Consider the following 55,957-nt stretch of genomic DNA (forward strand, 5'->3'; position numbering starts at 1 on the left):
CCCCCCCCCCCCCCCCCCCCCCCCCCCCCCCCCCCCCCCCCCCCCCCCCCCCCCCCCCCCCCCCCCCCCCCCCCCCCCCCCCCCCCCCCCCCCCCCCCCCCCCCCCCCCCCCCCGGGCCGGTGGCGGCCGGAATGGCTCACTGCCCGGTCCCCGGAAGCAGGAAGCGCTGGCGCACGCCGCCTATGGCGTCGAGCTCGAGCTCCAGTTCGATCGCCGCCGGCAGGCTGGTGGTGCCGCCGTGCCAGCCGTCGTTCCAGTGGCCGTCGGAAAGATAGGCCACGCGCGCGGCGGAAACGCCGTCGATCAACACCCGCGGCGATGGTGGGGTGGCGCCGTCCACGGCCGCGCGCGCGCTGCGCTCCAGGCGGCCGTCGACGATGCGGTATTCGACGTATTCCAGCGATGAGCGCGGGCTGCCGTCCGGGTTCTCCAGGCCGCGACGGACGAAGGCGAACAGCGGTCCCGCCTCGCCCGGACGGCCGCCGATGAAGGCGTCGCGCGCGTTGCTGCCATCGGCGCGCCGTACCATCCGCAGCGCGGCCTGCGAGAGGTCGGCGCGCAGCAGCGCACGCGCGCGCTGGAACTCGCCCAGCCGGTCCATGCGCGCACGCAGCACGCCCTGGCTGTCGACCGTGTAGGCCATGGCGGCGACGCCGGCGGCGGCGATCAGGCCGAACAGCGCCAGCGAAACCACCACCTCGAGCAGGGTGAAGCCGCGGTGCCCGCGCATGGCGCTGGCGGCCGGGCACGCACTGGCGGGACGCGCGCATCCTCGCGGGGCGACATGGCTCACTGCGGCACGCTCCGGAACAGCGACACCTCGGCGGCCACGCGCTGCCCGCCGGGCGGCGACACGCTGATGTCGACGCGCAGCAGCGCCGGGTCGGCGGTCGGCGTGGTGCGGCGGCTCCAGCGCCAGGCCAGGCCGCCGGCCTCTTCGCTGCCCGCGGCGTCGCCGGCGAGCGCGCGCAGGTCGAGCGTGGCCGCGTCCACGGCGACGTTGTCGGCGACCACCGCGGCCAGCACCCGCTCCTCGATGGCAACCGCGGTCCGCGTGCTTTCGCCGGCGAGGTTGAGCAGGCCGAGCACGGCCAGCGCGAACACCGCGAGCGCCACCAGCATCTCGATCAGCGAGAAGCCGGCGGCGCGGGGATCAGCGGGCGGTGCCATCGATCTCCACCTCGCCGCCACCGCCCACCGCCACGTGCGCCTGTCGCCCTTCGCGCAGCAGCACCAGGCTCTGCGGCGTGGTCGCGCCGGTGGGGTCGAAGCGGAACGAAACCCCGGCATCGCGCCGCGGAAGCCGCGGCTGCGTGCCCGGCGCCCAGTCCACGCCGGCAAAGGCGCGACCGTCGAGCGGCTGCCAGCCATCGAAGCGCCGGCGCGAGAATGCGTAGCCATCCGCCGTCACCCGGACCTCCACCGTGCGCATGCCGAGGATCGCCTCGTCGCGGGCGTGGCCCAGGCGCGCGGCAAAGGCGTCCGCCTCCTTCGCCAGCGCGTCGTCCGCGGAGGGCAGCGTCAGCGTCACGGCCGCACCGGCCAGGCCGATGACCAGCAGCACCACCATCAGCTCGACCAGGGTGAACCCGCGCGCGCGCAACATGGCCTGGCCTCAGCGCCAGTTGCCGATGTCGGCGGCGTCGCCTTCGCCGCCCTCGGCCCCGTCGGCGCCGAGGGAGAACACGTCGAAGCCGCCGCTGCGGCCCGGCTGGCGGTAGCGGTAGGCGTTGCCCCAGGGATCCTCGGGCAAGCGGCGGATGTAGCCGCCCTTGCGGTAGCGCTCGGGGCGCGCCAGCCCGGCGGGCGCGTCAAGCAGGGCATCCAGGCCCTGCGGCGTCGAGGGATAGGCGAGGTTGTCCAGGCGGTAGGTTTCCAGCGCCTGCTCCAGCACCGAGATGTCGGCGCGGGCCTTCTCGGCCATGGCCCGGTCCTGGCTGGGCATCACGTTGATCATCACCACCGTCGACAGCAGGCCGATGATCACGATCGCGACCATCAGTTCGACCAGGGTGAAGCCGGCGGCGCGATGGCGGGCGCCGCTGCCGGGATGGATGGAAGTGCGTGTGTAGCGACTTTGCATGGGGCCTCCGTCAGCCCGCCACGAGGGCGTTGAATTGCAGGATCGGCAGCAGGATGGCGAGCACGATCACCGCCACCGCCGCGCCAAGCACGATGATGATCAGGGGTTCGAGCAGGCTCATCGCCGCCGTGGTGAAGGTGTTGAACTGGCGTTCCAGGTAGTCAGCCGCGCGGTCGAGCATCGGGGCCAGGCGTCCGCTGTCCTCGCCGCTGGTGGCCATGTACAGCAGGGTCGGCGGGAACACCGCCGCGCGCTTCATCGCGTTCGACAGGCTGCCGCCCTCGCGGATGACTTCCACCATCTGTCCGGTGGCTTCGCGCAGCACGGTGTTGCCGACGGTGCGCGCGGTGATCGCCAGGCCCTCGATCAAGGGCAGGCCACTCTCGGACATCGTGGCCAGGGTGCGCGCCATGCGCGCGGCGTGGACGTCGCGCAGGATGCGGCCGAGCAGCGGCAGGCGCAGCAGGGCGGCGTCGAAGCGGCGGCGGACGGCGGGCCGGCGGAGCATCCGCACCGCACTGGCTGCAAGCGCGGCGAGCAGCGCCAGGATCGGCAGCCACCAGGTCGCGAGCAGCTCGGAGATGCCGATCACGATGCGGGTCAGCAGCGGCAGCTCGCGGCCCATCGACTCGAACTGCTCGACCACCTTGGGCACCACGAAGACCATCAGTGCGACCACCACCAGCACCGCGGTCACCGCCAGCGCCGCAGGGTAGACCAGGGTCGACACCAGCTTGCCGCGCACCTGCTGGTCGCGCTCGTGCAGGTCGGCCAGGCGTTCGAGGATCGCGGGCAGGGCGCCGGTGCCTTCGCCGGCGGCGACCATGGCCCGGTACAGCGGGGGGAACGCGCGGGGTTCGCGCGCCATGGCGTCGGACAGGCGAAAGCCTTCGACCACGCGGGCGTGGGTGGCCATCACCACGCGACGCACCGGCGCGCGTTCGGACTGGCTGCCGATCGTGCGCAAGGCCTCTTCCAGCGGCGCCACCGCCACCAGGGTGGCGAGCTGGCGGGTAAGGAGGGTCAGGTCCTTGGCGCTGAAGCGGCCGCCACGGCGCGGCGTGTTCCCCGCGCGTTCGGTGGCGGGCTCGACCCGCACCGGCAGCAGGCGCCGGCCTTCAAGCAGGCGCCGCGCTTCCGCCGCATTGCCGGCGTCGAGCACGCCCTCGCGGCTGCGCCCCTGGACGTCGAGCGCGGAGTACTCAAACGCCGCCATGGTCCTGCAGCTCCTGGCGGGTGACGCGCATGGCTTCCTCGAGCGTGGTGTCGCCGCGCAGCACGGCGCTGCGCGCGGCGTCGCCGAGGCGGCCGGCGGTGGTGAAGGCCTGTGCCGCCAGCGCGTCCTCGTCGGCACCGGCGCCGATCAGCTGGCGCATCGGTTCATCGATCTCGAGCGCCTCGTGGATGCCCAGGCGCCCGGCATAGCCGCTGTGGCTGCACTGCGCACAGCCGGCGGCGCGGTAAAGGGTGGCGCCGGCCGCGGCCGGGCCGAGCAGCCGCACGGCTGCCGGATCATCGACCAGCGGCTGGCGGCAGGCCTTGCACAGCCGCCGCAGCAGGCGCTGCGCCAGCACCAGGCGCAGGCTCGACGCCAGCAGGAAGGATTCAACGCCCATGTCGCGCAGCCGGGTCACTGCGCCGGGTGCGTCGTTGGTATGCACCGTCGACAGCACCAGGTGGCCGGTCAGGCTGGCTTGCACCGCGATCTGCGCGGTTTCGGGGTCGCGCACCTCGCCGACCATCACCACGTCCGGGTCCTGGCGCAGGATCGCGCGCAGGCCGGCGGCGAAGCTCATGCCGACGCGCGCGTTGACCTGGGTCTGGCCGACCCCGTCGATCGCGTACTCCACCGGGTCCTCGACGGTGAGGATGTTGCGGCGGCCGTCGTTGAGCGCGGCCAGCGCGGCGTACAGGCTGGTGGTCTTGCCGGCGCCGGTGGGGCCGGTCACGAGGATGATGCCGTTGGGCACGCGCAGCGCGCGCTCCAGCGCCGCGCGCACAGGCGGCTCCAGACCCAGGCCGTCGAGCGTCAGCGTGCCCTGGTCCTTGTCGAGGATGCGCATCACCACGCGCTCGCCGCCGCGCGCGGGCAGGGTGGACACGCGCACGTCCAGCGCCTTGCTGCCCATGCTCAGGCCGATGCGGCCGTCCTGCGGCAGCCGCTTCTCGGCGATGTCCAGGCGCGCCATGACCTTGACGCGCGACACCAGCAGCGGCGCGATGCGCCCCGGCAGGCGCAGCGCCTCGCGCATCACGCCGTCCACGCGCAGGCGCACCACCAGCGCGGATTCGAAGGATTCGATGTGCACGTCGGAGGCGCCGATGCGCGCGGCTTCGGCGATCAGGCCGTTGATCAGGCGGATCACCGGCGCGTCGTCCTGCGCGTCGAGCAGGTCGGCGGTGGCGGGGATGTCGCCGGCCAGGGCGTCGAGGTCGCCGGGCAGGTCGAAGTCGTCGCCGCCGGCGAGCGCGGCGTCGGCGTAGAGCTCGGACAGGCGGCGGTCGAAGGCGGTGCGCGGCAGCACTTCGACCTCGAGCTCGACGCCGAGGCTGCGCCGCGCCTCCAGCAGCGCCGCAGGATCGGCATCCTCGCGCAGGCCCACGCGCGCACGCGCGCCGGTGTCGTCCACGCCCAGCAGCACCACGCCCTGGTGCTTGGCGAAGGCGTAGTTGAACGCGGGCAGGGATGCGCTCACCGGGCCGCGCCGTCGGACGCGGGGAGCGACGGCGGCACGGTGAGCAGGTAGTCGCGCACCAGTTCGTCGAGCGCGTTCTCGCGCTCGCCCATCACCGGCAGCTGGCCGCGCATGTAGCCGTAGCGGCCGGCGCTCATCGCTTGCGCATCCGCCGTGCTGCGAACGATGGTCGGGCGGATGAACACCATCAGGTTGGTCTTGTCGCGCGAGCGCGACCGGTGCCGGAACAGGTGGCCGACGATCGGGATGTCGCCCAGCAGCGGCACTTTCGACAGCGTGTTGCGGTCGCTCTGGTCGAGCAGGCCGCCGAGCGCGACGATCTCGCCGTCGTCCACCAGCACCCGGGTCTCGACTTCGCGCTTGTTGAGCACCAGTTCGGAGAAGTTGTCGCTCACCGGTCCGGCGATCGAGGACACCTCCTGGCGCAGGGTCAGCGTGACCCCGCCGCCGGCGTTGATCTGCGGCGTGACCTCGAGCTGGATGCCCACGTCCTGGCGCTCGATGGTTCGGAAAGGGTTCGAGTTGTTGTCGCCCAGCACCTCGCCGCTGGTGGTCGGCACTTCCTGGCCGACCAGGATCCGCGCCTCTTCGTTGTCCAGCGTCAGGATCGACGGCGTCGACAGCAGGTTCGACGCCGTGTCGCTGTTCACCGCATCGATGATCAGGCCGAAGGTGGCGTTGTCGTTGCTGCCGGCGATGCCGCCGAGCGCGCCGTTGATGCCCAGCAGCGACTGCACCGCGGCCTGGCGGGCGAGGTCGAGCACGCCGTCGTCGTCGTTGCCATCGCGGCGCTGCTGCTCCGCGTACCAGCCTCCGGCCAGCGGCATGATCCCGGCGCCGGCGCCGGGATGCTGGGTGGCGAGGAAGGGGATGTTGCTGCCTTCCTTGCCGGCGATGAGCAGCTGCGCGCCAAGTCGGCGCGCGGCGTTGTCGGAGATCTCGACCACGATCGCCTCGACCAGCACCTGCTCGCGGCGGACGTCGAGCTGGGTGATCACGTCCACCAGCAGGCGCTGGGTTTCAGGATCGGCGTTGATGATCAGCGAGTTGGCGCCCGGGTAGCGGACGATGGTCGGGCGCTTGCCCGGCACGGCCGAGATCACCTGGGCCGCGCCGGCTTCGGTTGCCGCGGCGGCGCTGGCGGCCACGCTGCCGGCACCGTCCTCGCCTTCCGGCGTCTGTCCCACCAGCTGCTGCAGCACCGGCAGCAGCTGTTCCGCGCTCGCGTGCTGCAGGCGCACCACGCGCACGCCGCCGGTGCGCTCGGCGCGGCGGTCGAGATCGAGGATGGTCTGCACCACGCGCTGCACCGCGGTCGGCGCGCCGCGGACCACGATCGAATTGCTGCCCTCCACCGGCTGGATCGACAGCTGCCCGCCGCGGCCCTCGCCGCCGCCGAACAGCTGGTTGACCGTGGCCGCCACTTCGCGCGCCGAGCTGTTGCGCAGGGTCACGGTGTCGATGCCGGCGGTGTCGCTGTCGATCTGCGCCACCAGGCCGCGGATGCGGCGGATGTTGTCTGCGTAGTCGGCGATCAGCAGCGCGTTGCCCTGCGGCGTTGGCACCACCACGCCGCCGCGGCCGATCAGCGGCTTGAGCGTTTCGGCGGCAATGCGGGCGTCGACCGTCGACAGCGGCAGCACCTGGGTGGTGAACGCCGAGCCGCTGCCGCCGCCGGGCAGCTGCGCCGCGGCGGTGTCGGACACCACCCGGTAGGCGCCCGGCCCCGCGCTCACCGCCACCAGGCCGTTGGCGCGCAGCACCGCCAGCAGCACGCCCAGCAGTTCGGCCTCGTCCATGGCCACGTCGCGGGTGATGCTGACGCTGCCCTGCACCGCCGGATCGATGATGAAGGTGGTGCCGGTGGCGCGTGCGACGTCCTGGATGAAGGCGCGGATGTCGGCGTCCTGCGCGCTCACGCCGGCGGTGGCCTGGGCGAAGGCGAAGGGAGCCGGGTGCGCAAGCAGCGCAAGGGCAAGTGCGGCGGCGAGGAGTCGCTGTTTCACGGTGTCTTGGCCTGCAGGGTCGCGCTGCGGATCTGGCCGTCGCGCCGGTAGGTGAGGGAGATCGAGGACGCGCCGGAGAGGCTGTTGGCGAGCTCTGCGTAGCGTTCGGCGTCCAGTGCCTCGTTGTTCACCGACAGCAGCACGTCGCCTGCCTGCAGTCCCGCCTGGCGCAGCACGGCGCCATCGCCGCGCGGGATCACGGTGTAGCCGGTGATCCGGCCATCGGTTTCGTCCGGACGAAGGCCCATCTGGGCGAGCAGCTGCGCCGGGTCGATCGCCGCGTCGGCTGTGTCCGCGGCCGCCGCGGATGTCGGTGCCGTGTGCGCGAGTGGCGGGGCTGCCTGCGCCGCTGTCGGGCGGGTTGGCGCGGGGCGTGCGTCGGGCTTCGTGAAGCGGAGTTCGCTGCGGCGCCCGCGGCTGTCGAGTACCACGTGGTCGGCTTGCACCGCGGCCAGGGTCACGCCAGGTGCCACCGCTTCCCCGGTGGTGTAGGAGCGCTGCGGGCCTTCACGCATGGCGATGATCGCGCTGCCACCCGCCGGAGCGGGGCGGACCGCGAACAGGCGCAGGCCGGAGGCGTTGGCGCTGGCGGCGATGGCCGCACCGTGGTCGGGGTAGAAGGCGTCGATGGCCAGGCGCCCGGGCTGCTCGCGGATGACCGTTGCAGCGTCGATCACGGGCGCGCCCAGCGGGGCGGGCGGCAGCAGCAGCCAGGCCAGGCGCGCTGCCTGGAAGGCCAGCAGCACGACGATGGCGACTTCAACGGTCCGCCGCAGGTCATCGGGCCTGCGGTAGCGGTCAAGGGCGGTGCGAAAGTCGGGAAGGGAGTGGAATGCGGGCACGGGCAAGGACGTCGTGGCGCAGGATGCTGCGCCCTCGCGACAGCATGCGAAGCTTTCGTGACAGGCTTGTTGCAGCTGACACATCCGTGTCGTTTTGCCGGGAGCACCCTGGCCGGACACTCCCGCGCGTTGCCTCCATCTGCCCTCTGGGCATCTTCCCCCGCAGGCGGGGGGAAGGGGGTTCGTCAGAACTCGGTCGAGACGCTGAACGACCAGGACACGCCCGGGTCGTAGCGCAGGACGTGGATTTTCCGGCCGCCGCCGCCCTCGATGTACTCGTCGTACTCGGTGTCGAGGATGTTGCGCGCCGCGAAGCCCAGGGTCACCGGCGTTTCGCCGAAGCGCATGGTCTTGCGCAGGACGAGGTCCAGCGTCAGGCCTGGATCTTCCATGACGTCCTGGCGCAGGTTGTTGCCGCGCGCCGAGATGCGCTCGCTGACGTAGTTGGCGATCAGCGTGGCCTGCAGGTCCTTCGCGGTGTTCTCGATGCCGAACTGCAGGTTGGCGATGTGCTCCGACTGGCCCTGCATCCGGCTGCCGTCAAGGATCAGGCTGCGTGCGGGCTGCGTGGTGCCGCTGCCGCCGTCCAGGGCGACCGTATCGTTCGCGCCCGCGGTCACCTCGGAGTCCGTCCAGGTGTAGTTGGTGGCCAGGTAGAGGCGATTGCCGTCCCACCAGTCCGCGGCGATGCCGGGGTCGAAGTACTTCTTGAACTCCAGCTCGGCGCCGTACACGGTGGCCTCGGGCGCGTTGACGAAGGTCTGCCAGAGCTCGTCGCCACCGCCGGTGAACATGATCGATTCGATCGGCTTGTCGATCTGCTTGTGGAACAGGCCGGCGGTGAAGTACTCGCCCGAGCCGAAAAACCACTCGTAGCGGGCGTCGAGGTTGGTCAGCTCGCTGTCGACCAGGTAGGGGTTGCCGTAGAGCTGGCGATCCTTCTCGGGGTCGGTGTACAGCTGCGGCGAGAGCTCGCGGAACTGTGGCCGGGCGATGGTCTGCGAGGCACCGAAGCGGACCTGGCGGTTCTCCGCGACGTTCCAGGTCAGGGTGAGCGCGGGCAGGACGTAGTCGTTTTTCAGCGGTGCCAGGGCGCCGCTGCGGACACCGGTATAGATGTCGTACGGGTGCACCGCCTGTGTCGCGTCCTCGTAGCGTACGCCGAGGGTGCCGCGCAGCCTGGGGGTGATTTCGCCGTCGACCTGCAGGTAGGTGCCGAGCACCTTGAGCGTGGCGTCGTAGGCGGCCTGGCCGGAGAGGCCGGTGGTTTCCTCCAGCCGCAGCCAGCCCTGGCTCAGGTTGTAGTCGGAGAACAGGTAGTCGGGGCGCTGGTACGGGAAGTAGTGGGGCAGGGTGGCGCCGTTGCCGGGGCCGTCACCGGCGAAGTACCTGAACTCCCGCGACCAGGCGTTGCGGTCGTTGTCCATGTACGAAGCACCGCCGCTCAGCGTCACGTCGCGCTCGATCGGCAGCCGCCAGGTGACGTCGACGCCGCCGCTGGCGACCTCGTCGTCGACCTGGCTGAAGCGGGTGTAGTTCTCCTGGTTGCCCACCGAGTAGGCCCAGTAGCCATCGCCTTCGTCGCGGAAGCCGATCATCTTCTCGTAGGGGACGTCACGCTTCGCCTGTGCCCAGGCCGCGCGCCACTCGACCTTGAGGTCGCCGTACTCGCCGAACTCGTGCGAGCCGCTGATCTGGTTGTTGATCATCTCGCGCTCGAACCAGCGGGTGTCGTCCCTGCGGTAGCCGTAGTTGCTGATGTAGTCCATGCCGGCGCGGCTGCGGGCTTCCTTGAGCGTGTCGTGCACGTACAGGGTGGTGAGGTTGATCCTGTTGTTCCCCCACTCGTAGCCGGCGCCGAGCAGCGCGTTGACGCGGGCGTTGTTGCGGGTGGAAAGGAACTCGTAGTCGTTGCCGTAGGCAAGCGTTTCCAGGTCGGGACCGAGGAATACGCCCTGCTCCTGGTCGCCGAAGATGGTGCGCCACTCGTTTTCGAAGCCGGCCACGGCGACGAAGCCGATGCGGGCGTCGTCGCCCATGTCGGCGGACCAGCCGGCGCTGAAGCCGAAGTTGACGTCCGGGTCGATGCTGTCGTTTTCCTGCAGCACGTTGACGCTGGCGTTTTCGAGGCTGCGGCCGATCGTCGCGAGTTCCTCGTTGCTGAAGTTGTTGCGGTCGACCCGCTTGCCGGTGCCGATGGCGTCCTGGAGCGCGCGCGGGATCTTGCGGGTGCCGTCGTCGTAGCCCCAGAAGTCGTCGTCGCCACCGCCGTAATAGGTCAGGCCCTTCTCCATGGTGGTGTTGTCGTTGAAGCCACCGCCCACGCTGAGCTTGAAGAAAGGCGCATCGGGGATGTTGAGCGACTGCAGGTCGATCACGCCGCCGCCGAACTCGCCGGGATACTTGACCGAATAGGTCTTCTGCACGGTCATGCCCTGCAGCACTTCGGCCGGGAACAGGTCCAGGGGCACCACGCGCTGCATGGGTTCGGGGCTGGGCAGCGGGGAACCGTTGAACAGCGCCGAGGAGTAGCGCTCGCCCAGGCCGCGGACGTAGACGAACTTGTCGCCGACGATGCTCACGCCGGACACGCGCTGCAGGGCGGCGGCCGCGTCGGCGTCGCCGGTGCGTTCGAAGTCTTCGCGCTGGACGAACGATGCGACCTCGGCGGTCTGCAGCATCGGCTCGGGAATGTATTCGCCACGCACCTCGACGGCGTCGAGCTGGACCGGCCCCGCCGGCGTCGGCTGGGCGGCCGTGGCAGCCGACTGGGCGATCGTGGCCTGCACGATCGTGGCCTGGGACGGCACCACGGACTGGCCGCCGGGCGCTTCAGGCTGCCGGGCCCACGCGCCCTGGCATGCGATGAGAGTGGTGATCGCGACGAAGAGGACGCTGCGTGACGGAATGCGCTTCATAAAGTGACCTTGGGCTGTGCGGTTTACGGGGCCGGGCATGGGGAGGGGCGGCCGTGCGGGCCGCCCCTTGTTGCAGCGACGGGCCCGATCAGCAGGACGCGTCGGCCGTCAGGCCGCAGGTCCAGCCCTGCCACCAGGTGTCGCTCGAATCCTTCACGCCACCGATGTAGTCGACCTGCTCGAAGAAGCTGTGCTTGCTCGCCAGGTTCGCGACTGCCGGTACGGCGCTTTCGTTGGCGCCGTTGACGAACACGCCGGTCAGGGTCGAATTGCCCGCAACGGTGTTGGTGCCGGCAGTGAAGGCGGCTTCCGCGTCTGCGTTGTTGAAGTTGTTCGGGCAGGCGAAGAAGACCGACTCGAGGACTGCGGTGCTGCCGCGCTCCGGCACCTGCTCGATGCTCAGGCAGGTCAGGCCCTTGCCCGTGCCGCCGGCCTTGCGGGTGACCACGGTGTTGTAGATCTCGGCGCGGCTGCCGAGGTTGACGGTGAAGCCCGAGCCGTTGCCGCTGCTGCCACCGGCGCGGCCGACGTAGGTGAAGTTCGCGACCTGCGGGTTCGAGTACTGGGCGTCCGTCAGCGGAAGCGGATTGCTGCTGTTGGTGCCCGACCACTCGTTCATGTTGTCGCCGGTGCTGTCGCGCTGGACCACCACGCCGAACTGCACGCCGCCGTTCCAGCCGGAGTCGATGTCGAGGCTGTCATCGCTGGCGCCGGTGATCACGATGCGCCGGGCGTTGACCGAGCCGCCGAAGATCTCGATGCCGTCGTCGGAGCTGTTGTGGACCTGCACGTACTCGATGGTGGTGCCGCTGCCGACGCCGCCCATGGTCAGGCCCTGGAGCTCGTTGCCACCGGAGAAGGCGAAGCCGGAGTACTTGATCTGCATGTACTGCACGGTGCCGGAGTTGTCGGTGGTCGAGTTGCCGCCGTACATGCCGAGGTCACCGCCCTCGATCCTGGTCTCGCAAGCTGCGCTGCCCGGCTCGAAGTCGCCGATGCAGGTGTTGACCGGCGCACGGCCGGCGAGCACCAGGCCGCCCCAGCGACCGTCGGTCTCGGCGTCGGCATTGCCTTCGACGTCGATCTTCGCGGTCAGGATGATCGGCTCCTCGGCGGTGCCGAGCGCATAGATCTTCGAGCCGCGGTTGACGACCAGGGCGTCGGGGCCGGCGGAGGCGTACACGGTCACGCCCGGCTCGATGTTGAGGATGCCTTCGCGCGCACCGGCCCTCGGAGCGGCCGGGTCGCCACCCATGTCCTCGCCGACGTGGACGGCACCATTGATGGCGTAGACGGTGCCGGCAGCCTTCGGGACCGTGAGTTCACCGATGATCCGCTCCGGCAGTTCGCAGGCGCGGAAGTCGGCGATGGTGCCGATGTTCCTGAAGCCCTCCGGGCAGTTCTCGGCCGGACCACTGGTCGGCGGCGGCGGAGGCGGTGGAGTGGTCGGCGGCGGAGGCGGCGGAGGCGGCGGAGTGGTCGGCGGCGGCGGGAATGCGCCTTCACCGGGCGAAGCGACGCGGTCGGCACCGCCACCGCAGGCACTGAGCGCGAGCACCGCGCCAAAGGTCATGAGGAGGGCCTTGGAACTATGGCGCATGGACATCGGGTGGGTCTCCGGGAGGAATGGACTGCGAACGCAGCGATGGAACCGCGGCCCTTGCTCGCCCCTGGATGGGCGGCGTCCGCTGCGTTCCGGATGAATCGGAAATGAAGGCTAGAGGCGTCCGGTTACAGCTTTCTTTCAGGGACAAGTCGCACGGCGGCGAGTGGTCACGCATGGCAATCGCATGACATCCGGAAGACAGCTGTCATCGCGCGGTCATGTGTCCGGTGTCTGCTTCACCCGGCGATTCCTCACGGGCATGACCATGGAAACACCGGTGATCGATCACGCGCTGCTGCAGTGGCTGCTGGGACAGGTGCAGTCGGGCGCGTCGCCAGAGGACGTGGTCGCCTCGATGGTCGCGCGTGGCTGGGGGGAGGACGATGCCGTCGCCGCGCTCGAGGATGCGATGCGCGGGCACCTCGACGCCCATGCGCGCGCGAACGACCTGCCGCCGCCGGAACGGGTGCCCGCGCCGATCGTGATGAACGGTCCGTCGTTGATCGATGCCGGGGACCGGCGCGTGCCGGTGCTGGCGAACATGCTGCATCCGCGCGTGGTGGTGTTCGGCAGCGTGCTCTCGGATGCGGAGTGCGACGCCCTGGTGGAGATGGGGCGGCAGCGCCTGCGCCCCTCGGCGGTGTTCAACCCGGACACGGGCGCCGACGAGTCGCACGAGGCGCGGAGCAGCGAAGGCACGTTCTTCAGCCGCGGCGAGAATGCGCTCTGTGCGCGCATCGAACGCCGCCTGGCGGCCCTGGTCGACTGGCCGCTCGAGAACGGCGAAGGGCTGCAGTTGCTGCGCTATGGCCCGGGTGCGCAGTACAGGCCGCACTACGACTATTTCGATCCCGACCGCCCCGGCGCGCACGTGGCGCTGTCGCGTGGCGGCCAGCGCGTGGCGTCGATCGTCATGTACCTCAATACGCCCGCTTGCGGTGGTGCGACCACGTTTCCCGACGCCCGCTTTGAAGTCGCGGCGGTCAAGGGCAACGCGGTGTTCTTCGCCTACGATCGACCGCATCCGATGACCGGCAGCCTGCATGGCGGCGCACCGGTGATCGAGGGCGAAAAGTGGGTGGCGACCAAGTGGCTGCGAGTCGGGCCGCACCGGTGACCGACCGCTTGTCGGAATATTTGCACCGCTCATCAATCGAAAGATGCTTTGTCATCGAGGTGTAACCCAACGCAGCGCCGCGCGTAGTGTGATCACTGCATCACCTACAGGCGCTTCGTGCGCAGGAGCACCGACATGCAGCGGATCGCGATCCCCCTTCTCTTCTCCGTGGCCCTTCCGTTCGCCGCCACCGCGGCCGACACCGCGCCACAGTCGACCCAGCAGGTCTACACCTACGCGGTCGAGCTCGACGCCGACGGCCGCATCGCAAGCCTCGAGCCTCACGGCAGTGCGCCCGGCCCCACCACGTCCGCCCTGGCCGCGGAGATCCGCGACTGGGTGTTCAACTCCGGCGCGGCCGACGGCGCTTCGCGCACCTTCCTCCGTGTCGTGGTCGACGAGGCCGCTGGCGGTGGCCACGAAGTGATATCCGCCACCACCGGGCCGGCGCTGGCGGCGATGACACCACCCGAATACCCGATGCGCGACCAGCTCGCCGGCAACGAGGGCATGGTGGTGCTGCGGCTGGAGGTCGCCGCCGACGGTTCGGTGAAGGATGCCGACGTGCACGCCGCCACCGGCACCGTCTCGCGCGCGATGGCCGATGCCGCGGCGGAAGCGTCGCGCCAGTGGCGGTTCTCGAGCGAGCAGGTCGGCGGCGAGGCGGTGGCGTCCACGCTGCTGTGGCCGGTGTGCTACCTCGGCCCCTGGTCGTCGGCTTCGGCCTGCAGCTGGACCGGTCCCGATGCGCAGCGCTTCTCCAGCAAGACGGTGCTGCCGCTGCAGCCCAACGTCACCGTGACCTGGACGGCGGCGCGCTGAGGCCGGTGCGACACCCGGCGCTCAGACGCCGGGCGTCGCCTCGTCCGCAGGCGTGCCGATGGCTGCGGTGACGTCAACAGGCGTCTTGTCGGGAAACGTGCACAGGTCGCGGATGACGCAGGGTCCGCACTCCGGGCGCCGCGCCTTGCACACGTAGCGGCCGTGCAGGATCAGCCAGTGGTGGGCGTCCAGCAGGTAGTCCGCCGGCACCCGCTTCAGCAGCCGGTCCTCCACCGCGCGGACGTTCCTGCCGTGGGCCAGGCCGGTGCGGTTGGAGACGCGGAATATATGGGTATCAACGGCCATCACCGGTTCGCCGAAGGCGGTGTTGAGCACCACGTTGGCGGTCTTGCGGCCCACGCCCGGCAGCGCTTCCAGCTCAGCGCGCGTGCGCGGCACTTCGCCGCCATGGCGTTCGATCAACAGCTTCGCCATCGCGACCACGTTGGCGGCCTTGGCGTTGTACAGGCCGATGGTGCTGATGTAGCGCTTCAGCCCGTCCTCGCCGAGTGCGGCGATGGCCGCGGGCGTGTTGGCGACCGGGAACAGGCGCCGCGTGGCCTTGTTGACGCCGACATCGGTGGACTGGGCCGACAGGGTCACCGCAACCAGCAGTTCATACGGCGAGGCGTACTCGAGCTCGGTGACCGGCTTCGGGTTCAGCGCGGACAGGCGCGCGAACATCTCGCGCACGTCGGCGTTGGGCATGATCCGGCCGCGCCGCTCGGGAAAGGCGCTCAAGGCGTTGTCCCCGCGGCGCGCGCCCTGGCGCGTGCCAGCGCCGCGGCCGCGGCGGCGGGCAGTGCAGGGCGGGAGGGTGGGGACGGCGTGCCGGCTCCCTGGCCGGTGGCGGGCTTGGCCGCGCCGTCGGCGGCGGCTGCGGCCTGATCCGTGCCAGTCCCGGTGGTCGAGCTGTCTGCCGCCGGCCCGCTGCGGGCGCGCAGCCGCTCCGTGGCGATGCGTTCGAGGCGTGCATCGCGGGCGCGATGCCGATCGCGCGCCGCCCACGCCGTCAGCAGCCGGTCGCGGGCGGTCGACAGCATGGCGTTGCAAGCGGCATCGAGGCCGGGCAGCGGCTGGAAGCGCGCCAGGCCGCCATCGATCGCTGCGTCCAGCCGGTCTTCGCACAGCATGTCGCAGAGGCGCCGGGCCTGCACGGCATCCGGCGCATCCGCGCCGGCACCGTGTTCGACCGGGCCGGGGTGGCCGGTGGGACCGGTGCGGCCGCCATGGCCATCGAGGTCGCGGGTGGCGTCACGCCCGGGCATGCGTCGGCTCAGCGGCCGGCGAACGCCGGCTTGCGGCGCTCGAGGAACGCGCCCATGCCTTCGCGCGCGTCGTCGGTGGAGAAGGCGAGGCCGAACTGCGCGCTCTCGTATTCCAGGCCGTCGTCGATCGCGCACTCGCCGCCGACATGGATCGCATCGAGGATCCCGCGCATCGCCAGCGGCGCGTTGCCGGCCAGCTTCGCGGCCAGCGCCATGGTTTCGGCTTCGAGCTCCGCAGCCGGCACCACGCGGTTGACGATCCCCAGGTGCAAGGCGCGCGCCGCATCCACCGGTGCACCGAGCAGGGTGAGTTCGAGCGCCGCGGCGCGGCCCGACAGGCGCAGCAGGCGCTGGCTGCCGCCGAAGCCCGGCAGCAGGCCCAGGGTGACTTCGGGGAGGCCGAGCTTCGCGGTGTCCGCGGCGATGCGCAGATGGCAGCACATCGCCAGCTCCAGCCCGCCGCCCAGCGCGAAGCCGTTGACCATCGCCACCACCGGCTTGGGCATGCGCTCCATGCGTCGCATCAGGCGCTGGCCGAGCAGCGAGAAATCGCGCGCCTGCACCGCACTCAGCGCCGACATCTCGGCGATGTCCGCACCGGCGACGAAGGCCTTGCCGCCGCTGCCCGTGAGCACCACGGTGCGGACACCGTCGTCGGCCGCGGCGGCATCGAATGCAAGCTGCAGGGCCTCGAGCGTGTCCCGGTTCAACGCATTCAGCTTGTCTGGGCGATTGACGGTGAGGACGCGGACGGCGCCGTGGTCGGCGGCCAGGATGAGTTCGGACATGGAATCCTCGGTGTCGGGCCGGGCGGAACTTCTGTCGCCGCGCGGGGTCGGAGTGGGCGGTGTCAGTGGCGGTTAAGCACTGGGGCCGGTATCCTAACGTGTCCAGACGGGGCGGCCAGGCCGCCCTGCCGCATCTTGGACCCAACCAATCGGCAATTCCGGAGAGTCCCACGAATGAAGTTGCGCCTGCTCGCTATCGCCCTTGCGGCCACCACCCTGGTTGCCGGCACCGCCGCAGCCCAGGACACCACCTCTGAGAAGGGAAAGCTCAGCTATGCGATCGGCTACAACACGGGCGCAGAGCTCGCGGAGCTGACCGGGCGCGGCGAAGCCATCGACGTCAACACCGTCGTCAAGGCGCTTCAGGATGCCTACGGCAAGAAGGAGCCCGCGGTCGCGGTCGACCAGCTGCGCACTGCGGTCGAGAACATGCAGAAGCGCCAGCAGGCGAAGATGGAAGCCGAGTTCAAGAAGGTGTCTGACGCCAACAAGGCGGCGAGCGACAGCTTCCTTGCCCAGAACAAGGCCAAGCCCGGCGTGAAGACCTTGGCCAGCGGCGTCCAGTACCGCGTGATCGAAACCGGCAACGGCGCCAAGCCGACGCAGGCCAGCGACGTCGCGCTGACGTACAAGGGCTCGCTGCCCGACGGCACCGTGCTGATCGACACCAACCAGGTGCCGCAGGGCCAGACCCCGGGTCCGGTCGAGCTCAAGGTCAGCCAGGTGCCGCTCGACGGCCTGCGCGAGGCGCTGCTGCAGATGCCGGCCGGTTCGCGTTGGGAAGTGGTGCTGCCGGGCGACAAGGCCTATGGCAATGACATCCGCGCCGGCCGCATGGCCAACCAGGCGGTGGTGTTCGACGTCAAGCTGGTCAGCGTCAAGTGACCGCGGGGCGCCGACGGCGCCCCTTGTCCAGCTGCGCGGCCTCCGCCGCGCACGCTGCTGCTCCAAGGACGCGCCGGCCTCGTGCCGGCGCGTTCGTGTCCGGGGCCCGCGCCACGATTCGGATACCGCGATGAACACCGCCTTCCGCGCAGTGCAGAGCCCCTGCACCGGCGTATGTACCCTTGATCAGAACGGCTTCTGCGACGGCTGCCTGCGAACCGGCGACGAGATCGCGGGCTGGCTGGCGATGGACGACGCGCAGCGCGAGCACCTCATGGACTCGGTATTGCCGGAGCGCGAGGCGCGCCGCGGCTGATGGCCGGCATGCCCGCCGATGCCGCGCTGCAGGCCGCGCTGGGTCCGCTGAGCGCGGTACCCGCCGGGCCGGCCTGGAACCTCGACGAACTGAGCGATCTGCTGCCGGCACACGCCGCCCTGGCGGATGCCGCGGTGCTGGTGCCCTTGGTCGGCGAAGGCGAGACCAGCGTCATTCTGACCCGGCGCCATGACGGGCTGCGCCAGCACGGCGGGCAGGTCAGCTTTCCCGGCGGCCGGGTGGATCCGGGTGATGCCGGTCCGCTTGCCGCCGCGCTGCGCGAAGCCGACGAAGAGATCGGCCTGCGGCCCGCCGATGCGCGCGTGCTCGGCTATCTGGATCCGCTGGCGACCGTCTCCGGCTTCCGGGTGCTGCCGGTGGTGGCGCGGGTGCCGGCGGGCTTCGAGCCGCGTCCGCGGCCGGGTGAGGTGGCGGAGGTGTTCAGCCTGCCGCTGGCGTGGCTGATGGCCCCCGAGAACCTCGACCGCATCGTGATCAACTACCTTGGGCGCAAGCGCCACGTGCTCGAATACCATCGCCACGATGCCGCACCGGGCCAGCGCGTCTGGGGTGCGACGGCGTCGATCCTCTACAACCTGCGCCAGCGCCTGCTGGCCGCCGGAGGCCTGCCATGAATGCGACGCCGGACTGGAGCACCCTGGTTTCGCCCGCGGAGTTGGCCGGCTGTCTTGGCGACCCGATGCTGGTGCTGCTGGACGCCCGCTTCTCGCTCGCCGACCCCACGGCCGGCGAGGCGGCTTGGCGCGATGGCCACCTGCCGGGTGCGCTCTACGTCCACCTGGACCGCGACCTGTCGGGGTCGCACTTGCCGGGCGCCGGTCGCCACCCCTGGCCCGGCGCGGCGGAGTTCGGGCGCACGCTTGCCGCGCTTGGCATCACCCCCGCTCACCAGGTGGTCGCCTATGACGCCGCAGACGGCGCGTTCGCCGCGCGCGCCTGGTGCCTGCTGCGATTGGCCGGGCACGCCCGGGTGGCGGTGCTCGACGGTGGCCTGGCCGCCTGGCGCGCGGAGGGCCTGCCGCTGGACACCGCCATTCCGCGCGTGCCGCCGACCGCGCCGTATCCGGTGGCCTTCGACCGCGGACGGGTGTTTGATGGCCAGCGCGTCGAAGCCCATCTTGCCGGCGGTGGCCGGCTGCTTGACGCCCGTGGCGGCGAGCGTTTCCGCGGCGCGATCGAGCCCATCGACGCGCGCGCCGGACACGTGCCCGGCGCGACGTCGAGGCCCTACGCGCTCAATCTGGTCGACGGCCGTTTCAAGCCGCGCGGCGTGCTGGCCGAAGAGTTCAGCGCGCTGCTGGGCAACGACGCCCCGGCGCGCGTGGTGGCGATGTGCGGCTCCGGCGTGACCGCCTGCCATCACCTGCTGGCGATGGCGCATGCCGGGCTGGATGGCGCCGGGCTGTACACCGGCTCGTGGAGCGGGTGGATCGAAGACCCGGCGCGTCCGGTCGCCACCGGCAACGACTGAGCTGCACCGCTGGCGCGCGCGCAGCGTGCGCGGCGTCCGGTGCGCCGCCGCGCCGCCGCTTGCCGCCCCGCGCTATTTGCCCAGCCGCGCCACCAGTGCGCGCAGGCCGGCCTGAGTGTCCGGATCGTTCCAGGCATCGACGAAGGTATCGATGTCGATGCGCTCCGGCGCCAGCGCGGCCAGCAGGTCGGCGCGCGCGATCGCGCGGGTGTGCAGCACCGGCCGCCGCGGCAGCGCCAGCAGCGCCTCCAGCCAGGCGCGGGCGCGCGCCACCACCTCGCCTGGAGCGGCGAGCTCGTCCACCAGTCCGATCTCGTACGCACGCGCGCTTTCGACCAGTTCGCCGCCCACCAGCAGGCGCTCTGCGCGATGCGTGCCGACCACGCGGCGCATCAGGTGCTGGATGCCGTCGGGCGCGACCAGGCCGACCTGGGTTTCGTTGAGGCCGATGCGGAACGGCCCTTCGGCCATCACCCGGTAGTCGCAGCACAGTGCGAGCACGCAGCCGCCGGCCGGAGAGTGGCCGGTGATCGCCGCGGCCACGGGCACCTTTGATGCTGCCAGCGTGCGCGCGGCGTCGAGGAAGCCGGTCCAGGCCGCGCCCAGAGCTTCGCGCGACTGCAGCGACATGAGGTGGGGCACGTCGAGCCCGGCGGAGAAGACCTTTTCACCGCCCGACAGCACCAGGCCCTGCGCGCCGGCATCGACGGCTGTGGTCACGGCTGCCGCCAGCGTGCGGCAGAGGTCGGGGTCCAGCGCGTTGACGGGAGCGCGCGCGAGCCTGAGTTCGGTGATCGCGCCGTGGCCGATGGTTTCGATGAGTGCTGTCATGCGTCGTCGGGTCCGCGCCGGAGTGGAGGGCTATGATAGGTGCATGCCCGGTCTCCTTCGTACTCTGGTTCCCGCCGTGCTGCTGTGTGCAGCGACCGCAGGCGCGTTCGCGTCCAGCCCTGTTGGCAATGACTCCGAAACCGCCGCCGATCCCGACGCCTGCGCCCCGCGCGTGGTCGAAGGCTGGCTGCGTTCGCCGCCGATGCCGATGCCGATGATGGCGGGCTTCGCCCGTATCGAGAATCCGTGCGCGACCGGTGTCGAAATCGTCAGCGCGCACAGCGACGCGTTCGCAAGCGTCGAGCTGCATGAAACCCGGGTTGTCGATGGCGTCAGCAGGATGCGGGAAGTGCCTCGCTTGTTCCTGGCCGCGGACGGCGAAGCGGTACTGCAGCCGGGCGGCCTGCACCTGATGCTGATGCGTCCGGTGGCGCCGCTGCAGACCGGTGGCTCGGCGCGCGTCGAGTTCACCCTGGCCGACGGCCGCAGCATCGGCGCCGACTTCGAGGTGCGCGCCGCCAACGCGCGCTGAAGGACGCGCCTGGCGCGTTCCCGCGGTAGCCGGCCGCCACCTCGCCGGTCGGCGATTGTCGAAAATGAAACATCCCTGCGGACCGGCGTCGTGCGCCGGCGGCGGCGCCGTGCGGCTGCGTCCCTGCGGGTGCCCGCGTGCGTGAAGCCGTGCGTCGTGGCGCCACACGGCGCAAGTACGTTGCACGCCTGCAACGTTTTTCGGCGCTGTGCGCGCGACAGCCGCCTCCCGGCACCGGACTGTGCCGTCGATTCCATAAAAAATCCCTTTTGATCAAGGGCTTGCATGCGTCGCTGCGCGTTTGGCATCGAACATGCGTGGAGGCGGGTCGCACCGGTGTACGGCACCTCCCCCTACGTACCCCGGCGCGACATTCCCCCAAGGAGAACGACCATGCATATCCGCAAAAGCATGTTGGCCGTGGCCGTGTTGCTCGGTGCGGGCCTGTCCGCCCAGGCATGGGCGCAGGACCAGACCGAAGCCGGCCCCGGCGACAACAACGCCAGCAATTCCGAGGACAACAGCACCGGCGCCGACCGCGACAACGCCGGCAGCGCGGCAGGCCTCGGCCTGTCGAACGCGTCGGCGAACAACAACAGTACTGCCAGCACCACCATTGCCAGTTCGTTCAACAGCAGCTCGGCGATGGCCGAGACCAACCTCAGCGGCACCGTGACCGGCAACAGCGTGGTGGTCCTGGGCAACATCGCAACCAACGCCGGTGGAGCCGACGGTGGTGATGGTGGAGCGGGCCTGGGCGGCATGGCGCTGGGTGGCGAAGGCGCCGGGGGCAGCGGCGGCGACGGCGGCGATGCGGCGGCCGGAAGCCTGCGCGGCGGCGATGCGGACGCGTCCAGCCTGGCCGCGGCCCTTGGCCTCGCCGGTTCGGATTCCGGTGCCGACGCCAGTGCCGACGGCGACAGCGCCGGCGACGGAATCCCGGACGCGACGTCCGAGGCCACCGCCACCTCCGGCGACAGCACGGCATCGGTGGACGGCACCTCGGCCGGTGGCGACACCAGCGCCGACAATTCCGGCAGCAGTGGCGATGCCTTCGCAACGGCCGGCAACGGCGGTCGTGGTGGCGATGGGGCGGGCGGCGCCGCGAGCGGTGGCGATGGGGCGGGCGGCGCCGGCGGCAGCGGCGGCACCAGCTGGGCCCATGGCGGCGCCTTCGACATGTCCAACTCGATGGACGGCTCGGCCAACGCCGCGGCCGGGGTGATGGTGATGGCGCAGAACAGCGGTGCGTCCTCGCTGATTCAGCAGGGCGTGACCGTGCAGGCCAACCTCAGCGTGGGCGGCCCCTAGTCAGGGCACGGGCGTGCGCCGCGGACGCGGCAGGTCCGCGGCGCCTCACCCCTCTGGCAAGGAGGATCGACCATGCCTGCGATCGTGATTCCACTCATCGCCGGCGCGCTCGCGCTGGCATCCCCGGCCGATGGCCCGGCGGCGGTCGATGGCTTCGGACAGGCCGTGGCCGGCAGCATGCTGGGCACCCTGCGCGGCGGCGAGTCGACGAGCCTGGTCATCGTCGATGTCGACAACAGCGGCAACGTCGAGGGCAACACCGCCATCGGCACAGTCGGCGGCTCGAACATCGTCGGCGGTGGCGCTTTTGGCAACGCCGCGGGGATTTCAACGGTGATCCAGAACAGCGGCGCCAACGTGCTGATCCAGAACGGCACCGCGGTGAACGTGCAGTTCGGCGGGTCCGGGCCGTGAGTGCCGGTCGCGCCGGACTGCCTGCCTGCCTCGCGGCGGTGGCTTGCCTGGGCTGGCAGGCCGCCGTGCCCTGCGCGGCACAGGGCGTGCCGGCTGACGTGCGGGTGCCCTTCGGTGGAAGCTATGCGGTGCCGGTGGCCAGCCTGAAGGCGGCGCGCTACCGCACGACCGTGCCGCAGCAGCATGACTTCAGCTGTGGATCGGCGGCGGTCGCCACCCTGTTGACCTTCCAGTACGGGCACGCGGTCGGCGAGACCGAGGTGTTCCGGCACATGTACGAACGTGGCGACCAGGCGCGGATCCGCCGCCAGGGCTTTTCCCTCCTGGACATGCGTGCCTACCTCGAGGCGCAGGGCTACGTGGCCGATGGCTTCGAGGTTCCGCTGGACCGGCTGATCGAGGAGGAGCTGCCGGCGATCGTCCTGCTCAACGATCGCGGCTACCGGCACTTCGTGGTGGTCAAGGGCATGCGCGCAGGGCGCGTGCTGGTCGGCGATCCGGCGCGGGGGACACGCCTGCTGCCGCGTCGCGAGTTCGATCGCTTGTGGGACAACCGGGTGTTGTTCGTGGTCCATAACCGCCGCGAGTCTGCGGCCTTCAACGATCCGCGCGACTGGCGGCTGGCGCCACTGGCGCCGCTGGCCACCGCCGTCCAGCGCCAGGGCTTGCAGGACGTGGTCATGCACCGTCGCGGACCCGGGGACATCTGACCATGAAGATTCCGAATGCGAGACGCCTGGGTTGGCAGCTGCTGGTCACGTCGCTGCTTGCCCTGGCGGCCGTCGGCTGGCCGCGGCCGGCGGATGCGGCCGATGCGGCCGATGCGGCCGGCGTGCCGGCGATGCCGTTCCCCGCCGAAGCGCAAGACGCGATGCCGCCGGCCGGCTGGATGCCGCTGGCCGCGGCCCGGCTGGATGCGATGCGCGGCGGCTTCGCACTGCCGTCGGGCCTGGTGGTCTCGTTCGGATTCGAACGCCTGGCCTGGGTGAACGGCGAGCTGGTGGCGTCGGTACGCATCGATGTCCCGGACGTCGCCAACATGACCGGTCTGCAGGCGCGTGAACTTGCGCAGCTGCAGCAGCTGCAACTGGTGCAGGTCGGCGCCGGCAATGTCCACGACGGCGGCGCCGGTGTTGGCCTGGTGCTGCAGAATACCCTCGACGGCGCGCAGATCCGCGTGCTGACGACCGTCGATGCGGGCAGCAACGCGCTTGGACTGCTGCAGGCGGTGAACTTCACGGATGCGCTGGGGCTTGCGGGCCTCGGTGCGCCGGGGACGCCGTGATGCGCGCCCGGGGAAGGGGAGCGACGATCGCGCTGCTGGCTGCGGCGCTGATGGTCCAGCACACCGCGCATGCGCAGCCTGCGCCGGCGAGACCGGCGGCGGACGGCGAAGCGCGCATCAGCGCGCTGGAAGCCAGGCTGGAAGAACAGGCGCGGCAGATCGAGGCCTTGCGCCACTACGTGCAGGAACAGCGCGCCGACTGGGATGACAAGGCCGGTGTCGACGCCTGGCGGCTGGATGCGCTGCGCGCTCGCGGTGGTGCGACCGACGCCGCCTCCATGCGGCCGGGGGTGCCTGCACTGGCCCTGTCGGTTGCGCAGGAGGCCGGGCAGGATGCAGGCGGCCAGCTGCCGGTGGGGCAGGCGCCCGAAGAGTCCACCCGGCCGCCCGAAGTCGCCCGGATCTTCGACCAGCCCGGCGTGCTGACTCCGGCGGGGACGCTGATCCTGGAGCCGTCGCTGCAGACCGGCTACTACTCCAATGACCGCGTCGCGCTGATCGGCTATACCGTCATTCCGGCCATCCTGATCGGCCTGATCGACGTGCGCCAGGTCAAGACCACCAGCGTGACGGCGGCGCTGGCCGCACGCTATGGCATCGGCAACCGCTTCGAGATCGAACTCAAGGTGCCGTACATGCACATCCGCGGCGACACGGTCAGCCGCGAAATCTTCACCGGCGCCGCGCAGGACAGCGTGTTCAGCGCCGACGGCAGCGGGCTCGGCGACGTGGAGCTGACCGCGCGCTACCAGCTGCCCAACAAGGGCGCGGACCGGCCGTTCTACGTGGTCTGGCTGCGCTACAAGGCGCGCACCGGCAAGGACCTGTTCGAAGTCACCACCGACTGCGTCACCCGCTGCGTCGCCAACGCCACCGGCACCGGCCTGCCGCTGGAGCTGCCGACGGGCAGCGGCTTCGCCTCGCTGCAGCCGGGCGTGACCTGGATGTACGCGTCCGACCCGGTGGTGTTTTTCGGCAGCCTCAGCTACCTGCACAATTTCGCCCGTGACGACGTCTCGCGGACCACGCTCACGGGCGCGCCCGACGGCTTCCCGCAGACAACCACGGAGTACCTGGGCGAGATCGATGCCGGCGACATCTTCGGCTTCAACCTCGGCATGGGCCTGGCGCTCAACGACCGCGCCTCGATCAGCATCGGCTACGACCACAGCATGGTGGCCCGCTCGCGCCAGAACGGCAGCGACATGCCGGGCTCGGTACGCGTGGTGCTGGGCACGCTGATGCTCGGAGGAACCTACCGCATCAGCGATCGCACCAGCTTCAACATCGCGCTGGGCGCGGGCATGACCCGGGATACGCCCGACGTCAGCCTGGTGGCGCGGCTTCCGATCCGGTTCTGAGTGTCCGCTTGTTGTCGCCGGCCGCGTTGGCCTGGTTGGACGGGAGACAGGAGGCCATCCGAAAGGGGGCGGGTGCAGCACTGGATACATGCCGGCGTGCACAGGAGTGCGGGAATTCATCCACTGGGTCCTGGCCGAACGCGCGCTGGTCGAGGCGCTGCCCGAAGGCCTGGAGGCCTGCGGCTGGCGGCCGCTGATGGTGCCCCGGGCAGGTGCGATCCCGGCTTCCGACGCCGATGGCGCGGATGCCTGGCCGGCCGGCCTGCTTGATCTCAGGGGATGCGACCCCCCTTCGCCGGCTTTACTGCAGCGCATCGGTGACGTGCTCGCCCGGGGTGGCCGGGGCTGGGTGGCCGGCCTTGCCTCTGGGCAGGTGCGATTGGACCCGGTGCGCCAGCTGGTCCGCGACCACTGCCACGACTACGTGGTGCTGCCCTGCGACGGCCTCCTGCTGGCGACCGTGCTCGGCCACGCCTGTGGCATGGCGCGGCTGGAGGATTGCAGCCGCGTCGGACTGCGTCCGGTCCCGACGCCCGACGGCATGATCGGCGACAGCCCGGTGATGCACGCCCTCTACCGCCAGCTGCAGCGGGCGGCGATGACCGCGGCCCCGGTCTGCATCGGTGGCGAGACCGGCACCGGCAAGGAGCTCGCGGCAGCGGCGATCCATCGCCATTCCGAACGGCACGGTGCGCCGCTGGTGGTGATCAACTGCGGCGCGATCCCCGAAAGCCTGGTGCAGTCCGAGCTGTTCGGCTTCGAACGCGGTGCATTCAGCGGCGCCAGCCAGCGCAAGCGCGGGCGCTTCGAACATGCCGACGGCGGCACGCTGTTCCTCGACGAGATCGGGGACCTGCCGCTGGAATCACAGGCCTCGCTGCTGCGCTTCCTGGAGCAGGGCACGATCCAGCGCCTGGGCGGCCACGAGGACATCGGCGTGGACGCACGCATCATCTGTGCGACCCATGTCGACCTGGAGTCCGCGGTGGAGAAGGGGCGCTTTCGCGAGGACCTGTATCACCGCCTGCGCGTGATCGAACTGCAGATGCCGCCCCTGCGCCAGCGTGGGAGCGACATCGCGCTGCTCGCGGTCTGGGCGCTTGCGCGGCACGCAGGAGAGGGTGGCAGCCGGGTGCGCGGCTTCACCCGTGACGCCCTGCGTGCGCTGCACGACCATCCCTGGCCCGGCAACGTCCGCGAGCTGGTCAATCGCGTGCGCCAGGCGGTGGTGATGGCCGAGGGGGCGCGCATCACCGCCCGCGACCTGCGCCTGCACGATGCCGGCGTGAGCCTGCAGACCCTGGGCGAAGCGCGCCTGGAGGGCGAGCGGGTGGCGATCGAGCGTGCCCTGGTCCGCAACGGCGGCCACCTTCAGGCGGCGGCGCGCGATCTCGGGATTTCGCGGGTCACGCTGTACAGGCTGATGAATCGCCATGGCCTGCGTGGGGGCGCGGACGAAGCCGGCACGGCCTGAGCGCTGCCGCGCCTGCAGGGGCGGCGGACTCAGCCGGCCGCGATCGTCCGTACGACTTCGGGCAGCGGCGTCGGGCGGCCGCTGGCGCGGTCGATCCAGACCATCACCACGTGGCCATCGGCGTGCAGCACCGCGCCGTCCGCGCTGGTGATGCGGTGGCCGAGCGTGACGCTGCTGGTGCCGACGCGATCGGCGGTGAGTTCGACCACGATCGAGCCGGGATAGGGGATTGGCTGGCGGTAGTTCATCTGCACCGCCGCCAGCAGCGGGGCGGTGGCGTCGGTGACCCACTCGGTGCCCAACGATTCGAACCAGCGGATCCGCGCCTCCTCCAGGTAGGTCATGAAGTTGGAGTTGTTGACGTGGTTGAAGGCGTCGAGGTCGCGCCAGCGCAGTTCGATGGGCATGCGGTGGAGCAGCTTGCCGTGTTCGGCGGGTTCGCGGTTCATGTGATGTCCCTGGCCTTGCGGCGACGGGTGGGGGTTCCGGTCTTTCCGCGCGAGCGTGGGCGCGGCGCCTCGCCGACCACCGGCGCTCCGGAGCGCACCGCGTGTTCGGCCAGGAGCTTCGCCAGGAAGCGCCCGGTATGCGACTGCGGCATCGCCGCGACTTCCTCGGGCGTGCCCTGGGCGATGATCTCGCCGCCGCGGTGGCCGCCGTCGGGCCCGAGGTCGATCACCCGGTCGGCGGTCTTGATCACGTCCAGGTTGTGCTCGATCACCACCACCGTGTTGCCGTCGTCGCGCAGCTTGTGCAGCACGCCGAGCAAATGGTCGATGTCGTGGAAGTGCAGGCCGGTGGTGGGCTCGTCGAGGATGTACAGCGTGCGCCCGGTGTCGCGGCGCGAGAGCTCCTTCGACAGCTTCACCCGCTGCGCCTCACCGCCGGACAGCGTTGTCGCCGACTGCCCGAGGCGGATGTAGCCCAGGCCGACGTCGGTGAGGGTCTCGAGCTTCCGGGCCAGCGTCGGCACGGCGTGGAAGAGATCCAGCGCGGCCTCGACCGTCAGCTCCAGCACCTCGTGGATGTTGAGGCCCTTGTAGCGGATCTCCAGCGTCTCGCGGTTGTAGCGCTTGCCGCCGCAGACGTCGCAGGGCACGTAGATGTCGGGCAGGAAGTGCATCTCGACCTTGATCAGGCCGTCGCCCTGGCAGGCCTCGCAGCGGCCGCCGCGGACGTTGAAGCTGAAGCGGCCGGGGCCGTAGCCGCGCACGCGTGATTCGGGCACCTGCGCGAACAGCTCGCGCAGCGGCGTGAACAGGCCGGTATAGGTGGCCGGGTTGGATCGCGGCGTACGCCCGATCGGCGACTGGTCGATGTCGACCACCTTGTCGAACAGGTCCAGGCCCTCGACCGAACGGAACGGCGCCGGGGTATGCGAGGCGCCGTTGATCTCGTTGGCCGCCAGGGCGTACAGGGTGTCGTTGATCAGGGTGGACTTGCCCGAGCCGGAAACCCCGGTGACCACGGTGAACAGCCCGTTGGGGATGACCAGGTCGACGTCCTTGAGGTTGTTGCCGCTGGCACCGAGCAGGCGCAGTTCCAGCTTGGGATTCGGCGCGTGGCGGGTGGCCGGGATCTCGATCCGGCGCTTGCCGGACAGATACTGGCCGGTCAGCGAACGTGGCGCGGCGAGGATGTCCTCGTAGCTGCCCTGGGCCACCACCTCGCCACCGTGCACGCCGGCGCCGGGGCCGATGTCGACGATGTGGTCGGCGAGGCGGATCGCGTCTTCGTCATGCTCGACCACGATCACGGTATTGCCGAGGTCGCGCAGGCGGGTGAGCGTGCCCAGCAGGCGCTCGTTGTCGCGCTGGTGCAGGCCGATCGAGGGCTCGTCGAGTACGTACATCACGCCCACGAGGCCGGCACCGATCTGGCTGGCCAGTCGGATGCGCTGGGCCTCGCCGCCGGACAGCGAGTCGGCCTTGCGCTCCAGCGTCAGGTAATCGAGGCCGACGTCGACCAGGAAGCCCAGGCGCTCGCGGATCTCCTTGACGATGCGCTCGGCCACTTCGCCGCGCCAGCCGGGCAATTCGAGACCGGTGAAGAACTGCAGCGCCTCGCCGATCGGCAGGACCACGATCGACGGCATCGCGCGCTCCGCCACGAACACGTTGCGCGCCGAACGGTTCAGGCGCGCGCCGCCGCAGTCGGGGCAGGGCTGTTCGCTGATGTACTTGGACAGCTCCTCGCGCACCGCCGAGGATTCGGTCTCGCGGTAGCGGCGCTCGAGGTTGGGGACGATGCCCTCGAAGGCGTGGCTGCGCTTGCTGCGCACGCCGCTCTCGGTCACGTAGGTAAAGGGGATCCGCTCACCGCCGCTGCCGAACAGCACCGCCTGGCGGACCGCTTCCGGCAGCTCCTGCCAGCGGCTGTCGACGTCGAAACCATAGTGCCGCGCCAGGGACGCGATGAGCTGGAAATAATAGTGGTTGCGGCGGTCCCAGCCGCGCACGGCGCCGGCCGCCAGCGACAGCTCAGGATGCACCACCACGCGCCCCGGGTCGAAGAACTGGCTGACGCCCAGGCCGTCGCAGGTCGGGCAGGCGCCGGCGGGCGCGTTGAACGAGAACAGGCGCGGCTCGAGTTCGGGCAGCGCGTAGTCGCAGACCGGGCAGCTGTAGCGCGAGGAGAACAGCAGCGGCTCGGCCGAGGCATTGTCGAGCGGGCGCACTTCGGCCATGCCGTCGCCCAGCTTGAGCGCGGTCTCGAAGGATTCCGCCAGGCGCTGCTGCATGTCATCGCGCACGCGGAAGCGGTCGATCACGGCCTCGATGGTGTGCTTCTGGCGCAGCGCCAGCGGCGGCACCGCGTCGATTTCATGCACGGCGCCGTCCACGCGCACGCGCACATAGCCCTGCGCGCGCAGCTGCTCGAAGACCTGGGCATGCTCGCCCTTGCGCTCGCGCACGACCGGTGCCAGCAGCATCCAGCGCTGCTCGGCACGCGCCGGGTCGCTGCCGAGGGCCATCACCTGGTCGACCATCTGGCTGACGGTCTGCGCCTCGAGCGGGTAGTGGTGGTCCGGGCAGCGCGGCTGGCCGACGCGGGCGTAGAGCAGGCGCAGGTAGTCGTAGATCTCGGTGATGGTGCCCACCGTCGAGCGCGGATTGTGCGAGGTCGACTTCTGCTCGATCGCGATGGCCGGCGACAGGCCTTCGATGTGGTCGATGTCGGGCTTGTCCATCACGCTCAGGAACTGGCGCGCGTAGGCCGACAGCGACTCGACGTAGCGGCGCTGGCCCTCGGCGTAGATCGTGTCGAACGCGAGCGAGGACTTTCCGGACCCCGACAGCCCGGTGACGACGATCAACCGGTCGCGCGGCAGGTCGAGGCTGATGTCCTTGAGATTGTGGGTACGTGCTCCGCGGATGCGGATGAGGTCGAGCGCCATCGGGTATTCCGGGGGAAGGAGGGGGTGGGCGGTCAACCAGCCTACCAGCCCCTTGGATGGGGGCGTTCCGCCGATTTCCCAGAACCCCGCGGGCCGGGCAAAAGAAGGGTCTTTCTCCCGACTGCGTGGGGCTTGCGGGTGATTGCTCCGGGAGGGCGCGCCCGGACCTTTTGCGCGGTCGTGGACGGAGGCAATGTCAACGCCGACGTCGCAACCAGGGGGATTGTCACCGGATCAAGCGACACGGCCACGGCCACGCCGGCGAGCAATCGGGGAGAAGAGCCAAAAGAAAGGGGCCCGGCGAACCGGGCCCCTCCATGTCACCTTGCGACCTGTATCAGCGACGCGCGTTGAAGTTCACCGTGATGGTCTCCGAGCACTCGTCGGTGCCCGCGTTGCAGACCTGGTAGGTCGCCGAGCCGGGGCCCGTCGACGCTGCGGTGAAGGTATGGACGAACGAGCCGGTGTTGCTCGACGTGGCCGCCACTTCGCCATCGAACAGCACGTCGACCTGCTCGCCCTCGCCGCCGGTCCACGCCAGCGGCACGCGGATGCGCTGGCCACGCAGCGGGAAGACCTGGCGAGCCATGAGGTCCGTCGGAGCGACGCCCGGGCCTCCCTCGATGTCGAAGCTGGCGGTCAGCGAAAGACCCGTGGTCGACTCGTAGCCATCGATGCGGATGAACCACTCGCCCGCGGCGGGTGCCTCGATCAGGCACTCCTCGATGCTGCCGTACAGGTACGGGCGGCAGTCATAGAGCGTGTTGGTGGGTTCCGCGCCGTGCCTGACGTAGAGGTCGGTGTCGCCGTTGGGACCATCCATCAACACTTCGAGGTTGGTGGCACCTTCCGGCACGTCGATGAAGTAGAACACGTCCTCGCCGGCATCCACGCTGATGCCCGTCACGGGAACGCCGTTTTCCAGCTCGGTGGGCGGATCCACCTCGACCGGCGTGTCGTCGTACGTGCCCATCACGGAATAGCCGTTGGACGCGCTGTAGGACACGACCCTGACGTGCCATTCGCCCCCTTCGGGCGCGGTGAACTCGCATGTTTCGGCGACGGTGCCACCCGTCCACGGACGGCAGTCGTACAGCGAGTTGGTCGGCGCCGCGCCGTAGCGGACGTAGATGTCCGAGTCACCGGTCGCCCCGGTACCGGGGGTCAGGTTGAAGACCACCGAGCCCATGCCCTCGGGCACGTCGAGCTTGAAGAACTTCTCGTTGCCCGCGCCCATCGATCCGAGCTCGACGGGGACGCTGTTCTCGAGGTCGGTCGGCGGCGGTGGGGCCGGCGGCGGCGGCGGGTCTGCCGGGAGATCCTCGGCGCCAGATGCCACGGCAACCGCGCGGCCGGCGTCGATCAGGCTGGCGCACCAGCGCGAGCTGGTGTCGCAGTCGGTGACCAGGCCGTTGGCGGCATAGCCGGTGTTGCGCAGCATGGCCTTTACCTCGTCTGGCGGCAGCCACTCGCCCGCTGCCTCCATCATCAGCGCGGCCGTGCCGGCCACGTGCGGCGCTGCCATGGACGTGCCGGCGTACCAGGCATAGGCGTCGTCTTCCTGGACGGTCAGGCCGCTGTTCAGGGTCGACAGGACCTGGTCTTCGCTGGGCATGACGCCGCTGCCGGCCGGAGCCGCGACGCTGATGCCGGTGCCGAAGTTGGTCGCGGCATAGCGCGTGTTGTCCGGACCCGTGCCCGCGACCACGATCACGCCGTCGCAGCCCGCCGGAGAGTAATTGGCGATGTCCGAGCTCGAGTTGCCCGCCGCCACGACCACGGAGGTGCCGTTTTCGACGGCGATATCGATCGCATCCTGCATGTCCGTCGGGCATGCGATCGCGCCGCCCAGGCTGAGATTGATGATGTTCGCCGGGGTGGCGTTGTCGGGAACGCCCGGGACGCTGCCGCCCGACGCCCAGACGATGGCGTCGTTGATGTCCTCGAAGCTGCCGCCGGCGTTGCCCAGGACGCGGACGTGCTGGACCTTGGCACCGTGGGCAACGCCCGCGACACCAAGGCCGTTGTCGGTCAGTGCGGCGATGGTGCCGGCCACGTGGGTGCCGTGCCAGCTGCTGTCGTACTTGCTGTCCCAGTCGCCTTCGTCGTTCGGATCCGCGTCGCGGGCATCGTTGTCACGCGCGTTGGCGGGGTCGGAAATGAAGTCATAGCCTGCGATGAACTGGCCATCCAGGTCGGCGTGCTCGACCTGTCCCGTATCGAGCACCGCGACGATGTAGCCGGTGCCGTCGACGCTATCCCAGGCTTCGGTGGCATTGATGCCCATGCCGTCGCCCTGGTAATGCCACTGCTGTGCGAACATCGGGTCGTTCGGCTCGAGCATGCGGTACATGCGGCCGTTGGGCTCGACGGCGCGGATCGCCGGGTTGCTCCTCAGCGCCGCTTCAAGCTGCTTGCGTTCGACGACGTCGATCGTGCGCGCGGTGCGGATGATCTGCGCCCCCGTGCCGGTAGTGCGCTGGATCGCGATGCGGGTGCCGAGCAGCTTGCCGACGGAGTCGAGCTGGCGCTGAAGGTCGGCCGCGGGCTTCGCGCCCTTCTGGAAGCTGACGATGAAAGAGTCGTATGCGGTGTCCGCCGGCGCCTTCAGGTTGGCCCCGTAGGGATGGCCGGGCTTGGCGAACAGAGGGGCCTTCACGGCGCTCTTCTGGGTCTGTGCCGGCTTGCTCGCCGCCGGCTTCTTGAGTGCCGCGTAGGACGGCCCCGCGACGAGGGCGGCGGTGATCGCCACCGCCAGCGCGGTTGTTGTGGTGTTCCAAGTCGTGCTTGTCATTTTGTTCCTCTCTCCTTTCGTCGATCCGGCGCAGCTATGGCGTCGGCCCCATCCACGCAGTGGCTGTTGCTACTTCAGTGGAAGCTGTTCGCGCGTCCGCAGCGCGACCAGGGGTCGACGGCCTGCGGACGGGCGGAATTCGGATATGGATGCGCCGTGGCGCGGATGCGCGGTGCCGGGGGGGGCAGGCACGAAGCCGGTCGGGACGGACGGGCGGCGCGGGCGCGATGCGGCACGCTCTTGCGCCGGTCATCCTGGGCGCTGGCGTGGCCTTGCGCCGCTTGATTGCTGCAGGTGGAACCATGCACGTACAGAGGCTCTCCGTGAAAAGAGACGATTCGACCCTCTGCGCGCGGATGTCCGCAACGCAACAGGTGCCTGATGCTGTCCTTGCAGCGAACGGTCCCCTGTGACCCGTCCGACCGTTTGAACCTACCGGAAGCGGGGGGCGATGCGCAACTGTATAAGTCCCATTCACCCTGGTTTGACCCGAAAGCCCGGTTCCAATTACAATTCCGCTCCTGTCTACCCCAAGGGTGGCAGGCGACCACAATAACTACATAGGAAGCTTGGTCATGTATGCAGTCCTGGTAACAGGCGGAAAGCAGTACCGCGTGATGAAGGGCGAGACGCTGCGCGTCGAGCTGCTGGACGTCGAAGCAGGCAATGAGATCACGTTCGACAACGTGCTCATGCTTGGCGACGGCGAGGGCATCAAGGTCGGCGACGCGCTCAATGGCGCAACCGTCACCGCCACCGTCAAGGCCCACGGCCGCGCCGACAAGGTGCGCATCGTGAAGTTCCGCCGCCGCAAGCACCATCGCAAGCAGATGGGCCACCGGCAGCACTACACCGAAATCGAGATCACCGGCATTGCCGGTGGCGACAAGAAGTAAGGAGACGCAGCCATGGCACATAAAAAGGGCGTAGGTTCCTCGCGCAACGGCCGCGATTCCAACCCGAAATACCTCGGCGTTAAGATCTATGGTGGCCAGGCGATCGATGCCGGCAACATCATCATCCGCCAGCGCGGCACGCAGTTCCATCCGGGCAACGGTGTCGGCCTCGGCCGCGACCACACCCTGTTCGCGCTGATCGATGGCAAGGTCGAGTTCACGACCAAGGGCCCGAAGAAGCGTCGTACCGTGAACGTGGTTGCCGAGGCCTGAGCTTGGCAGCACGCTCCGCGAAGGCCCCGCTCCGGCGGGGCTTTTCGTTTCCGGCGCACGCACCGGCGCCAGCTGAATTTCCGATCATCCGCCGCGGCTTCAGGGCCCGGCCCCGCCACAGCCTGGATCCATCGCCATGAAACTCGTCGACGAAGTCGAAATCACCGTCACCGCCGGCAATGGCGGCAATGGCTGCGTGGGCTTCCGTCGCGAGAAGTACATTCCGCTCGGCGGCCCGGACGGCGGCGATGGCGGCAACGGCGGCGATGTCTGGCTGGAAGCCACCCGCAACCTCAATACCCTGGTCGACTTCCGCCATCAGCGGGTGTTCCGCGCCCGCCGCGGCGAAGACGGCATGGGCCAGCAGCGCTACGGCAAGGGCGGCGAGGACACGGTCATCATGGTGCCGGTGGGCACCCAGGTGATGAACATCGATACCGACGAGGTGATCGGCGACCTGGTCGGCGACGGCGATCGCCTGCTGGTCGCCCGCGGCGGCAAGGGCGGGCTTGGCAACATCCATTTCAAGACCTCGGTCAACCGTGCGCCGCGAAAGGCGACGTCGGGTGACGAGGGCGAACAGCGCGGGCTGCGCCTGGAGCTCAAGCTGCTCGCCGACGTCGGGCTGCTGGGCTTTCCGAACGCCGGCAAGTCGACCTTGATCCGCGCCGTGTCGGCGGCCACGCCGAAGGTGGCCGATTACCCGTTCACCACGCTCTACCCGAACCTCGGCGTGGTCAGCGTGGAGCCCGCGCGCAGCTTCGTGATCGCCGACATCCCCGGGCTGATCGAAGGCGCCGCCGACGGCGCCGGCCTGGGCGCGCTGTTCCTGCGCCACATCCAGCGCACCGGCCTGCTGCTGCACCTGGTGGAAGTCGAGCCGCTGGACGGCTCGAACGCCGCCGACCAGGTGCGCGCGATCGAGCACGAGCTGGAGAAGTTCGACGCCGGCCTGATGGCCAAGCCGCGCTGGCTGCTGTTCAACAAGGCCGACCTGCTGCCGCCGGAAGACGCCCGCGCCCATGCCGAGCGCGTGGTCGCCGAACTGGGCTGGAGCGCCCCCTGGTTCGTGGTGTCGGGCCTGGCCAGTGAAGGAACCCGCGAAGTCATGCTGCGCGTGCAGGCCTTCCTCGACGAACAGGCCCGCGATGCCGCGGATGCGGCAGATGCCGCCGGGCTTTGAGGCGGTGTATCCGCGTACGTCCGTGGCCAAGAATGCCTTTGTGTCCGCCCACGCAAAAAGCCCGGCCAAAGCCGGGCTTTCGTTCACCGCAGTGCGGCCTGCCTCAGGCGGCGCTGGCCAGCGCCTTGATGCGGGCGGTCAGGCGGCTCTTGTGGCGGGCGGCCTTGTTCTTGTGGATCAGGCCACGCGCGCTGAAGCGGTCGAGCAGGGGCTGCGCGGAGGTGAAGGCCTCCTGGGCGCCGGCGGCGTCGTTGGCGTCAAGCGCCTTGAGCACTTTCTTGACGGCGGTGCGCAGCTGCGAACGCTGGCTGTTGTTGCGCAGGTTGCGCACGACAGCCTGCTTGGCGCGCTTCTTGGAAGACTTGATGTTGGCCACAATGGGATCCTGGGAACGGGTGTAAAGACGGAATTCGGGTCAAGCGAGCAGGAAATTATGGGGGAATCAGGGGCTTGCGTCAAGAATCCTTGCCAGATGGAGACGCGGTCGTGAACCGGGCAGGCCAGGACGGGTCGAAAGCCGCGGGCGGATCCCCTCCCGAAGCACCCGCGGGGCTGGATCCCGCCGCGTCGATGCCCGCAATGACCCCGGCCGGGGACGGCGCAGTGGCGGACGCGGACACGGGCCGCGGCCAGGGCCCGGACCCGGGAGAAAAGAGCCCGGGGCGCCGCGGCGGCGGCCTGCTGCGCTCCACCGCGGTGTTCAGCGCAATGACCCTGTTGTCGCGGATCGCGGGTTTCCTTCGCGACGCCCTGCAGTCGCGCGTGTTCGGCGTTTCGGTGGCGATGGACGCGTTCGTCATCGCTTACCGGATCCCGAACTACCTGCGCCGGATTTTCGCCGAAGGTTCGGTGCAGATGGCGTTCGTGCCGGTATTCAACGAGCTGCGCGAGCGCAAGGACCCGCGGGAGCTGAAGGCGTTCCTGGATGCCATGGCCGGCGCACTGCTGGCGGTGGTGCTGGTGTTCGCGGCGGTCGGAATGCTTGCGGCGCCGCTGGTGGCCGCCGTGTTCGCACCGGGCGCCGTCGACGAGCCCGGGAAACTGGGGCTGATCGCCGACATGTTGCGCATCACCTTCCCTTACCTGGTGTTCATTTCGCTGATGGCGCTGGTCGCGTCCGTGCTCAACAGCTTCGGCCGCTTCGCGCTGCCGGCGGTGACGCCGGTGCTGCACAACCTGGTGATGATCGTGGCAATCGTCTGGGTGTCGCGCTACTTCGCGCAGCCGGTGATGGCACTGGCCTGGGGCGTGCTGGTGGCCGGCATCCTGCAGTTGGCGCTGCTGTGGCCGGCCCTGGGCAGGCTCGGCCTGCGCCCGCGCTTCCGGCCTGGCTTCCGCCACCCGGATGTGCGCCGGGTGGCCAGGCTGATGGTGCCGACGTTGTTCTCCTCGTCGGTGGCGCAGCTCAACCTGCTGGTGGGCACGGTGTTCGCGTCCCTGCTGGTCACCGGCAGCCAGACCTGGCTGTACCTGTCCGACCGCCTGGTCGAGTTTCCGCTGGGCCTGTTCGGCGTGGCCATCGGCACCGTGATCCTGCCGCACCTGTCGCGGCGCCATGCCGCCGAAGACAGCGAGGGCTACGGAGCTGCGCTGGACTGGGCGCTGCGCATGGCACTCCTCGGCGGCGTGCCGGCGGCTATCGGCCTGCTGCTGCTGGCCGAGCCCCTGACCGCGGTGGTTTACCAGGGCGGCCGCTTCACCCCGCACGACACCCGCATGGCCGCGCTCAGCCTCTCGGCGATGAGCATCGGCATCCCGGCATTCATGCTGACCAAGGTGCTGGCGCCGGCGTTCTTCGCCCGCCAGGACACAAAGACTCCGATGCGCGCGGCGATCATCACCGTCATTGCCAACGTGCTGATGACCATCGCCTTCACCACCCCGCTGTGGCTCTGGGACGTGCAGGGCGCGCACGGTGGGATCGCTCTGGCCACCGGCCTGGCGGGGATCCTCAATGCCTGGCTGCTGTGGCGCTATGTCAGGCGCGCCGGCCTGGTGCGCCTGCAGCCGGGCTGGGGGCGGTTCTGGCTGCGCCTGGTCGCGGCCTGCGCGGCGATGGCAGCCGTGGTCCTGGGGCTTCGTGGATGGGTGGGTGACTGGACCGCGATCGAAAGCCTGGTGCTGCGCGCGCTGTGGCTGCTGGCGGTGGTTGCCGGTGGTGGGCTGGCCTACGCCGTTACGCTGCTGGCACTGGGCCTGCGGCCGCGGCACCTGCGCCACTGAGCATGGGCGCTCGGCGGCGTCGGTATACTTGCCGACCGACTGCGGTCGGGCGCGCTGCCGCTGTTGGCGGCGCCAAACCATCCTGGATCCCATGAAGCAGCTGTTCCGCGACGTCGACGGCGGGCCCCTGTGCCCCGAAGGCAGCGTGGCCTGCATCGGCGCCTTCGACGGCCTGCACCTCGGCCATCGCGCGCTGGTGGGGCACGCGACGGAGCGCGCGCGGGCGCTGGGCCTTCCGCTGGCCACGCTGAGCTTCGAGCCCCTGCCGCGCGAGTTCTTCGCGCCGGACGCACCGCCGCCGCGCCTGATGCTGCCGCGCGCACGCGCCGAGGGCCTGTTCGCGCTCGGTGCCGACCTGGTGGGGCTGCTGCGCTTCAACCGCGCGTTCGCGGCGATGTCGCCCGACGGGTTCGCCCAACGCGTGCTGGCGCGACGCCTGCGCGCGCGCGAAGTCTGGGTCGGTCCCGGTTTCCGCTACGGCAACCGCCGCGCGGGTGACCTGGGCACGCTGCAGGCCGCGGGCGAGCGGCTCGGCTTCAGCGCGGGCGAGATCGCGCCGGTCATGCTCGATGGCGGACGCGTGTCGAGCACGCGCATCCGGGCGGCGCTGGTCGCAGGGGATTTCACCACCGCCGCGCGCCTGCTCGGCCATGCCTATGCCATCGGCGGGCGCGTGGTGCGCGGCCGCCAGCTCGGGCGCACGCTCGGCTTCCCCACGGCCAACCTGCGCTTCCGCGGCAAGGTGCCGGCGCTGCAGGGCATCTACGCCACCCGCGTGCACGGCGTTGGCGACGCGCCCTGGCCTTCGGTGTCGAGCTTCGGCACCCGGCCCACGGTGGACGGCATCGAGCCGCTGCTGGAAGCCCACCTGTTCGATTTCGACGGCGACCTGTACGGTCGCCGCATCGAGGTGGAGTTCGTGGCGCGCCTGCGCGACGAAGAGAAATACCCCGACCTGCCGACCCTGGTCGCGCAGATGGACCGCGATGCCGCACAGGCCCGCGAAATTCTGATGCATACCTCGCAGCGAGCGACCGCGTGACCGACGACAGCCAGCGCTACAAACCCACCATCCTCCTGCCCGAGACCGCGTTCCCGATGCGCGGCGACCTGCCCAAGCGGGAGCCGGCCATCCTGGCGCGCTGGGAGGCGGAAGGGCTGTATGCCCGCCTGCGCGAACGGGCCGCGGGCCGGCCGCGCTTCGTCCTGCACGACGGCCCGCCGTATGCGAACGGCGCCATCCACCTGGGCCACGCGGTCAACAAGATCCTCAAGGACATCATCGTCCGCTCGAAGACGGTCGCCGGTTTCGACGCGCCCTATGTGCCGGGCTGGGACTGCCACGGCCTGCCGATCGAAATCGCGATCGAGAAGAAGCACGGCCGGGTGGGCGTGAAGCTCGACGCAGCGGCCTTCCGCCAGGCCTGCCGCGAGTACGCACTGACGCAGGTCGAGCTGCAGAAGGCCGACTTCAAGCGCTTGGGCGTGCTTGGCGATTGGGACGATCCCTATCTCTCGCTGGACCCGACGTACGAGGCCAACGAGATGCGCGCGTTGGCGAAGGTGATCGACCACGGCCACCTGGTGCGCGGCGCGAAGCCGGTGTACTGGTGCTTCGACTGCGGCTCGGCGCTGGCCGAGGCCGAGATCGAATACCAGGACAAGGTGTCGCCCGCGGTCGACGTGGCCTATCCGGCGCGTGATGCGGACGCGGTGGCGCGTGCCTTCGGCGCCGTGCTGCCCGATGGCGTCGAACTTGCGCTCCCCATCTGGACCACCACGCCGTGGACGCTGCCGGCGTCGCTGGCGGTGTCGCTCGGCGCGGACATCGAATACGCGCTGGTCGAGGGACCAGCGCACGGCGGGCGTGGCCGCTGGCTCGTCGTGGCCGCCTCGCTGGCGACGAAGGTCCTGGCACGCTACGGCGTCGAAGGCGAGGCCCTGGTCCACGGCCATGCCCGGGGCGCCGCGCTGGAAGGCCTGCTGTTCGCGCATCCGTTCTACGCCGAACGCGATATCCCGGTGATCCTGGGCGACCACGTGACCGACGACGACGGCACCGGTGCGGTGCACACCGCTCCGGGCCACGGCCAGGAGGACTTCGCGGCCGCGCGCGCGTACGGCATCGTCGACCGCTACACCGCCGCGCAGATGAACCCCGTCGACGGACGCGGCGTGTACCTGCCGTCGACGCCCGCGGCCAACGGCGCGGAGCTGGCGGGCACGCACATCTGGAAGGCCAACGACGCCATCGTCGAGGTGCTGCGCGCCAGTGGTGCGCTGCTGGCGCATTCCAGGATCGAGCACAGCTATCCGCACTGCTGGCGCCATCGCACGCCGGTCGCGTTCCGCGCCACGCCGCAGTGGTTCATTTCGATGGACAAGGCCGGCCTTCGCCGCGACGCACTGGCCGCGATCGAGGGCGTGGAGTGGTTCCCCGGCTGGGGCGAGGCGCGCATCGCCGGCATGGTCGCTGATCGCCCGGACTGGACGATCTCGCGCCAGCGCACCTGGGGCGTGCCGATCGCGCTGTTCGTGCACCGCGAGACCGGCGAGCCGCATCCGCGCTCCAGCGAGCTGATGCGCGCCGCCGCCGACCTGGTGGAGCAGGGCGGCATCGATGCCTGGTTCGCGCTTGATCCGGCGCAGCTGCTTGGCGACGAGGCCGCGCAGTACGACAAGGTCACCGACATCCTCGACGTCTGGTTCGATTCCGGCGTCACCCACGAATGCGTGCTGGCCGCGCGCGGCATCGGCAAGCCGGCCGACCTCTACCTGGAAGGCTCCGACCAGCATCGCGGCTGGTTCCAGTCGTCGCTGCTGACCGGCATCGCGATCGACGGCGCCGCACCTTACCGGCAGTGCCTGACCCACGGCTTCACCGTCGACGAGCACGGCCGCAAGATGTCGAAGTCGCTGGGCAACGGCATCGAACCGCAGGAAATCATGAAGACGCTCGGCGCCGACATCCTGCGCCTGTGGATCGCATCGGCCGACTACTCGAACGAGATGTCGCTGTCGAAGGAGATCCTCAAGCGCAACGCCGACGCCTACCGCCGCATCCGCAACACCGCGCGCTTCCTGCTCGGCAACCTGCACGGTTTCGACCCCGCGGTGGACGTGGTGGCGCCGGCCGACATGGTCGCGCTCGACCGCTGGATCGTGCATCGCGCCCACGGCGTCCAGCAGAAGATCGTCGATGCCTGTGCGCGCTACGACTTCGCCGAGGTGGTGCAGCTGCTGATGAACTTCTGCAGCGTCGATCTCGGTTCGCTGTACCTGGATGTCACCAAGGACCGGCTCTACACCATGCGCGAGGACTCGCGCGGCCGGCGCAGCGCACAGACTGCGATGTACCACGTCGCCGAGGCCTTCGTGCGCTGGATCGCGCCGATCCTGTCGTTCACCGCCGACGAGATGTGGGGCTACCTGCCGGGCGAACGCGAAGGCAACGTACTGTTCGCCACCTGGTACGAAGGCCTGGCTCCGTTGACCGACGATGCAGCGCTGTCCGCGCGCGGGTTCGACGACCTGCTGCGCCTGCGCGAGCAGGTGTCCAGGGTGCTGGAGCCGATGCGCGCCAGCGGCGCGATCGGTGCCGCGCTGGACGCCGAGATCACCCTGACCTGCGGCGTGGCCGACCAGAACCGCCTGTCGGGCCTGCTCGACGAACTGCGCTTCTTCTTCATCAGCGGCGACGTGGCGCTGGTGGCCGATGACGATGCCGGCGAGGTCGCGGTTTCAGCGGTGCCTACCAGCAAGCCCAAGTGCGTGCGCTGCTGGCAGCGGCGCGGCGATGTCGGCACGGTCGAGGCGCACCCGCAGCTGTGCACGCGCTGCGTGTCGAACGTGGAAGGCCCGGGGGAGGACCGCCTGTGGTTCTGAGGCCGAAGCCCAACGCATTGCCGTGGCTGGTCGTTTCGCTCGTGGTGCTGGTGCTTGACCAGCTCAGCAAGCAGTGGGTGCTGACCAGCCTGCCGGAGTACACCGCGATCCCCGTGATCGAGGGCTTCTGGAACTGGTACCGCACCTACAACACCGGCGCCGCCTTCAGCTTCCTGTCCGACGCCGGGGGCTGGCAGAAGTGGTTCTTCACCGTGCTGGCCTTTGGCATCAGCGGCCTGCTGGCGGTGTGGCTGGCGCGCACGCCGCGTGCGGACTGGCGCACGGCGCTGCCGTTCGCGCTGGTGATCGGCGGTGCCATCGGCAACGTGATCGACCGGCTGGTCCACGGGCACGTCATCGACTTCATCCAGTGGCACTGGCGCGACCACTACTGGCCGGCGTTCAACATCGCCGACGCCGCCATCGTCGGCGGCGCCATCGGCATCGCCCTGTTCGGAATTTTCGCCGCGAAGAAGCCCGAAACCCTGTAGGACGGCTGTTTGTGGGAGCGGCTATAGCCGCTGCCACAAAAGGCGGATGGCCGCTCCAGCTCCGGCTTCAGCGGAAGGCCACGCCCGCAGGGGCCGCAGCGCTCCAATCGGGGCAGGGGTAGAATGGCGGCATGGATATCCTGCTCGCCAACCCCCGCGGCTTTTGCGCCGGCGTCGACCGCGCGATCGAGATCGTCAAGCGTGCGATCGAGACGCTGGGCGCGCCGATCTACGTGCGCCACGAGGTCGTGCACAACCGCTACGTGGTCGACGACCTCAAGCAGCGCGGCGCGATCTTCGTCGAGGAGCTCGACGAAGTGCCCGACGGCAACACGGTGATCTTCAGCGCCCACGGGGTTTCCCAGGCGGTGCGCCACGAAGCCGACCGTCGCGGCCTGAAAGTGTTCGACGCCACCTGCCCGCTGGTGACCAAGGTGCATTTCGAAGTCGCACGCCACTGCCGCGCCGGGCGCGACGTGGTGCTGATCGGCCACGCCGGGCACCCCGAGGTCGAAGGCACGATGGGGCAGTGGAGCCGCGAGCGCGGCACCGGGTCCATCTATCTGGCCGAGGACGTGGACGATGTCGAGGCGCTGCAGGTCGCGCAGCCGGACAACCTGGCCTACACCACCCAGACCACGCTCTCGGTGGATGACACGCGCGGCGTGATCGACGCCCTGCGTGCGCGCTTCCCGGCGCTCCAGGGCCCGAAGAACGACGACATCTGCTACGCCACCCAGAACCGCCAGGACGCGGTGCGCCTGCTGGCCACCGAATGCGACCTGGTGCTGGTGGTCGGCTCGCCCAACAGCTCGAATTCCAACCGCCTGCGCGAGCTTGCAGAGCGCGACGGCGTCGAGGCCTACCTGATCGACGGCGCCGACGAGATCGACCCCGCATGGGTGCTTGGCCGCCACCACGTGGGCGTGACCGCCGGTGCCTCGGCCCCGGATGTCCTTGTGGAAGGCGTGCTGGCGCGACTGCGCGATCTCGGAGCCGGCAGCGTGCGCGAGCTCGATGGCGAGCGCGAGAACATGGTGTTCGCCCTGCCCAAGGAGCTGCGGCTGCGACTGGTGGACTGAGGCGCCCGCCACCAGCGCCGGTTCCGGAAACCGGAAAGAAAAAGGCCGCCCAGGGGCGGCCTTTTTCATGATGCTGGTGCCGGAAATAGGAATCGAACCTACGACCTACGCATTACGAATGCGCCGCTCTACCAACTGAGCTATTCCGGCGGGGCCGCACATTGTAGGGGCGGCTGGCACACCGGTCAAAGCATTACAGGCCCACCACCTCCAGGCCGGTGCGCAGCCGGTCGGCCAGGCGCATGGCCAGGGCCACGATCGTGAACGTGGGGAAGGCCCAGCCGCCGGTTGGAAACACCGAGCTTCCGGCAACATGCAGGTTTTCAAGGTCGTGCACCCTGCAGTCACGGTCGACGACGCCATCGCTGGACCGGTCGGACATGCGGGTGGTGCCGATGTGGTGGGCCGTGCCCACGAGGCCGGGGCGCTGCGTCGCATCGGCGATCCAGGGCGCAGGCTCGAAGCGGCCGGCGCAGCAGCGCGCGGCCTCGTGTCCGAGCAGGCTGGCGCTGGTGCGAAACGAAGCGTAGTCGAAGTCGGTGAAGCGCCAGTCCACACGGACCTTGCGCTGGCCCAGGGCGTCGCGTGATTCGCCGAGTGTGATCCGGCTCTCGGGATTGGGCGCCTGCTCGAAATAGGCCATCAGGTCCACGGAACTGACGCTGTCGACGGAGCGATGGCGAAGCTTGCGGGCGACTGCACCCGCGACGTGGCCGGCGTTCATGCCAATGCGCATCGCCAGACGCGCCCGCCTTGCGCCGCCGGCTGGCCGTGGCACGGACGCGGGTGAGCCGCCCAGGCCCGTGGCCAGGGCGCGCTGTACGTCGCCTTCCACTCCGCTGGCGTCGATGGCCGCTGGCGTGCGGAAGGTGGCGCGGAGGTCGCGCAGTGCCTGCAGCCCGGCAGGCGCCGCATCGAGCACGGGCAGCGGCCGGGCGCGGGCGTTGAGCAGGCGCAGCCGGCGCTGGGCGCTGTCGGCCAGCGCGAGTTCGCGATAGAGCGGGCGCGACTCGCGCTGGCTGTCGCGGTCGTAGGGGCGCAGCAGCGCGTCCAGGTTCCCTCCAAGCACCTGTCCGGCGAGGCAGCGCGGGTGATCCATGAAGTGGCGGCCGACCTGGTCATGGGCATTGCCCAGTCCGCGCGGATGCGCGCCATCGGAAAGCAGCAGCAGGCGCGCATTCTCGATGCCGCCGGCCGCGAGCACGTAGTGGCGCGCGTGCACGGTGCCGCGGCGGCCGTCCAGGCTGCCGATGCGCGCGTCCTGGACGCGCCTGGCGTCCGGCGTGGCCGCGAGTTCCATGAGGTTGGCGTGCAACACCAAGGTGATGTTGTCCGACTCCTCGAGCAGCGACCGGTAATGCGCCTGGAAGAAGACCGGGCTCTCGATGCACACGCGGTCCACCGCGCATTCCTCGAGCAGGGGCAGGGCATGCGGGAAGTGCGCGTTGCCAAAGCTGCCGTCGGCGATGCCATGGCGTGGATCGATGCGAAGCGTGGACCGCGCGTGGCCGCACCAAGTGGCGAGCTCGTCGAAGCCGATCGGCCAGCCGCTGGCTGGCACCCAGTCGCGCGGCGCCAGGTCCAGGCGCGTCAGCGGCACGCAGCCGCCGCCCCAGAGCCGGGAGCTGCCACCCAGCGCGCGCAGCCGGCACAGGTGCGGGTCGAGCGGGGAAGTGCCGACGGATTCGCCTTCGTTCAGCGCCTGTGCGCTGCGCTCGCTTTCCAGGCCTCCGCTTTCGAGCAGGCACACGGTGAACCGGCTGTCGGCAAAGGCACTGGCGATCGCGATGCCGGCCGGTCCCGCACCGATGACGCAGACGTGGCACTGATAATCGTCGGGTGCCGATGGGTCGAGGTAGTCGAGGATCAAGAGGGTTCCTTCATGGCATCGCATGCCGCCGATCGCGCTGGCACCAGTCGTGAAAACGCCGAGTGCCTCCCGCAGCGGACACATGCCCGCCATCGGGCGGTCTCACTCCGCGCGATGGCGGGCCGGTATCCTCACTCCATCTTTCTACCGGAGCTTGTTCATGGCCAAGGCCCGCACCGCCTATGTCTGCACCGAATGCGGCGCCGACTCGGGCAAATGGCAGGGCCAGTGCGGCGCCTGCGGCGCCTGGGACACGCTGTCGGAGATCGTCCTGGAGACCGCCGCCTCATCCAAGGCCGCAGCGCCCGCGCGGCGGGGCGGATGGGCGGGCAAGGCCGAGGCGCCTAAGGTCACGCCGCTGAAAGACGTCCTGCAGGTCGATGACCAGCGCGTGTCCACCGGCATCGGCGAGTTCGACCGCGTGCTGGGCGGCGGGCTGGTGGAGGGCGCCGTGGTGCTTGTCGGCGGGGATCCCGGCATCGGCAAATCGACCCTGTTGCTGCAGGCCGTGGCCAGCATGTCCGGGGCGCTGCCGGGGCTGTACGTGACGGGCGAAGAGTCCCTGGCCCAGGTTGCCGGCCGCGGCCACCGCCTCGGCCTGCCGCTGGACGGCGTGGATGCGCTGGCCGAGACCTGCGTCGAGCACATCCTCGGCCATGCCGCCAGGCTCCGGCCCAAACTGATCGTGGCCGACTCCGTGCAGACGCTGTGGACCGAGACCCTCACCGCCGCGCCCGGTTCGGTCAGCCAGGTGCGCGAATCCGCGGCGCGCCTGGTGCGCTACGCCAAGGAGACCGGCACCGCGGTGTTCCTGGTCGGGCACGTCACCAAGGAGGGCGGCATCGCCGGCCCGCGCGTGCTCGAGCACATGGTCGATGCGGTGCTGTACTTCGAAGGCGACTCCGGCAGCCGCTTCCGCGTGCTGCGCGCGTTCAAGAACCGCTTCGGCGCGGTCAACGAGCTCGGCGTGTTCGCCATGGGCGACAAGGGCCTGAAGGAAGTGCCCAATCCGTCGGCGATCTTCCTTTCCGGCGGCACGCGCCAGCCCGGCAGCTGTGTGATGGTGACCCGCGAAGGCACGCGCCCGCTGCTCGTCGAAGTGCAGGCCCTGGTGGATTCATCGCCGCTGTCCAACCCGCGCCGGGTGGCGGTGGGCATGGAACAGAACCGCCTGGCGATGCTGCTCGCGGTGCTGCACCGGCACGGCGGCATCGCGGTCGGCGACCAGGACGTGTTCGTCAACGTGGTCGGCGGCATCCGCGTGCAGGAGACCGCGGTCGACCTGCCGGTGCTGCTGGCGGTGCTCTCATCGCTGCAGGACCGGCCGCTGGCGGACAAGACGGTCGCCTTCGGCGAGGTCGGCCTGTCGGGCGAGATCCGGCCGGTGCCGAACGGCGAGGAGCGGCTGAAGGAAGCCGCTACCCACGGCTTCAAGCGCGCCATCGTGGCCAAGGCGAATGCGCCCAAGGGCGGCCGCTACAAGGATCTTGAAGTGGTGGGCGTGGAGCGCCTGGCCGACGCCATCGACGCCGCGGGCTGAGGGGCGGGTTGTTGCCGGCGCAGCCGCAGCTGCTTTTGTGGATCGACATCGCGGCGATGGCCGCTCCCACAACAGGGCCGGCACCGTCAGGCGCGCTGCAGGACAAGCTCCAGCACGAACTTGCTGCCGAAGAAGGCCAGCACCAGCAGCGCCATGGCGGCGAGTGTCCAGCGCACCGCCTTGCGCCCGCGCCAGCCGAAGCGCCAGCGGCCCAGCAGCAGCACGCCGAACACAAGCCATGACAGCACGCTGAGCACGGTCTTGTGCGCAAGATGCTGGGCGAGCAGGTCCTCGACGAACAGCACGCCGGTCAGCAGGGTCATGGCCAGCAGCACGAAGCCGGCGCCGATGGTGCGGAACAGAAGGGTTTCAAGTTCGACCAGGGGCGGCAGGGCGCGCAGCCAGCGGTGGACCTCGCGGCGACTGAGCGCGCGATCCTGCAGCCAGAGCATGCCCGCCAGCAGCGCGGCCACGGCCAGGGTGGCGTAGGCCAGGAGCGCGAGCCAGGCGTGGAGCTGCAGCCGCCAGTCCAGCGGTTCTGGCGGCAGGTGGCCGTAAAGGTGGTTGCCGAGGAGCGCCAGCGCTGCGAGCGGGAACACCACGACGCCGAGCGAGCCCGTGCGTCCGCGTGCGCCAACTGCAGCGGTGAGCGCCGCCATCCCCAGGGTCACCAGCGAAATCGCCGCGAAAAAATGCATGTCGGCGCCGCCAAGCGCACGCCAGGCCAGCACGTGTTCGAGCGCATGCGCGAGGATGGCGCCGCCCCCCGCGAGCAGCCAGGTGCTGGCGCGCTGGCCGCGCCGGATTCCGCGCACCAGCAGGCCGGCGGCCGCCAGATAGAGAAGAATCGCGATGAGGACGGGAATCATCCGCGCAGTGTCGCATAGGCGCTGGCCGGCCTGAACGGGGCGGCGACGCTGTGCGGCGGGCGCGCTATGCTGTCCACAAGCGGGGCCCCGGCCCCGTGGCACTCCAAGCCCGGCTGCCTGGGTCTGGTGGGATATTCCACTGGATATGGCGACCGGGCCGTGGCCTTCGCGGGCCACCGGGTCGGACTGGAAACGGGCCGGCCTCCCTTGTCCCGGAATGGAGCGACAACATGGCTGCCCTGGTCGACCGTTTCGGACGGTCGTTTCCCTATCTGCGCCTCTCCCTGACGGAGGCCTGCAATTACCGCTGCAGCTACTGCCTACCGGACGGCTACCAGGCGGACGGGCGTCCGCGCTTCCTCGAACTCGATGAGGTCCAGCGCCTGGTGCGCGCCTTCGCGGCGCTGGGGATGAGCAAGATCCGGCTCACCGGCGGCGAGCCGACGCTGCGCAAGGACCTGCTGCCGATCATCGCCGCGGTGTCCGCCGTGCCCGGCGTCCGCCGCATCGCCATCACCACCAACGGCACCCTGCTGCCGCGCCATGTGCGCGAGTGGCGCGAGGCCGGCCTGACGGCCCTCAACGTCAGCCTGGATACGCTGGACCCGGAGCGCTTCCGCGCGATCACCGGCCATGACCGTTTCGCCGAGGTCACCGAGGGCGTGGAAATGGCGCTTGGCCTGGGCTTCGATTCGGTCAAGCTCAACGCGGTGCTGCTGCGCGGGCGCAACGACGACGAATTGCCGGGCTGGTTCGACTACCTGCGCGAGCGCGACATCGCCATCCGCTTCATCGAACTGATGCGCACCGGCGACAACCTCGAGTTCTTCGAACGCCACCACGTGCGCGCCGAAGCCCTGGAAGAGCAGATCGTCGCGGCTGGCTGGACGCTGCGCCCGCGCGCGCCCGACGCCGGCCCTGCGCGCGAGTATTCGCATCCCGGGTACAGGGGTCGCATCGGCATCATCGCGCCGTACTCGAAGGATTTCTGTGCCGGCTGCAACCGCCTGCGGGTGACCGCGCGCGGCGACCTGCGGCTGTGCCTGTTCGGCGACTTCGGCATCGGCCTGCGCCCGCTGCTGCAGTCCGACGACGACCATGGTGCGCTGGTCGCGCGCATCGGCACCCAGCTCGGACTGAAGGCGGCCGGCCATGGCCTGCACCAGGGCGAGACCGGCCTCACTCCACACCTCGCGTCCATTGGCGGATGACCGGCGCATGAATGACGACAGCATGGGCGGACAGCGCGTGACCAGCGAACCCGCGGCCTTCCACATGGCCGACATCCGCAACAAACGCCCCACGCGCCGGCGCGCGGTCGCGGTGGGCGAACTGATGGCCGGCGCGGCCGCCTTCCCCATGATCGTCGAGCGCCGCCTGCCGAAGGGCGACGCCCTGGTGATGGCCGAAGTGGCCGGCCTGCAGGGCGCGAAGATGGCCTCCGCGCTGATGCCGCTGTGCCATCCGCTGCCGCTGGAGCTGGTGCAGGTGCGCTGCGTGCCGGTGCCGGCGCGCCATGCCATCCGCGTGTACTGCGAGTGCGCCACCGAAGCCCGCACCGGCGTCGAGATGGAAGCGCTGGCAGGGGTGAACGCGGCGCTGCTGACGCTGTACGACCTGACCAAACCGGTGGAGCCGGCGCTTGCCATCGATGGCATCCGCCTGCTGTTCAAGGAAGGCGGCAAGAGCGGCCTCTGGCTGCACCCCGACGGCATGGACGGCGACGAACGCGCGCACTACCGGCCGCGCGACCTTGCCCGCCTGGACGGCGTGCCGTGCGCGGTGCTGACGCTCAGCGACCGCGCCAGCCGCGGCGAATACGAGGACCTGTCCGGCCCGCTGCTGGTCGACGGCCTGCGCCGCCTCGGCGCGCGCGTGGCCGGTGCCGAGGTGCTGCCCGACGGCATCGAGCCGCTTGCGGGCCGCTTGCGTGCGCTCGCCGCCGACGGCGTGCGCATCTGCCTGACCACCGGCGGCACCGGCCTCGGCCCCGGCGACCACACGCCCGAAGCCCTGCGTTCGGTGGCCGATCGCGGCGTCGACGGGCTGGCCGAGATGTTCCGCAGCGAGAGCGCGAAGCACACCCCGCTGGCCTGGCTCAGCCGGGCCGACGTGGTGCAGGTCGGCGGCATGCTGGTGTTCGCGCTGCCCGGCAGCCGGCGCGCGGCACAGCAGGGCATCGACATCCTGGCGCCGCTGCTGGCGCATGCGCTGGCGATGGTCGATGGCGGGGGACATCCGTGAGCGCGGCCCTCGCGTACGACGAGGCGCTGGCGTTGGTCCTGGCTGAAGCGGCGCCGCTTGCGATCGAGCGGCGCGCTCCGCAGGACGCGCTGGGCCTGGTGCTGGCCGAGGCGGTCGCGAGCGAAGCGGACCTGCCGCCTTTCGACAACTCGGCGATGGACGGATTCGCGCTGCGCGCCGCGGGCGAGGTACTGGCCGCGGGCCGCGAGTTCGACGTCTCCGGCGCGCAGGTGGCCGGCGACGAGGCGGCCGCAGCCGAGGACGGCGCCTGGGAAATCATGACCGGCGCGCGCATGCCGGGCGGGCTCGACAGCGTGGTGCCGGTGGAGCGCGTGGAGGTCCTTGAGCGCGACGAACGCGGGCGGCCGCTGCGCATCCGGCTGTCCGCCGACGTGCCTTCCGGCGACAACGTGCGCCTGCGCGGCGAGGACATCGCCAGCGGCGCGCCGGCGGTGGCGGCCGGCAGCCGCATCGGGGCCGCCGAGCTGATGGTGCTCGCTTCGCTGGGCGTCACCGCGGTGGCGGTGCGGCGCCGGGCGCGAGTGGCGGTGATCAACACCGGCCGCGAGCTGGTCGACGACCCGGCGCGTCCGCTGGCCTCGGGCGAGATCCGCAACAGCAACGGGCCGTTCCTGGCCGCGCGCGCGGCCGCGGCGGGCGCGGACATCGTGCTGCGCGAGACCGTCGGCGACGAGCCGGAGATGTTCCTGGCCGCGCTCGAGCGCGCGCTCGGGGCCGGGGCCGACGTGGTGCTGAGCACCGGCGCGGTGTCGATGGGCCGACACGATTTCGTGCCCGACGCGCTGCGCGGCATCGGCGCCGACATCCGGTTCCACAAGGTCGCGATCCGTCCCGGCAGGCCGCTGCTGTTCGCGCGCCTGGCCGGCGGCGCGCTGTTCTTCGGGCTGCCCGGGAATCCGGTGTCGAGCGCGGTAGGCCTGCGGTTCTTCGCCGAACCCGCCCTGCGCGCGATGGCGGGCATGGCGGCCGAGCGCCCCCTGCGCATGCCGCTGGCCGACGCCTACCGCAAGCGTGCGCCGCTGCGCTTCCACCTCAAGGGGCGGGTCGAGCTTGTCGACGGCTGCCTGCGTGCCCGGGTGCTGCAGGGGCAGGAATCGTTCAAGGTGCTGCCGCTGCTTGCGGCCAACGCCTGGATCGTGGTGCCGCCGGAATCGATGGCGCTCGAGGCGGGCGGGATGGTGGATGTCCATGGCCTGGGGCACCTCGAGGCCCCGCTGATCGGAGGAGTGCTGGAGTGAAGGTGCAGCTGAGCCTGTTTGGTGCGTTCCGGGCGCATGATCCCGCGGCGCTGGTCGAGCTGGAGGTGCCCGACGGCGCGCGCGTGGCCGACCTGCGCGAGGCGCTGGACCACCACGCGCGCGAACACTGGCCGGCGTTCCGGCCGGAACTGTTGAAGGCCTCGGCCTTCGCGAGCGAGAGCACGGTGATGCGCGATGCCGAGGCCCTGGTCCCCGGCGTGGCGATGGCCGTGCTGCCGCCGGTGAGCGGAGGTTGAACATGGAACGCTTCCACTGCGCGGTGACCGACATCGCCGATGGCCCGCTGGATCCCGCCTCGGCGCTCGAGTTCGTGTCCGATCCCGGCTTCGGCGGCATGACGATGTTCATCGGCCGCGTGCGCGACCTCAACCACGGCCGCGTGGTCACCGGCGTCAGCTACGACATGTTCGAGCCCTTGGCGCTGAATGGCTTCAGGGCCATCGCCGAAGAGATCGATACGCGCTTCGGACCGAAGGTCCGGCTGTACGTCGCGCATGCCAGGGGACGCCTCGGCGTGGGCGACCTGGCGGTGGTGGTGGCCGCGGGTACCCCGCACCGCGACGAGGCCTTCCGTGCCTGCCGCGAGCTGATCGAGCAGGTGAAGCACACCAGCCCGATCTGGAAGCAGGAGCATTACGAGGACGGCGACAGCGTCTGGAGCGAGGGCTGCTCGCTGTGCGGCGTCGATGACGCCAACGCCGCTGCGCATGGCGAGGGCGCAGGTCACGGGCACGATCATGCCGGTGCCCATCTTCACGCCGACAGCCATGGCCACCCGCATGCCGATGACCGGCGGGCTGGCGTGGCTTCGACGCTTGAGGGCGGCGCGTCGCTTCCGTCCGCCACGCGGCGATGAAAGTCCAGCTTCAAGGCCCATCGCTGCGCCTGCGCATCGACGAGGAGGAGCTGGCGCGGCTGCTGGCTGGCGAAGACGTGGTGAACCGCACGCAGGCGGCGCCGGGCGCCGTGGCCTGCCAGCGGCTGCGGCTGCTGGTTGGCGACGCGGCCACTGCCGCGACCAGCGACGAGGGCAGGGCCGCTGCGCGCTTCGACGCCGATGGCGGAGCGTGGACCTTCAGCCTTCCCGAGGCCGAGGTGCGCGACTACGTTGCCCGGTTGCCATGCCGCGATGCCCTGGAGTTCGCGCTGCCCGGCGGCGAAGCAGCGCTGAGGCTCGCCTTCGAAGTCGACGTCCGCGACAGCGTCCGCCGCCGCGGTCCACCGCTGCGCCGCGCCGCGCCGCGTCCCGACTGACCGGCGCCGGGCCGACCGGTCGCGACTCGCCGCGGGCGCGCGAGGGGCTCACGGCTGAAAGCTATACTTGGCGGTCCACAGATCCCTGCCAGGCGTCCTCCATGTTCGAATCCCTCACCCAGCGACTCTCCGGCACCATGGAGCGCCTGCGCGGCCGCGGCCGCCTGACCGAGGAGAACATCCGCGAGGCCACGCGCGAAGTGCGCATCGCACTCCTGGAAGCCGACGTCGCGCTGCCCGTTGTCCAGGCCCTGATCGAACGCATCAAGGTGCGCGCGGTCGGCCAGGAGGTCCTGAAGTCGCTGACCCCCGGCCAGGCCCTGATCAAGGTCGTGCGCGACGAGCTGACCGCGGTGATGGGCGCGGCCGCCTCCGACCTCAACCTCAACGTGCCGGCGCCGGCGGTGATCCTGATGGCCGGCCTGCAGGGCGCGGGCAAGACCACCACCGTCGGCAAGCTGGCCAGGCTCCTGAAGGAGAAGCGCAAAAAGAAGGTGATGGTGGTCAGCGCCGACGTCTATCGTCCCGCCGCCATCGCCCAGCTGGAAACGCTGGCGAAGCAGGTCGACGTGCGCTTCTTCCCTTCGGACGTCTCGCAGAAGCCTGCCGACATCGTCCGCGCGGCGATCGCCGATGCGCGCAAGTCGTTCATCGACGTGCTGCTGGTCGACACCGCCGGCCGCCTCGCGATCGATGAGGCGATGATGGCCGAGATCAAGGAGCTGCACGCCGCTGTCAAGCCGGTCGAGACCCTTTTCGTGGTCGACGCCATGACCGGACAGGACGCGGCCAACACCGCAAAGGCCTTCAGCGAGGCGCTGCCGTTGACCGGCGTGGTGCTGACCAAGACCGACGGCGACGCCCGCGGCGGCGCGGCGCTCAGCGTGCGCTACATCACCGGTCGCCCGATCAAGTTCATCGGCACCAGCGAGAAGGTCGACGGCCTGGACGTGTTCCACCCCGATCGCATCGCCAGCCGCATCCTCGACATGGGCGACGTGCTGTCGCTGGTCGAGCAGGTGGAAGGCCAGGTCGACAAGGACAAGGCGCAGAAGCTCGCCGAGAAGGTCGCCAGGGGCAAGAAGTTCGACCTCAACGACATGCGTGACCAGCTCGAGCAGATGCAGGGGATGGGCGGCATCCACGGCCTGATGGACAAGCTGCCGGGCATGGGCCAGATCCCGGATTCCGTGAAGAACCAGGTCACCGGCAAGGAAGTGCCGCGCATGGTCGCGATCATCGGCTCGATGACGAAGAAGGAGCGCCGCAATCCGGCGCTGCTCAACGGCTCGCGCCGCAAGCGCATCGCCGCCGGTTCCGGCGTCACGCCGGCCGACGTCAACAAGCTGATGAAGCAGTACCAGCAGATGGAAAAGATGATGGGCAAGCTGGGCCGCGGCGGCATGAAGGGCATGATGCGCGGCCTGCAGGGAATGATGGGCGGGCGCGGCGGCATGCCTCTCCGCTGAGCGCCGGAACTCGTCGCATGGCGGAGGATCCGGCGGTGTCCGAAGGCCTTGCCGCCCCCGTGGAAGATCCGGTGGATGCCGGCCACTTCACCAGCCTGCAGATGCGTGGGGGCAGGGTGCAGGGGCGAGACCTGCACCTGCTGCGGCTGCGCCACGCCTCCGAGAACCTGTGGCGGATCGGCACGGACATGGGCCGGTTGCGGCGAGAGATCCGCAATGCCTTGCTGCAGCGTGACGACCGCGCCGACTGCACGCTGAGGATCTGCGTGCGCCCGGCAGGTCGCGGGGTGTCATCGGATGATCGCGCGGCCGCGGCTTCGCCGTTCCGGTACGACACCTCGGCACAGGGCGACTCCGCCCGGCTGCTGCGCGTCGACGTCGGGATCGAACCACCGCGTACGGTTCCCGCGTCCCCGCTTCGCGTGCGCAGCCATCACGGCCTTCGCGCCTGCCCGTTGGTGAAGCATCTCGCCCTGCAGCCCCAGTTCGCCATGCGGGCGCAGGCGCAGGCGGCGGGCTACGACGATGCGCTCCTGGTTGCCCCCGACGGGAGTATTGCCGAGGGCAGCTTCTGGAGCATCGCCTTCTGGGACGGGGAGACAGTGACCTGGCCCCGGGCTCCGGCGCTCCCGGGCGTGACCAGGCGGCTCCTGGAGCGCGCGCTCGATCATGCCCGGATCCGCAGCCAGCACGTGCCGGTACGCCTGGGCGACCTGGCCGGGCAGCGCGCCGCGTTCGCGGTGAATTCGAGCGGGATCCGCGCCGTCGCGGCAATCAATGCGCATGCGTTTCCCGGTGATGCCGGGTTCGGCGGCGCCTTGAGGGACCTGCTGGCCGCCGTTCCCCGGGAGGCCTTCTAGGCGCAGGGTCGGGCGGCGGTGGCGGGTGTTTCGCGCGGCTGCGGCCTGCGCTATAATTCCCGGCTTACCTCGCCACCCTGGCGACTGGGCAATACGGAAACCACCATGGTCAAGATCCGCCTCACCCGCGGCGGCGCCAAGAAGCGCCCCTTCTACCACATCATCGTCACCGACTCGCGCAGCGCGCGCGACGGTCGCAACATCGAGCGCGTGGGTTACTACAACCCGGTCGCGCAGGGCGCCGAACAGCGCGTGGTGCTCGACACCGCCCGCGTGGACCACTGGGTCTCGCAGGGTGCGCAGGTCAGCGACAAGGTCCGCAACCTGTACAAGGAAGCGACCGGCGCCGCGGCGGCCCCCGCCGCCTGATGGCCGGCCGCGCGTCCGCGCGCGGCCACAACCCTCATGGACACCACCGGGCGCCGCATCCTGCTGGGCAGGGTCCACGGCGCCTTTGGCGTGCGTGGCGAACTGAAGCTGGAATCCTTCACCGAGCCGGCACGCGCGATCCTTCGCTACCAGCCGTGGATCCTGCGCGATGCGCAGGGCCGCGAGCGGGAGCTGTCGGGTGCGCAGGGCCGCGAGAGCCCCAAGGGGCTGGTCGTGACGCTGCCGGGCATCGAAGACCGCGACGCCGCCGAGGCGATGCGCGGCAGTGAAGTGCTGGTGCCGCGCTCGGTACTCCCGCCACCGGCGCCCGGCGAATATTACTGGGTCGACCTGGAAGGCCTGCGCGTGGCCAATGTCGAAGGCGTCGACTTCGGCACCGTGTCGCACCTGTTCGCCACCGGCGCCAACGACGTGCTGGTGGCCGTGGGTGATCGCGAACGGATGATTCCCTTCGTGACCCCCGATTACATCGTCTCGGTCGATTTCGAGGCCGGCCTGGTCACGGTCGACTGGGACCCGGAGTTCTAGGCATGGCCGCGGGCGCCATCGACGCCGTCGACGCCGGCGCCGCCACGCGCGACCCGATGCGCATCGACGTCATCAGCCTGTTCCCGGATTTCGTCGCCCAGGTTGCCGGCCACGGCGTGGTCGGGCGTGCCGCCGGGCGTGGCCTGCTGTCGCTGCACGGCTGGAACCCGCGCGACCATGCCGAAGGCAACTACCGCCGCGTCGACGACCGCCCCTTCGGCGGCGGGCCGGGCATGGTGATGCTGATCGATCCGCTGCGGGCCGCGCTGGCCGCCGCGCGCGTCGCCGACCCGTCGCCTGCGCACGTGATCTACATGAGTCCGCAGGGGCGGCCGCTGGACCAGGCCAGGGTCCGCGAGCTGGCCTCGCTGCCGCGCCTGGTGCTGTTGTGCGGACGCTACGAGGGCGTGGACGAGCGCCTGCTGGCGGCCGAGGTCGATGAGGAGCTGTCGATCGGCGACTACGTGCTGTCCGGCGGCGAACTGGCCGCGGCCGTGGTGGTCGATGCGGTCGCCCGCCTGCTGCCGGGGGCCCTGAATGATGCGGAGTCGGCCGCCCAGGACAGCTTCGAGTCCGCGGCCGACGGGGGCGGGGGACCACTTCTGCTCGATTGTCCGCACTACACGCGCCCGGTCGAACATCCGCTGGGTGCGGTTCCCCCGGTGCTGCTGTCGGGCAACCACGCAGCGATCGCGGGCTGGCGTCGCCAACAGGCGCTGGGACGGACCTGGCTGCGCCGCCCGGACCTGATCGATCCCGGCGCACTGTCGCGGGCCGACCGTCGCCTGCTTGACGAATGGCTGGTCGAAGCCGGCCTGGCTCCGGTCGGCGACCGCCCGCGCCCGGCGGGATAACACGCCGCTGGCAGGCAGGGAAGAAACCACGCTACAATGCGCGGCTAGCTGTAACCACGCCAAGACGCGGGTCCACGTGCACTCGCGCTATAACAGCCCACAGGGCACTACCAACAGGCACAGGCAACCACGACCATGAACAAGCCCTCACTCAATACCCTGCTGCAGAACTTCGAGACCGAGCAGGTTACGCGCGAATTCCCCGTCTTCGGCCCCGGCGACACCGTGATCGTCAACGTCAAGGTGAAGGAGGGCAATCGCGAGCGCCTCCAGGCCTACGAGGGCGTAGTGATCGCCAAGAAGAACGCGGGCCTGAACTCCGCCTTCACCGTGCGCAAGATCTCGCACGGCTTCGGGGTCGAGCGTGTGTTCCAGACCCACAGCGCGGCCATCGACTCGGTCGAGGTCAAGCGCCGCGGCGCGGTGCGCGCCGGCAAGCTGTACTACCTGCGCGAGCTCGAGGGCCGCAAGGCGCGCATCAAGGAAGACCTGGCCGGCAACGCCAAGGCGCGTGCGAAGGCCGCCGC

General features: G+C 70.3%; 51 protein-coding genes, 1 tRNA gene, 2 pseudogenes and 1 riboswitch (1 of these 55 cut by a window edge). Of the genes and pseudogenes, 33 read left to right on the forward strand and 21 right to left on the reverse strand.

The window, feature by feature from the left end; genetic code table 11:
* Positions 1–137: 137 nt before the first annotated feature.
* The 10 genes from gspJ to WCE37_RS02160 form a co-directional block, all read right to left on the reverse strand.
* Complete coding sequence (gspJ, locus tag WCE37_RS02115) at positions 138–731, reverse strand: type II secretion system minor pseudopilin GspJ (RefSeq protein WP_343277928.1); 594 nt, start codon at positions 729–731, stop codon at positions 138–140.
* A 59-nt stretch (positions 732–790) separates the two neighbouring features.
* Positions 791–1,171 carry a type II secretion system minor pseudopilin GspI gene (gene gspI, locus WCE37_RS02120; protein WP_343277929.1) on the reverse strand — a complete coding sequence of 127 codons (381 nt, stop codon included), beginning with the start codon at positions 1,169–1,171 and terminating at the stop codon, positions 791–793.
* Positions 1,155–1,607, reverse strand: coding sequence for a GspH/FimT family pseudopilin (locus tag WCE37_RS02125; protein WP_343277930.1), 453 nt, complete (start codon positions 1,605–1,607; stop codon positions 1,155–1,157). The genes gspI and WCE37_RS02125 overlap by 17 nt, the downstream gene beginning before the upstream one ends.
* Positions 1,608–1,616: 9 nt before the next feature.
* Entirely contained in the window at positions 1,617–2,084 is a 468-nt protein-coding gene (gene gspG / locus WCE37_RS02130; protein ID WP_343253590.1) for a type II secretion system major pseudopilin GspG, read from the reverse strand.
* A 10-nt stretch (positions 2,085–2,094) separates the two neighbouring features.
* On the reverse strand, positions 2,095–3,300 hold the full coding sequence (gene gspF / locus WCE37_RS02135) for a type II secretion system inner membrane protein GspF (protein ID WP_343277931.1): 1,206 nt from the start codon (positions 3,298–3,300) through the stop codon (positions 2,095–2,097).
* Positions 3,287–4,780: an ATPase, T2SS/T4P/T4SS family gene (locus WCE37_RS02140; protein ID WP_343277932.1), complete on the reverse strand. Its 1,494-nt coding sequence runs from the start codon at positions 4,778–4,780 to the stop codon at positions 3,287–3,289. The genes gspF and WCE37_RS02140 overlap by 14 nt, the downstream gene beginning before the upstream one ends.
* Positions 4,777–6,786 carry a type II secretion system secretin GspD gene (gene gspD / locus WCE37_RS02145; RefSeq protein ID WP_343277933.1) on the reverse strand — a complete coding sequence of 670 codons (2,010 nt, stop codon included), beginning with the start codon at positions 6,784–6,786 and terminating at the stop codon, positions 4,777–4,779. The genes WCE37_RS02140 and gspD overlap by 4 nt, the downstream gene beginning before the upstream one ends.
* Positions 6,783–7,628 carry a type II secretion system protein N gene (locus WCE37_RS02150; RefSeq protein ID WP_343277934.1) on the reverse strand — a complete coding sequence of 282 codons (846 nt, stop codon included), beginning with the start codon at positions 7,626–7,628 and terminating at the stop codon, positions 6,783–6,785. The genes gspD and WCE37_RS02150 overlap by 4 nt, the downstream gene beginning before the upstream one ends.
* A 185-nt stretch (positions 7,629–7,813) precedes the next feature.
* Positions 7,814–10,546, reverse strand: a complete 2,733-nt coding sequence (locus tag WCE37_RS02155) for a TonB-dependent receptor (RefSeq protein WP_343277935.1) — start codon at positions 10,544–10,546, stop codon at positions 7,814–7,816.
* A gap of 88 nt (positions 10,547–10,634) precedes the next feature.
* Positions 10,635–12,152, reverse strand: a complete 1,518-nt coding sequence (locus WCE37_RS02160) for a hypothetical protein (RefSeq protein ID WP_343277936.1) — start codon at positions 12,150–12,152, stop codon at positions 10,635–10,637.
* A 265-nt stretch (positions 12,153–12,417) separates the two neighbouring features.
* Between WCE37_RS02160 and WCE37_RS02165 the strand changes: the two genes are divergently transcribed.
* Both WCE37_RS02165 and WCE37_RS02170 read left to right on the forward strand, forming a co-directional pair.
* Positions 12,418–13,269 (forward strand): 2OG-Fe(II) oxygenase, encoded by an 852-nt coding sequence (locus tag WCE37_RS02165; RefSeq protein WP_343278005.1) that lies wholly within the window; start codon positions 12,418–12,420, stop codon positions 13,267–13,269.
* Between the two features lie 135 nt (positions 13,270–13,404).
* A complete protein-coding gene (locus WCE37_RS02170) occupies positions 13,405–14,091 on the forward strand; it encodes a TonB family protein (RefSeq protein WP_343277937.1) in 687 nt (228 codons plus the stop codon).
* 21 nt (positions 14,092–14,112) lie between these two features.
* Here the strand turns inward: WCE37_RS02170 and nth are convergent, their stop codons facing one another.
* Genes nth through WCE37_RS02185 form a run of 3 tightly spaced genes read right to left on the reverse strand, consistent with a single transcriptional unit; the run spans position 14,113 to position 16,147 of the window.
* Complete coding sequence (gene nth / locus WCE37_RS02175; protein WP_343278006.1) at positions 14,113–14,799, reverse strand: endonuclease III; 687 nt, start codon at positions 14,797–14,799, stop codon at positions 14,113–14,115.
* 29 nt (positions 14,800–14,828) lie between these two features.
* Positions 14,829–15,359, reverse strand: a complete 531-nt coding sequence (locus WCE37_RS02180) for a hypothetical protein (protein WP_343277938.1) — start codon at positions 15,357–15,359, stop codon at positions 14,829–14,831.
* A gap of 8 nt (positions 15,360–15,367) precedes the next feature.
* Positions 15,368–16,147, reverse strand: a complete 780-nt coding sequence (locus tag WCE37_RS02185; protein WP_343277939.1) for an enoyl-CoA hydratase-related protein — start codon at positions 16,145–16,147, stop codon at positions 15,368–15,370.
* A 174-nt stretch (positions 16,148–16,321) separates the two neighbouring features.
* On the opposite strand from WCE37_RS02185, the gene WCE37_RS02190 reads away from it, so the two are divergent.
* The 3 genes and pseudogenes from WCE37_RS02190 (at position 16,322) to WCE37_RS02200 (ending at position 18,840) form a co-directional block, all read left to right on the forward strand.
* Positions 16,322–17,032 carry an FKBP-type peptidyl-prolyl cis-trans isomerase N-terminal domain-containing protein gene (locus tag WCE37_RS02190; RefSeq protein ID WP_343277940.1) on the forward strand — a complete coding sequence of 237 codons (711 nt, stop codon included), beginning with the start codon at positions 16,322–16,324 and terminating at the stop codon, positions 17,030–17,032.
* 130 nt (positions 17,033–17,162) lie between these two features.
* A pseudogene (locus WCE37_RS02195) lies at positions 17,163–17,983 on the forward strand (NUDIX domain-containing protein).
* On the forward strand, positions 17,980–18,840 hold the full coding sequence (locus WCE37_RS02200; protein WP_343277941.1) for a sulfurtransferase: 861 nt from the start codon (positions 17,980–17,982) through the stop codon (positions 18,838–18,840). The pseudogene WCE37_RS02195 and the gene WCE37_RS02200 overlap by 4 nt, the downstream one beginning before the upstream one ends.
* Positions 18,841–18,912: 72 nt before the next feature.
* Here WCE37_RS02200 and WCE37_RS02205 read toward each other — a convergent pair whose 3' ends face one another.
* Entirely contained in the window at positions 18,913–19,671 is a 759-nt protein-coding gene (locus WCE37_RS02205; RefSeq protein ID WP_343277942.1) for an enoyl-CoA hydratase/isomerase family protein, read from the reverse strand.
* Between the two features lie 43 nt (positions 19,672–19,714).
* Here WCE37_RS02205 and WCE37_RS02210 point away from each other — a divergent pair, with 43 nt between their 5' ends.
* The 7 genes from WCE37_RS02210 to WCE37_RS02240 all read left to right on the forward strand — a co-directional run bounded on the left by WCE37_RS02210 (position 19,715) and on the right by WCE37_RS02240 (position 26,048).
* The gene (locus WCE37_RS02210; protein ID WP_343277943.1) at positions 19,715–20,203 is read left to right on the forward strand and encodes a copper chaperone PCu(A)C; all 489 of its coding nucleotides are present in this window, start codon (positions 19,715–19,717) and stop codon (positions 20,201–20,203) included.
* Positions 20,204–20,596: 393 nt separating this feature from the next.
* Positions 20,597–21,514: a hypothetical protein gene (locus WCE37_RS02215; RefSeq protein ID WP_343277944.1), complete on the forward strand. Its 918-nt coding sequence runs from the start codon at positions 20,597–20,599 to the stop codon at positions 21,512–21,514.
* Between the two features lie 72 nt (positions 21,515–21,586).
* Positions 21,587–21,928 carry a hypothetical protein gene (locus WCE37_RS02220; protein ID WP_343277945.1) on the forward strand — a complete coding sequence of 114 codons (342 nt, stop codon included), beginning with the start codon at positions 21,587–21,589 and terminating at the stop codon, positions 21,926–21,928.
* Positions 21,925–22,638 carry a C39 family peptidase gene (locus WCE37_RS02225; RefSeq protein WP_343277946.1) on the forward strand — a complete coding sequence of 238 codons (714 nt, stop codon included), beginning with the start codon at positions 21,925–21,927 and terminating at the stop codon, positions 22,636–22,638. Before WCE37_RS02220 ends, WCE37_RS02225 begins: the two co-directional genes overlap by 4 nt.
* Before the next feature lie 2 nt (positions 22,639–22,640).
* Positions 22,641–23,213, forward strand: a complete 573-nt coding sequence (locus tag WCE37_RS02230) for a hypothetical protein (RefSeq protein ID WP_343277947.1) — start codon at positions 22,641–22,643, stop codon at positions 23,211–23,213.
* Positions 23,213–24,574 (forward strand): acetate kinase, encoded by a 1,362-nt coding sequence (locus WCE37_RS02235; protein ID WP_343277948.1) that lies wholly within the window; start codon positions 23,213–23,215, stop codon positions 24,572–24,574. The genes WCE37_RS02230 and WCE37_RS02235 overlap by 1 nt, the downstream gene beginning before the upstream one ends.
* A 106-nt stretch (positions 24,575–24,680) precedes the next feature.
* Positions 24,681–26,048 (forward strand): sigma-54 dependent transcriptional regulator, encoded by a 1,368-nt coding sequence (locus WCE37_RS02240; protein WP_343277949.1) that lies wholly within the window; start codon positions 24,681–24,683, stop codon positions 26,046–26,048.
* A 29-nt stretch (positions 26,049–26,077) separates the two neighbouring features.
* Here WCE37_RS02240 and WCE37_RS02245 read toward each other — a convergent pair whose 3' ends face one another.
* The 3 genes from WCE37_RS02245 to WCE37_RS02255 form a co-directional block, all read right to left on the reverse strand.
* On the reverse strand, positions 26,078–26,497 hold the full coding sequence (locus WCE37_RS02245) for a thioesterase family protein (RefSeq protein ID WP_343277950.1): 420 nt from the start codon (positions 26,495–26,497) through the stop codon (positions 26,078–26,080).
* Positions 26,494–29,445: an excinuclease ABC subunit UvrA gene (gene uvrA / locus WCE37_RS02250; RefSeq protein WP_343277951.1), complete on the reverse strand. Its 2,952-nt coding sequence runs from the start codon at positions 29,443–29,445 to the stop codon at positions 26,494–26,496. The genes WCE37_RS02245 and uvrA overlap by 4 nt, the downstream gene beginning before the upstream one ends.
* Positions 29,446–29,782: 337 nt before the next feature.
* Positions 29,783–32,239: a S8 family serine peptidase gene (locus WCE37_RS02255; protein WP_343277952.1), complete on the reverse strand. Its 2,457-nt coding sequence runs from the start codon at positions 32,237–32,239 to the stop codon at positions 29,783–29,785.
* A 575-nt stretch (positions 32,240–32,814) separates the two neighbouring features.
* On the opposite strand from WCE37_RS02255, the gene rplU reads away from it, so the two are divergent.
* The 3 genes from rplU to cgtA all read left to right on the forward strand — a co-directional run bounded on the left by rplU (position 32,815) and on the right by cgtA (position 34,591).
* Positions 32,815–33,135 (forward strand): 50S ribosomal protein L21, encoded by a 321-nt coding sequence (gene rplU, locus WCE37_RS02260; RefSeq protein WP_343253567.1) that lies wholly within the window; start codon positions 32,815–32,817, stop codon positions 33,133–33,135.
* 12 nt (positions 33,136–33,147) lie between these two features.
* A complete protein-coding gene (gene rpmA, locus WCE37_RS02265; protein ID WP_343253566.1) occupies positions 33,148–33,408 on the forward strand; it encodes a 50S ribosomal protein L27 in 261 nt (86 codons plus the stop codon).
* Between the two features lie 136 nt (positions 33,409–33,544).
* Positions 33,545–34,591, forward strand: coding sequence for an Obg family GTPase CgtA (gene cgtA / locus WCE37_RS02270; RefSeq protein WP_343277953.1), 1,047 nt, complete (start codon positions 33,545–33,547; stop codon positions 34,589–34,591).
* A 103-nt stretch (positions 34,592–34,694) separates the two neighbouring features.
* Here the strand turns inward: cgtA and rpsT are convergent, their stop codons facing one another.
* Positions 34,695–34,967 carry a 30S ribosomal protein S20 gene (gene rpsT, locus WCE37_RS02275; RefSeq protein WP_343253564.1) on the reverse strand — a complete coding sequence of 91 codons (273 nt, stop codon included), beginning with the start codon at positions 34,965–34,967 and terminating at the stop codon, positions 34,695–34,697.
* 203 nt (positions 34,968–35,170) lie between these two features.
* On the opposite strand from rpsT, the gene murJ reads away from it, so the two are divergent.
* The 5 genes from murJ to ispH all read left to right on the forward strand — a co-directional run bounded on the left by murJ (position 35,171) and on the right by ispH (position 42,272).
* Positions 35,171–36,814 carry a murein biosynthesis integral membrane protein MurJ gene (gene murJ, locus WCE37_RS02280; RefSeq protein WP_343253563.1) on the forward strand — a complete coding sequence of 548 codons (1,644 nt, stop codon included), beginning with the start codon at positions 35,171–35,173 and terminating at the stop codon, positions 36,812–36,814.
* A gap of 91 nt (positions 36,815–36,905) precedes the next feature.
* On the forward strand, positions 36,906–37,856 hold the full coding sequence (locus WCE37_RS02285; RefSeq protein ID WP_343277954.1) for a bifunctional riboflavin kinase/FAD synthetase: 951 nt from the start codon (positions 36,906–36,908) through the stop codon (positions 37,854–37,856).
* A gap of 56 nt (positions 37,857–37,912) precedes the next feature.
* On the forward strand, positions 37,913–40,699 hold the full coding sequence (ileS, locus tag WCE37_RS02290; RefSeq protein WP_343278007.1) for an isoleucine--tRNA ligase: 2,787 nt from the start codon (positions 37,913–37,915) through the stop codon (positions 40,697–40,699).
* Entirely contained in the window at positions 40,690–41,190 is a 501-nt protein-coding gene (lspA, locus tag WCE37_RS02295) for a signal peptidase II (RefSeq protein WP_343277955.1), read from the forward strand. The genes ileS and lspA overlap by 10 nt, the downstream gene beginning before the upstream one ends.
* 131 nt (positions 41,191–41,321) lie before the next feature.
* Complete coding sequence (gene ispH / locus WCE37_RS02300; RefSeq protein WP_343277956.1) at positions 41,322–42,272, forward strand: 4-hydroxy-3-methylbut-2-enyl diphosphate reductase; 951 nt, start codon at positions 41,322–41,324, stop codon at positions 42,270–42,272.
* 74 nt (positions 42,273–42,346) lie between these two features.
* Here the strand turns inward: ispH and WCE37_RS02305 are convergent.
* A tRNA-Thr gene (locus WCE37_RS02305) sits at positions 42,347–42,422 on the reverse strand.
* A gap of 43 nt (positions 42,423–42,465) precedes the next feature.
* A complete protein-coding gene (locus WCE37_RS02310) occupies positions 42,466–44,142 on the reverse strand; it encodes a GMC oxidoreductase (protein WP_343277957.1) in 1,677 nt (558 codons plus the stop codon).
* Positions 44,143–44,302: 160 nt separating this feature from the next.
* On the opposite strand from WCE37_RS02310, the gene radA reads away from it, so the two are divergent.
* Positions 44,303–45,682, forward strand: a complete 1,380-nt coding sequence (gene radA / locus WCE37_RS02315; RefSeq protein WP_343277958.1) for a DNA repair protein RadA — start codon at positions 44,303–44,305, stop codon at positions 45,680–45,682.
* 86 nt (positions 45,683–45,768) lie between these two features.
* On the opposite strand, the gene ccsA is transcribed toward radA, so the two are convergent.
* The gene (gene ccsA / locus WCE37_RS02320; RefSeq protein ID WP_343277959.1) at positions 45,769–46,551 is read right to left on the reverse strand and encodes a cytochrome c biogenesis protein CcsA; all 783 of its coding nucleotides are present in this window, start codon (positions 46,549–46,551) and stop codon (positions 45,769–45,771) included.
* 92 nt (positions 46,552–46,643) lie between these two features.
* Positions 46,644–46,790: riboswitch (molybdenum cofactor riboswitch) on the forward strand.
* Here ccsA and moaA point away from each other — a divergent pair.
* The 12 genes and pseudogenes from moaA to rplS form a co-directional block, all read left to right on the forward strand.
* The gene (gene moaA / locus WCE37_RS02325; protein ID WP_343277960.1) at positions 46,782–47,762 is read left to right on the forward strand and encodes a GTP 3',8-cyclase MoaA; all 981 of its coding nucleotides are present in this window, start codon (positions 46,782–46,784) and stop codon (positions 47,760–47,762) included. Its footprint overlaps the riboswitch before it by 9 nt.
* Positions 47,763–47,769: 7 nt before the next feature.
* On the forward strand, positions 47,770–48,795 hold the full coding sequence (gene moaCB, locus WCE37_RS02330) for a bifunctional molybdenum cofactor biosynthesis protein MoaC/MoaB (RefSeq protein ID WP_343277961.1): 1,026 nt from the start codon (positions 47,770–47,772) through the stop codon (positions 48,793–48,795).
* Positions 48,792–50,054, forward strand: coding sequence for a gephyrin-like molybdotransferase Glp (gene glp / locus WCE37_RS02335; RefSeq protein ID WP_343277962.1), 1,263 nt, complete (start codon positions 48,792–48,794; stop codon positions 50,052–50,054). Before moaCB ends, glp begins: the two co-directional genes overlap by 4 nt.
* Positions 50,051–50,311, forward strand: a complete 261-nt coding sequence (locus WCE37_RS02340; RefSeq protein ID WP_343253553.1) for a MoaD/ThiS family protein — start codon at positions 50,051–50,053, stop codon at positions 50,309–50,311. The genes glp and WCE37_RS02340 overlap by 4 nt, the downstream gene beginning before the upstream one ends.
* A gap of 2 nt (positions 50,312–50,313) precedes the next feature.
* Positions 50,314–50,754, forward strand: a pseudogene (locus WCE37_RS02345) (molybdenum cofactor biosynthesis protein MoaE); the annotation flags it as partial.
* A 173-nt stretch (positions 50,755–50,927) separates the two neighbouring features.
* Positions 50,928–51,329, forward strand: a complete 402-nt coding sequence (locus tag WCE37_RS02350; RefSeq protein WP_343277963.1) for a hypothetical protein — start codon at positions 50,928–50,930, stop codon at positions 51,327–51,329.
* 101 nt (positions 51,330–51,430) lie between these two features.
* Positions 51,431–52,798: a signal recognition particle protein gene (gene ffh / locus WCE37_RS02355; RefSeq protein ID WP_343277964.1), complete on the forward strand. Its 1,368-nt coding sequence runs from the start codon at positions 51,431–51,433 to the stop codon at positions 52,796–52,798.
* 17 nt (positions 52,799–52,815) lie between these two features.
* The gene (locus WCE37_RS02360) at positions 52,816–53,658 is read left to right on the forward strand and encodes an aminotransferase class IV (RefSeq protein WP_343277965.1); all 843 of its coding nucleotides are present in this window, start codon (positions 52,816–52,818) and stop codon (positions 53,656–53,658) included.
* Between the two features lie 105 nt (positions 53,659–53,763).
* Complete coding sequence (gene rpsP / locus WCE37_RS02365) at positions 53,764–54,027, forward strand: 30S ribosomal protein S16 (protein WP_343253549.1); 264 nt, start codon at positions 53,764–53,766, stop codon at positions 54,025–54,027.
* Positions 54,028–54,063: 36 nt separating this feature from the next.
* A complete protein-coding gene (gene rimM, locus WCE37_RS02370) occupies positions 54,064–54,576 on the forward strand; it encodes a ribosome maturation factor RimM (RefSeq protein WP_343253548.1) in 513 nt (170 codons plus the stop codon).
* Positions 54,577–54,632: 56 nt separating this feature from the next.
* Positions 54,633–55,430 (forward strand): tRNA (guanosine(37)-N1)-methyltransferase TrmD, encoded by a 798-nt coding sequence (gene trmD, locus WCE37_RS02375; RefSeq protein WP_343278008.1) that lies wholly within the window; start codon positions 54,633–54,635, stop codon positions 55,428–55,430.
* Between the two features lie 135 nt (positions 55,431–55,565).
* A protein-coding gene (gene rplS, locus WCE37_RS02380) for a 50S ribosomal protein L19 (protein ID WP_343274785.1) crosses the window boundary here: on the forward strand, positions 55,566–55,957 show its 5' portion. 40 nt of this gene lie beyond the right edge of the window; only the first 392 of its 432 coding nucleotides appear in the window; its start codon is at positions 55,566–55,568; its stop codon lies beyond the right edge, outside the window.

It is taken from the genome of Luteimonas sp. MJ250 (assembly GCF_039548455.1).
Classification (GTDB): Bacteria; Pseudomonadota; Gammaproteobacteria; order Xanthomonadales; family Xanthomonadaceae; genus Luteimonas.

What these genes read in the sequence shown, in the direction of transcription:
- trmD (WP_343278008.1), top strand. Translation starts at nt 54,633, where the DNA reads ATGCGCATCGACGTCATCAGCCTGTTCCCGGATTTCGTCGCCCAGGTT.
- ispH (WP_343277956.1), top strand. Translation starts at nt 41,322, where the DNA reads ATGGATATCCTGCTCGCCAACCCCCGCGGCTTTTGCGCCGGCGTCGAC.
- WCE37_RS02215 (WP_343277944.1), top strand. Translation starts at nt 20,597, where the DNA reads ATGCATATCCGCAAAAGCATGTTGGCCGTGGCCGTGTTGCTCGGTGCG.
- WCE37_RS02170 (WP_343277937.1), top strand. Translation starts at nt 13,405, where the DNA reads ATGCAGCGGATCGCGATCCCCCTTCTCTTCTCCGTGGCCCTTCCGTTC.
- rpmA (WP_343253566.1), top strand. Translation starts at nt 33,148, where the DNA reads ATGGCACATAAAAAGGGCGTAGGTTCCTCGCGCAACGGCCGCGATTCC.
- rimM (WP_343253548.1), top strand. Translation starts at nt 54,064, where the DNA reads ATGGACACCACCGGGCGCCGCATCCTGCTGGGCAGGGTCCACGGCGCC.
- gspG (WP_343253590.1), bottom strand. Translation starts at nt 2,084, where the DNA reads ATGCAAAGTCGCTACACACGCACTTCCATCCATCCCGGCAGCGGCGCC.
- WCE37_RS02360 (WP_343277965.1), top strand. Translation starts at nt 52,816, where the DNA reads ATGGCGGAGGATCCGGCGGTGTCCGAAGGCCTTGCCGCCCCCGTGGAA.
- rplU (WP_343253567.1), top strand. Translation starts at nt 32,815, where the DNA reads ATGTATGCAGTCCTGGTAACAGGCGGAAAGCAGTACCGCGTGATGAAG.
- gspJ (WP_343277928.1), bottom strand. Translation starts at nt 731, where the DNA reads ATGCGCGGGCACCGCGGCTTCACCCTGCTCGAGGTGGTGGTTTCGCTG.
- WCE37_RS02285 (WP_343277954.1), top strand. Translation starts at nt 36,906, where the DNA reads ATGAAGCAGCTGTTCCGCGACGTCGACGGCGGGCCCCTGTGCCCCGAA.
- murJ (WP_343253563.1), top strand. Translation starts at nt 35,171, where the DNA reads ATGACCCCGGCCGGGGACGGCGCAGTGGCGGACGCGGACACGGGCCGC.
- WCE37_RS02200 (WP_343277941.1), top strand. Translation starts at nt 17,980, where the DNA reads ATGAATGCGACGCCGGACTGGAGCACCCTGGTTTCGCCCGCGGAGTTG.
- WCE37_RS02205 (WP_343277942.1), bottom strand. Translation starts at nt 19,671, where the DNA reads ATGACAGCACTCATCGAAACCATCGGCCACGGCGCGATCACCGAACTC.
- WCE37_RS02220 (WP_343277945.1), top strand. Translation starts at nt 21,587, where the DNA reads ATGCCTGCGATCGTGATTCCACTCATCGCCGGCGCGCTCGCGCTGGCA.
- moaA (WP_343277960.1), top strand. Translation starts at nt 46,782, where the DNA reads ATGGCTGCCCTGGTCGACCGTTTCGGACGGTCGTTTCCCTATCTGCGC.
- rpsP (WP_343253549.1), top strand. Translation starts at nt 53,764, where the DNA reads ATGGTCAAGATCCGCCTCACCCGCGGCGGCGCCAAGAAGCGCCCCTTC.
- WCE37_RS02190 (WP_343277940.1), top strand. Translation starts at nt 16,322, where the DNA reads ATGAAGTTGCGCCTGCTCGCTATCGCCCTTGCGGCCACCACCCTGGTT.
- radA (WP_343277958.1), top strand. Translation starts at nt 44,303, where the DNA reads ATGGCCAAGGCCCGCACCGCCTATGTCTGCACCGAATGCGGCGCCGAC.
- WCE37_RS02160 (WP_343277936.1), bottom strand. Translation starts at nt 12,152, where the DNA reads ATGTCCATGCGCCATAGTTCCAAGGCCCTCCTCATGACCTTTGGCGCG.
- moaCB (WP_343277961.1), top strand. Translation starts at nt 47,770, where the DNA reads ATGAATGACGACAGCATGGGCGGACAGCGCGTGACCAGCGAACCCGCG.
- WCE37_RS02180 (WP_343277938.1), bottom strand. Translation starts at nt 15,359, where the DNA reads ATGCCCGGGCGTGACGCCACCCGCGACCTCGATGGCCATGGCGGCCGC.
- WCE37_RS02245 (WP_343277950.1), bottom strand. Translation starts at nt 26,497, where the DNA reads ATGAACCGCGAACCCGCCGAACACGGCAAGCTGCTCCACCGCATGCCC.
- WCE37_RS02185 (WP_343277939.1), bottom strand. Translation starts at nt 16,147, where the DNA reads ATGTCCGAACTCATCCTGGCCGCCGACCACGGCGCCGTCCGCGTCCTC.
- ileS (WP_343278007.1), top strand. Translation starts at nt 37,913, where the DNA reads ATGCGCGGCGACCTGCCCAAGCGGGAGCCGGCCATCCTGGCGCGCTGG.
- gspF (WP_343277931.1), bottom strand. Translation starts at nt 3,300, where the DNA reads ATGGCGGCGTTTGAGTACTCCGCGCTCGACGTCCAGGGGCGCAGCCGC.
- uvrA (WP_343277951.1), bottom strand. Translation starts at nt 29,445, where the DNA reads ATGGCGCTCGACCTCATCCGCATCCGCGGAGCACGTACCCACAATCTC.
- WCE37_RS02165 (WP_343278005.1), top strand. Translation starts at nt 12,418, where the DNA reads ATGGAAACACCGGTGATCGATCACGCGCTGCTGCAGTGGCTGCTGGGA.
- WCE37_RS02255 (WP_343277952.1), bottom strand. Translation starts at nt 32,239, where the DNA reads ATGACAAGCACGACTTGGAACACCACAACAACCGCGCTGGCGGTGGCG.
- WCE37_RS02125 (WP_343277930.1), bottom strand. Translation starts at nt 1,607, where the DNA reads ATGTTGCGCGCGCGCGGGTTCACCCTGGTCGAGCTGATGGTGGTGCTG.
- nth (WP_343278006.1), bottom strand. Translation starts at nt 14,799, where the DNA reads ATGCCCAACGCCGACGTGCGCGAGATGTTCGCGCGCCTGTCCGCGCTG.
- cgtA (WP_343277953.1), top strand. Translation starts at nt 33,545, where the DNA reads ATGAAACTCGTCGACGAAGTCGAAATCACCGTCACCGCCGGCAATGGC.
- ffh (WP_343277964.1), top strand. Translation starts at nt 51,431, where the DNA reads ATGTTCGAATCCCTCACCCAGCGACTCTCCGGCACCATGGAGCGCCTG.
- WCE37_RS02350 (WP_343277963.1), top strand. Translation starts at nt 50,928, where the DNA reads ATGAAAGTCCAGCTTCAAGGCCCATCGCTGCGCCTGCGCATCGACGAG.
- WCE37_RS02155 (WP_343277935.1), bottom strand. Translation starts at nt 10,546, where the DNA reads ATGAAGCGCATTCCGTCACGCAGCGTCCTCTTCGTCGCGATCACCACT.
- ccsA (WP_343277959.1), bottom strand. Translation starts at nt 46,551, where the DNA reads ATGATTCCCGTCCTCATCGCGATTCTTCTCTATCTGGCGGCCGCCGGC.
- WCE37_RS02235 (WP_343277948.1), top strand. Translation starts at nt 23,213, where the DNA reads ATGCGCGCCCGGGGAAGGGGAGCGACGATCGCGCTGCTGGCTGCGGCG.
- WCE37_RS02210 (WP_343277943.1), top strand. Translation starts at nt 19,715, where the DNA reads ATGCCCGGTCTCCTTCGTACTCTGGTTCCCGCCGTGCTGCTGTGTGCA.
- WCE37_RS02230 (WP_343277947.1), top strand. Translation starts at nt 22,641, where the DNA reads ATGAAGATTCCGAATGCGAGACGCCTGGGTTGGCAGCTGCTGGTCACG.
- gspI (WP_343277929.1), bottom strand. Translation starts at nt 1,171, where the DNA reads ATGGCACCGCCCGCTGATCCCCGCGCCGCCGGCTTCTCGCTGATCGAG.